This window comes from Streptomyces sp. NPDC048142, from assembly GCF_043202835.1.
Taxonomy (GTDB): Bacteria; Actinomycetota; Actinomycetes; order Streptomycetales; family Streptomycetaceae; genus Streptomyces.
Map to the genome: position 1 here is coordinate 226671 of NZ_JBIDBC010000008.1, position 44515 is coordinate 271185.

The window sequence follows — 44515 nt, forward strand, 5'->3', positions numbered from 1 at the left end:
CGCGGACGCCGACGGGGCGCAGGCGGCGCGAGACGTCGGCCCGCGCGCGCCAGATGATCCCGTTCCCGTCGTGCCGGACCTCCTCGACCGGGAACGCGACGGCGCGCGCCCCGCCCCGGGCCCGGAACTCCAGGGTGGCGGTGAGGGGGGTGTCGGGGCCGGGGCCGCTGTGACCGGGCAGCACGAGGCGCCCTTCGAGCAGCAGGCGGCCGTTCTCGGCGGTGGAGCAGCGGGTGAGCCGGTTCATCAGCCTCAGCTCGCCGAACGGGCGGTGCTGGTGACCGAGTTCGGTGATGTCGAGGTCCGGCCCCTGCGCGTCGCCGCCCCGGGTCACCGCCCCGTCTGCGTCGCCGCCCCGAGTCACCCGCCCGTCCGCGTCGCCGCCCCAGGTCACCCGCCCGTCCGCGCCCGTCGTCAACGGCGCGCACACGATGGCGGGACGGCTCAGCGCGTACGCCGCCGCGAGGACCCCTTCGGCGTCGCCCCGGGCCAGCAGGGTCACGGCGACCCGCTCCAGCGGCGGCAGATCCGGTGGGACGGGTGCGGTCAGCGTGCGGGCGGCGTCTTGGGCGACCCGGTCGCGGCGGGCGGCGGACAGCTGGGGGAAGGACCGGGCGAGCGGCACCAGATGGTCGCGCGCGAACGCCTTCTCCCGCTCCTCGCGCAGTTCGGGCAACCCGCGCGCGAGGAGGGTGTTGGCGACCCGGCGGTGGACCTCGACCAGGGCCGCGAGGTCGCGGGCCCGGTCGGGAACGGCCCGGCCGGTCACGATCATCCGGCGGACCAGGGCGATCCGGCCGACCGCGGCGGCGGCGAGCGGGCCGAACAGGATCTCGCCGTGCGCCAGGTCCTCCTCGTACCGCAGCCCGTGCCGTCTGACGGCCTCGCGGCGCAGGCAGAATCCGGTCACCAGGGCGTCCCTGACGACGAGTTCGGGGGCCTCGGTGAACCGGGCGAGGACGCGGGAGCGGGCGTAGAGACCGCTCTGCCAGGAGGGTTCCCGTTCCTTGCCGCTCTCGTCGCTGATGCGGCTCCAGCGGCCGGCGATCAGGTCGGCGCGGCTGGTCTCGCCCGCCTGCCAGAGGTTGCGGCAGGCGTGCCGCTGGAGACGTTCGCCGGTGGTGAGGACCAGGACGTACCGGCCGCTCGCCGCGTCCAGGCCCGCGTTGCGCAGGGCCCCGGTGGTGCGGACGGCCGGGTCGGCGTGGACGAGGCGGACCCGCCCGGGGGCCCGGTCGGCGAGGGCGCGGGCGGCGGTGCGGACGGCCTGGCCGGCGGCGGAGGCGAGGACCACGACGGCCTCGGCTCCGCGCAGCGACTGGCCGAGCACCGACTCCACGGAGGCGCGGAGGGCGTCGGCGCCTCCCGGTCCCTCGCTGTCCCCACCGCCGGTGATCACACAGCTGAAGTCGCTCATACCTGCTCCCCCTTGAGCATCCGGTCCACGACCCCGGCGGCGGCGGTCCCGTCGTCGAGGTCGCAGAACGCCTCCCGGAACCGCTCGTACGCCTCCCGGTGCCCGGCGGTGGCGGCCTCCGGGTCGCGCAGGGCGGCCACGATCCCGGCGGAGTCGGGGATCAGGGGGCCCGGGGCACGGTGCTCGAAGTCGAAGCAGAAGCCGCGCAGGGTGTCGCGGTAGTGGGCCAGGTCGTAGGTGTGGAAGAGCATCGGGCGGCAGGTCTGCGCGAAGTCGAACATGATCGAGGAGTAGTCGGTGACCAGAGCGTCGCTGATCAGCAGCAGTTCGGCGACGTCCGGGTGGCGCGAGACGTCCCGGACGAAGGCGGTGTCGGGGATGCTCCCGCCGACGAGGTAGTGGCGGCGCACCAGAAGCACGTGGTCGTCGCCGAGGGCCTCCCGCGCCCGGTCCAGGTCGAGTTGGAGATCGAGCCCGTAGCGCCCGCCCCGCCGGGGGCGGTCGTCGCGCCAGGTGGGGGCGTACAGGATCACCCGTCGCCCCTCGGGGATCGCGAGCCGTTCGCGTACGGCGGCGGCGATCTTGTCCCGGTCGGGGGCGTACAGCAGGTCGTTGCGGGGGTAGCCGCACTCCAGGACCTCGCCCGAGTAGCCGAATGCGCGGCGCAGGACGGGCGTGGAGAAGCTGTTCGGGGAGACGAGGAGGCTCCACTGCGCGGACCGGTGCTCCATGGACGCCAGGTAGGCGGCGTCGGCGTGCGGAGTGCCCGCGAGGTCGCGGCCGATGCGCTTGAGCGGGGTGCCGTGCCAGGTCTGGACGACGCACTGGCCCTCGGCCCGCTCGAACCACGCGGGCAGTTGGGTGTTGGTGACGACCCAGCGGCTGCGGGCCAGCGCCTCGTACCATTGCGCACTGTGCAGCGCGACGGGGCGGACGCCCTCGGGCACCGCCGCCTGCTGGTCGCGCACCACCCACAGGTGCTCGATGTCCCGTCCCCGCGCGGCGAGTTCGCGGTGGATGGCGCGGGGCGAGTCGGAGTACTGGCGGCCGTCGAAGCTGGAGTAGAGGACGGCGGGGCGCAGTTCGGCCGCTCCGGTGCCGCGCAGCCCGGCGTACCGCTCGCGCTGGATCCGCTGCCCGTACGCTCCTCGTTCCTGGACCGGCAGGGCGCTGCCGGATTCCAGGACGAGCCGGTCGTGGTGGCGCCGATGGAGGGTGAAGTCCCGTCCGCCTGCCTGCTGTTGTCGCGGCAGGGTGTGATGGAGAGGAGTGCTCAGCCGTAGCGGCCGGTACGCCTGCGGGTCCCGCTCCCCCGGCTCGCGCAGGAAGAGGTACCAGCGGCCCTCGGCGAGGGGCAGCGCGCCGCCCGGCCCCTCGACGGCGGCGGGCGCGATCACGGCCCGGAAGCCGTCGCCGTCTCCCCGCTCCAGGCCGGGGACGACCTCCTCGTGGTGGCCGCTGTGCCGCAGGACGAGTTCGTAGGGGGCGGCGGCCGGCACCGGGAACGCCCCTTCCAGCACCAGTTCTCCCGGCTCCGTCCAGGTGGCGGAGGTGACGACGGGCTGGACGGGCCGGTCGGTGAGCACGAGATCGCCCGAGGGGTTGGGGGCCGCGTACAGCTCACGGCCGCCGGGCAGCGGATAGCGTCCGTCCTGGCCGTCGGTCCGGGCCGCCACCGTCAACGGTTCGCCTTCGCCGACGAGTTGGACGCCCCAGATGTCGTCCTCCGCACGGACAGAGCTGTTGTCATCTGCGCGGGGGCCACTGTCGTCCTTCCTGCGGAAGGCGCTGATCGGGATGTCCGCCGTCCGGGAGCCGAGCGAACCGCGCAGGGCGAACTCCCTGGTCTCCTTGGTGCGCCACTCGGTGAGCCTGAGGGCGACCGGCCCGGCGTCGCCGAGGATCTTCACCTCCAGGCGCACGGTGTCCTCGCCCGCCGACTGCCCGGTCAGGACGGCGGCGACACGTTCGGCGCGCAGCTCCAGCTTGTTGCCGGACAGGACGGGGACGACACGGGTCCCCTCGTCGGTGTACGTCACGGCGGGCGGGGCCGGAGTGCCGATGAGGCGCATGGGGCCCCGGCGCGGCCGGCCCGCACCGACGACGACGGCCTCCAGCTTCCAGGTCGTACGGCCGTCGCCCACCCTCCTGGCGAGCGCGCGCGGGTCCACGACGGCCTCGAATCCGGCGCGGTCGTAGCGGTGCAGGGAGCGGCCGGAGCGGGCGGTGGCCTCGCCGCCCGGGACCGGGCGGGTCCGCAGGGGGATCAGCCGCTTCCCGGAGCGCAGCCAGCCGAGCCGGACCGGGCCGCCCGGGGCGTTGCGCACGTAGGCGTGGCCGGTCAGGTGCAGCAGCCCGTCCCGCCAGACGGCCTCGGTGAGGTGGGCGTGGACGGGCAGGTCGGCGGAGGTCAGTGCGGTCGTGGCGGGCGGCAGCGGGTCACGGACGGCGGGGTGCTGGGCGCGGGGACGGAGCAGTCCCCGTACGTGGAAGGTGTCCCGGTCCGCCTTCTCGTCGGCGAGGAGGGCGAGGAGTTCGGGGAGCCGGCGTTCCCGGATGAGCTGCCACTTGACCCTCAGATGGAGGGGCAGTGAGGCGAGTACGTCGGGTTCGACGGTGGCGGCGAACGCGCCCGCGTGCTTCAGGAACGCTTCGTGGAACTCCGCGTCGCCGTCCGCGAGCGCCTCGATGAACAGCCAGAGGTCGCCGGAGAGCGCATGGGCGTCATAGCGCCGCTTGGCTTCGATCGGGCCCGTCGTCCCCGTCGCGCCCGTCGCCCCCGCCATCTCCAGCCGGTCCGCCAGGAAGCGGCTGACGGTGGTGACGGCGGTGACCCGGTCGCGGATGCCCCGGGGCACGGCCCGCCGGCTGGTGATCGAGCCGTCACGGTCGCGCCAGTGGTAGACGGGCTCCTCGACGACGTCGACCGAGCGGGCCAGGAAGTGGGCGGGCAGGACGACGGCGATGTCCTCGTACAGCACGCCGGCGGGGAAGGCGAAGGCGTGCTGGTCCCAGAAGGCGCGGCGGAAGACCTTGTTGCAGGCGATGCGGTCGCCGAGCAGGATCCAGTCCCGGGTGACGTGGGTGGCCTGCCGGGCCTTCTCCATCGGCTCACGGAACATCGGGGACTGTTCGAGATCCCCGTTCGCCCGCAGCCTGAGCACGTTGCCGGTGGCGAAGTCGGAGCCGGAGCGGTCGAGTTCGGCCAGCATCCGGGCGTACGCGCCGGGCGGGACGACGTCGTCGCTGTCGACGAACGTCAGGAACTCCGTGTCGGGCAGGGCCTCGCGGATCCCGGCGTTGCGGGCCGCGCCGAGTCCGGCGTTCTCCTGCCGGAACAGCCGGAAGCGCGGGTCGCGGTCCGCGAACTCCTGTGCCAGTGCGGGGCCGTTGTCCGTGGATCCGTCGTCGACGAGGACGACCTCCAGGTCCGGCATGGTCTGTTCGGCGAGCGAGGACAGGCAGGCACCGAGGTACTCCTCGACGTTGTAGAGGGGGACGACGACGGTGAGACGAGGTGCCATCGCGGCGCACGATCCTTCCGGGCGGACGACATCAGGGGCAATGAACGTCTGGGGGCGGAGACAGAGACAGAGGGACGGAGAGACAGAGGGGTGGAGGGGCGGAGAGACAGAGGCGTGGGCTGAGGCTTCGAGGGCGTGAAGGGGGCCTTCGGGGGCCGTGGGGTACAACCCGCGCCGGAGGGACGGGTCACCCGAGGGCGTCCGTTCGGGTGACGCGGAGGGCGGAATCACGCACTCGGGGGGGGCGTGCCGGGAGCGCGTTCGAGCCCCGTACCGGGAAGGGCACGGGGCTCGGGCCATGGGGCGTGGTGTCAGGGCTTGACGGCGATCCGGCCCTCGTCCATCCGCAGCAGGAGGAGCCGCTCACCGGTCTTGTCGAGGAACTCGTCGACCGCCTGCCGTGACCCCTGCCAGTATCCGTAGTCGTCGATCAGGAGGACTCCGCCGCTGACCAACCGGGAGTACAGGTGCTCCAGTTCGTGCTTCGTGGAGGCGTACCAGTCGGTGTCCAGGCGCAGGATCGCGATCTGCTCGGGGGCCTGCTCGGGGACGGTGTCCTCGACCCGCCCCTGCACGTAGTGGACGCGCTCCTTCGGGTACGGAACGTTGTCGAAGCCCGCCTTGACGTCCTCCAGCGAGGCGACCGCCCAGATCGGCCGGTCCTTGCCCTGGGCATCCAGCAGTTCCTGGGCCGGCCGGCCGTCGCGCCGCAGGTCCTCGGCGGTGGGCGGGGTCATGCCCTCGTACGTGTCGAAGAGATACAGGTCGCGCTCGGTCTCCCCGGCGGACAGCAGGGTCCGGGCGCAGGCCTGCATGGAACCGCCGCGCCAGACACCGCACTCGACGACGGAGCCGGGGATGTCGTGCCGGGCGATGTAACGGGTGGCGAGGATGAAGGCGTTGAGCCGCTCCGGCGAGGTCATCGAGTACGGCTTGACCGCGCGGATGATGTCCTTCGCCTCGTCGTCGTAGTCCTGTGGGAACGCGAGCGCGGGCTTCTCCGCCCTGGGTTTCGCAGCCGTCGCGGCCGGCGCGGAAGCGGGAACGGGATCCGGGCCGGGGGCGGGGGCGGGTCCGGCGGCCGGAGCCGGTGCGGGATCGGCGGGGGCGGGGGCGGTGCGGGCGGCGGGCACCGTAATGCGCCTGAGCTGGTATCCGGTGAGCTGCTGAAGGACGCCGTTGACGGCGTTGCGCCAAGCCATGCCCCGGGACAGTACGCGCGGTTTGCGCCGCATGTCATCTTTCGTCAACCTGCCATTGATCCCGCCGGGCCCGCTCATGGCTCAGCCCGCCGACTCGGCACGCGCGGGAGCCTGTTCCGGCGTCGGCGTCCGCTCCGGCGCGGGCACCTGTTCCGGTGTCGGTGTCGGCGTCCGCTCCGGCACGACGGCCGGCTCGGGCCTGCCGCACCGCTCGCGGCCGTCCACCGGCCGGGGCAGCGGGATCCCGTCCACGCCACCGACCCGGTTCGCCCACCACACCGCCGGCTCCCGTACCGCGAACATGGTCAGGCGCGGATAGCGCTGAGGCTTGCGGAAGACGCCGACCGAGTCGCCCCAGCAGGCGGCCTTCCCGTCGATGGCCCGGTAGTCGCGCCAGATGCCCTTCTGCGGCGGGAAGTCGGTGCAGGCCTCGCGCAGTTCGAGCCGCGAGTGCGCGGCGAGCGCCCGGAAGAACGGAATGTGCTCGAACCCCTGCCCGGACAGCACCACATCGGCGCTGTTGGAGCGGGCGGGGATGCGGTACGGATTCGTCATCACCGCGTCCACGTTGGGGCCGTCCCGCACATCGACGCCGAAGTAGTCGATGCGGTGCCCGGCGAGCAGCGCCCGGTGGGTGCGGGGCCCGGACTCATTCCCGTACGTCGAAGAACCGCCGTACGACACGCTCCGCCGCGTGCCCGTCGTCGTACGGGCAGAACCGCTCCCGGAACGCGGTGCGCAGCGCGGCCGCTTCCGGTGACCGCCACTCCCCCGTCCGGAACACGTCGGCCAGCCGGTCGGGGGTGGCGGTGACGGGACCGGGAGTGTCGCCGGGCCGCCCGGAGAGCAGGTCGAAGCAGGTCCCGCGCGCGGCCCGGTAGGCGGCCCAGTCGGGGGCGTGGACGACGATCGGGCGGTCCAGGCAGGCGTAGTCGAAGATCAGGGAGGAGTAGTCGGCGATCAACGCGTCGGCAGCCAGGCACAGTTCCTCGACCCGGGGGTGCCCGGTGACGTCGATGACCCGCCCCGGCCCTGCCGCGCCGACCCCGGCGGACCGCCCGTAGAAGTAGTGGGCGCGCACCAACACCACGTACTGCGGGCCCAGTTCGCGTGCCAGGCGCTCCGGGTCGAGGTCGGGGACGAAACCGGTGCGGTAGTCGCGGTGGGTCGGGGCGTAGAGCAGGGCGATGCGGCCGTCGGCGATGCCCAGTCCGGCGCGGATTTTCGCGATGTCCTCGGCGGTGGCGGTGAAGTAGACGTCGTTGCGGGGGTAGCCGAGGTCGAGCCGTTCGTACGCGCCCGGGTAGACGCGGTCCCAGACCTCGGTGGTGTGCGGGTTGGCGGAGAGGCTGAAGTCCCACTGGCCGACATGGGCGAGGATCTTGCCGAAGTCGGCCTTCCGGGCGAGGGCGGGGTACGCGCGCTGGTCCAGCCCCATGGTCTTGAGCGGGGTCCCGTGGTGGGTCTGGAGATAGCGCTGACCGGGCCGTTTGGTGAAACCGCCGGGAAAGCTGGAGTTGTTGACCAGGTAGCTGGCGGCGGCCATGGCCCGCCAGTAGGGGCGCGAGCCCTCGATGACGTACGGCACGCCGGGCTCCATCCGGTCGCGATGCCGGGAGGAGACGGCCCATACGCCCCGGATGTGCGGGACCAGTTCGCGGGCCTTGGCGTGGATGGCGGCCGGATTGCAGGCGACGCCCCGGTTCCAGTACGCCCCGTAGACGGCCAGGTCCGGGTCGAGGGGGCGGCGCAGGTCGGTGCGGTAGGCGGCCCGCATGGCCTGGCGACGCACGAACCGCTTCACGGAAGCCCGGGTGGGCACGGAAGCTCGGGTGGGCACGGCAGCCTGGGCGGGCACGGAAGCTCGGGTGCGCATGGCAGCCGAGCGTAATCGCGGCCCTGCCCGGACCATGGCCCGCGTTCACCCGTTCGGGGCAGCGCCGGTGACCACGGGAGCCGCCCCCTGTTGACCAGGACATGAAGCCACTCCTCAGCGTCGTCGTCCCCGTCCACAACGTCGAGGCCTACCTTGAGGACTGCCTGCGGTCGGTGGCGGAACAGACCCTCGAAGCGATCGAGGTGGTGCTCGTCGACGACGGTTCGACGGACGGCAGCGCCCGGATCGCGGCGGGGTTCGCCGCCCGGGACAGCCGCTTCCGGCTGGTGCGGCAGAAGAACGCCGGCCTGAGCGCCGCCCGCAACACCGGTGTCCGGCACACCACCCCCACCGTCCCCTACCTGGCGTTCGCCGACAGCGACGACATCGTCGTGCACGACGCGTACGAGCGGATGACGGCCTCGCTGGAGTCGACCGGTTCCGATCTGGTGACCGGCAATGTGTGGCGGCTGACCGGGCAGGGGCGGCAGCAGGCCTGGCAGTACCGCTGGCTGACCGGCCCCCGGCCGCGTACCCACATCACCAGGGATCCACGCCTGCTGGCCGACCGGGTGGCATGGAACAAGGTGTTCCGGCGCTCCTTCTGGGACGCGCACGCCTTCGCCTTCCCCGAGGGCAAGCTGTACGAGGACACCCCGGTGATGATCCCCGCGCACCATCTCGCCGGGTCCGTCGACGTCCTGCACGAACACGTCTACTACTGGCGGGTGCGGGAGGGTTCGATCACCCGACGGCGTACGGACGTCACGGGCGTACGGGACCGGATCGCCGCGTGCGAGCAGGTCAGCGCGTTCCTGGGCGGCCGGGACGCGGCACAGCGGCGGGCGTACGACGCGTCCTGTCTGCGTGACGACTTCGGGTACTTCCTGGACGGGCTGCCGATGGGCGGCGAGGCGTACCGGGCGGCGTTCCTGGAGGGCGCCGGGGCCTTCGTCGACCGGGCGGGGCCGGGGGCGCTGGAGGGGCTGCCGGTGGAGCTGCGCATCAAGTGGTCGCTGGTGCGGCAGCGGCGTCTGGACGAGCTGCTGGCGGTCCTCGCCTTCGAGCGGGCCAACGGGGCGGGCACGTTCGCCGTCGAGGGCCCCCCGGGGCGGCGGCGGGCGGTGTACCCCGGCGTGCGCGGCGCGAGCGCCCGGCTCGCGCGCACGGACATCCCGGCGGTGGCGCGGCTGCTGGAGGCGCGCTGGGGCGCGGACGGCAAGCTGCGGCTGCGCGGGTACGCGTATCTGCGCAACCTCCCCGCCGCCTCCGCCCGGCAGCGGCTCATGGTGGGCATGGTCCGGGCGGAGCGGGGAAGGCAGCTGCGGCCGGTACCGGTGCGTTCCGTGTCCACGCCCGAGGCGACGGTGAACTCCGGCCAGGAGCTGCACGGTTACGACCACGCGGGCTTCGAGATGGTCCTCGACCCGGACCGGCTGCCCGCGACGGCGGGGAGCGGCTGGCTGGTCGGCCTGGTTCTCGCCGGGCCCGGGGCGGTCCGCCGGGTGGCGGTGCGCGCGCCGGACGCGGGCGCGGACCAGCCGCTGGTGCATGACCTGGGCGACGGGCGGCGGGCGGTGCTCGACTACCGGGGCGGCCGGCTCCGGCTGACCGTGTCCCGGCTGCGGGCACGGGCCGAGGGGCACCGGTCCGTCGCGGCGGAGGGGGGCGGCGAGCCGGAAGGGGCCTCGCTGGAACTCACGGGCCGGCTCTTCGACGGGAGCAGGCCCACGGCGCTGCTGCTGACACGCGACGGGAGCGAGGAGCGGTCCTGCCCGGTGGAGTACGCGGAGGCGGGCGGGACTGGTGGGGCGGGTGAGCTGAATACGGCAGGCGGGGCTGATGTGGCACCCCCGGCGCACAGGATGCAGGGAGCGAACGGGGCGCAAGGAGCGCACGGAGTGCAAGGGGAGCAAGGGGAGCAAGGGGAGCAAGGATCGAACGGACCGCACAGGCTGCACGGGCCGCAAGGGACGCACAGGGCGCAAGGGGCGCACAGACCCCACAGTCCGCAAGGGCCTCAAGGAGCGCACGGGGTCGCGTTCACCGTGCGCGTGCCGCTCGCCGAACTCGCCTGCGCCCCGCCCGCCCCGCACCGGGCCCCCCGGGAGGTCGAGGCGGTGAGCGGGGCACGGTGGCAGGTCCGGCTGCTGCTCGCCGACGGCACCCGCGTCCCGTTGCCCGCCGCCCCGGACCTGCCGCCGCCCGCGTACGCGGACCCGGCGGGCGACCTGGTGCTGGACCTGGCGGGGATCCCGTACGCGGACCGGGTGGAGCGCACGCCGGAGGGGGGCCTGCGCATCCGGGGGGCGTACGCCGGAAACCGGCCGGAGGCCGACGGCGGACCGGAGGTCTCCGGCAGCCGCCTCATCCTGCGCCACGAGACGCTGCACGAGACGGTCCCGGTCGCGGAGGCCGTCGTGCGCGGGGCTTCGGACGGGACCACGGGTGAGGCCCCCGGCGGCGCACCGGGCCGGTTCTCCGCGCTGATCGCCCCGCCGCTCCCGGAAGGCCGCTGGGAGGTCCGCCTGGACGGCCGCCCCGTACGCGTTCTCGGCTCCGCCGCCGCGCAGCTGCCCTGCGGCGCGGCGGCGGACGCCCTGCGGCCGGAGCGGCGGCACGGCGACCGGCTGTCCGTGGTCGCGGGACCGGACCTGCCGGCGGTCGGGCGGAGCGCGTACGGCAGGCGGCTCCTGCGCGCCGCGCACTACCGCGACCGGCGCACGGCCCACCCGCTCCGGGACACGGTCCTCTACGCGGGCGGCGACTCCCCGCGCGCCGTGCACGCCGAGCTCGTACGCCGGGGCACGGAGACCGAGCACCTGTGGGTCACCGGCACCACCCCCGGCCGCACCACCCACGTCCCGCCCGGCGCGCGGGCCGTCCCCGTGCACAGCTCCGCCTGGTACGAGGCGCTGGCCCTCTCCCGCCGGATCGTCACGGACGAGCAGCTGCCCGGGTGGTTCGAGCGGCGGCCGGGGCAGACGGTCGTCCAGACCTGGCACGGCACCCCGCTCGGCCGGTTCGGCGGCGGCCTTTCGGACACCCTCTACGCCGACCACCAGCACCTCGCCACCCTGCCGCAGCGGTCGGCCCAGTGGTCGGTGCTGGTCTCCCCGAGCCGCTTCGCCACCCCGTGGCTGCGCCGGTCGCTGGGGTACGGGGGCGAGGTGCTGGAGGCCGGGTCGCCCGCCAACGACACGCTGTTCCCGCCCGACCGGGACAAGGCCGCCGAGGAGGTACGGTCCGGCCTCGGAATCCCGCAGGACCACCGCGTCGTGCTGTACGCCCCGACCTACCGCGACCACCTGGCCCACCCCCCGGCCACGTCCGCCGACCGCACGGCCCCCGGCCCGTACCGCTGGGACCCGGCACTCGACCCGGGCGCCCTGGCGCGGGCGCTCGGTCCGGGTCACACGGTGCTGGTCCGCCGCCACCCCCGGGTCACCGGCAGCGTCCCGACCGGCCCCGGTGTGCTCGACGTGTCCGGGCACCCGGGGGCGGCCGGGCTGATGCTGGTGGCCGACGTCCTGGTGACGGACTACGCGGGGCTGATGTTCGACTTCGCGCTGACGGGCCGGCCGATGCTCTTCCACACCTACGACCTGGAGCACTACCGCGACACCGTGCGCGGCTTCTGCCTGGACTTCGAGACCCGGGCGCCGGGGCCGCTGCTGGTCACGACGGACGAGGTGGCCCAGGCCTTGCGCGACACCCGGTCGCTGGCGGCCCGGCACGCCGACGCGTACGAGAGCTTCCGCCGCGACTACTGCGACCTGGACGACGGCGGCGCGGCGGCCCGGGTCGCGGACCGGCTCCTGGCCGACCCGCCCGGCGACACCCCGTAACGTCTCCGGCGTTCCCGAAGCCGTCGCGGGGAATCCCTCGGACGGGTGGCGGCGGGGAGAGCGGCCCCGCCGCACGGAACCCATGAGATGTGCCCCTCTTCTCCGCTGCCTCCTCCGCCCCGCCCACCGGCCTCCCGCCCGCCACGACCGGGGGCGACGGGGCCGACGGAGCGGCCCGGCCTCCCCTGTGGCTGCCGTCGCCGTACCTCGTGCTGGGCGGACTGCTGTGGGCGGTGCTGTCGGCGGCGGCCTGGCAGGCTCCGCTGTGCTGCGAGACCGGGCTCCAGGCGGCGGTCGTCGAACGGCTGCGGGTGAATCTGCTGCATCCGGCGTTCCCGATGACCGACCTGCCCGCCGTGGCGAGCGCGCACTACTCCCCGTACGCGCTGCTCCAGGGTCTGGCCGCCCGTGCCACCGGGCTTTCGGGCCGGTCCGTCGTCGCGCTGGCCGCGTCGGTGAACCTGCTGCTCCTGCTCACCGGGATCGGCCGGCTCACCCGGCTGCTGACCCCGAACCGCTGGGTGCCGGTCCTCCTGCTGGTGCCGCCGGCCCTGATCCACTGGGCGGACCCGGCCCGCTGGAGCGCGCCGGGCACGTTCGCGGTCGCGGTCACCCTGCACCTGTGGGCGTGGACGGGGCGCGCGACCGCCCGGACCGCCGGCCCCGGCGATCCGAGGCCCGGCCGGACGCCCCGGTGGGCGGAGGCGGCCGGGACCGGCGTGCTGCTCGGGCTCGTCCTGCTGGTCCACCCGCCGACGGCGATCGGCGCGGCGGTCGGATGCCTCGCCCTGATCGCGGTCCGGACGCGGACCCGGATCCGGCCGACCGTGTGGCGGTGGGCGTTCGCCGTCGTGTGCGCGGTGGCCGTGGCGGCGCTGTGGCCGTACTACAACGGGCTCACCGCCGCGCGCGCCCCCGCCGCCGGCCGGACCACGGGGCCTCCGGCGGCCGAGGGGGCGCGCGCGGCCGGGGAGCCGTACGCCTGGGCGACCGCGTACGTGCCCCCGGGCGAGGTGGTCCTGACGGACAGCCGCCCGGCGATGTACGCGCTGGCCGGGCACGGAGCGTACGTCCTGGCCGACGCGCTGCCGGACGCGGGGCTCGCGCACACGGAGCGGCGGGAGAGGAGCCGGGCGGTGGCCGCCTACCTCGACATGTCGACCCCGCAGGCCCGGCGGGACCGGATCACCGCCCGGTACGGGGTGCGCTGGCTGCTGCTGACCCGTTTCCAGCGGCTGCCCGAGAACGCGACGGTGCTGACGTTCGGCCCGCGCACGGGCGAGGTCCTGGCGCGGGTGCCGACGGGCTGAGCATCTTCAGACGTGCTTGAGTGCGGCGACCGCCGAGGCGGCCAGATCGTCCAGGTAGCCCTTGGGCAGTTCGCCCCGGACGACGACGAGCCGCCAGTACAGCGGTCCGACGATGAGGTCGAGCGCCCGGTCCGGATCGCTTCCCTCCGGCAGCTCCCCCCGGGCCACCGCCTCCCTCACCACCACGGCGGCGACGCCCTGCTGCTGGTCCAGGAGGGCGGCCTTGATCGCCTCGGAGATGTCCGGATTGCGGGCCGCCTCGACCAGCAGGTCCGGGATGACCTGCGAGGCGACCGGGTGGCGCAGGGCGTAGGCGGCCAGTTCGAGGACGGCGCGCACGTCCCCGTACAGCGAACCGGTGGCCGGGGCGGGCATCCCCTGGGCGGCGACGGCCGCGACCAGGTCGAGGACGAGCGCCAGCTTGGACTTCCAGCGGCGGTAGACGGCGGTCTTGCCGACGCCCGCGCGCCGGGCGATGCCCTCGATGGACATCCGGGCGAACCCCACCGCGGCGAGTTCCTCGAAGACGGCGGCGCGGATGGCGTCCGTCACGTCCTCCCGCAGGACGGCGGCGCCTGCGGGGGCGCGGCGGCGGGTTCCCCGTTCGGTGGTCATGGCCCGCATGATAGTCGGCCGCGACGAAACGGTTGCGTTGCGACGTAGAAGCGTCCTACTCTCAGCGTTACGACGATACGGTCCCGTCCCAACGAGGGCGTCCCTACGGGACCGTATCGTTCCGCCCCCCTTCCGCCCACCCTTTTCCGTTCCGTTTCCTTCCGCTCCGCCCCACCCAATTCGTCCCACCCCCTCCCGCCCCCTCCCTTCCCGTCAGTTCCATTCCGTTCCGCTTCCGTCGAAAGCGATCGTTCGTGGTGAGCCAGACAGCAGCCCCGCCAACCCCGGTGAGCTCCCCCGCCGGGGCCGCCCCCACCTACGCGCCCGGTGAGCTGGCCGCCCTGGCCGCCCGGCACGGGCTGACGGTCAGCGGCGCCCGGCCCTCGCTGCCCGCGTACATCCGGCAGCTCTGGGGCAGGCGGCACTTCATCGCCGCGTTCGCGACGGCCAAGCTGACGGCCCAGTACAGCCGGGCGAAGCTCGGCCAGATCTGGCAGATCATGACGCCGCTGCTGAACGCGACGGTCTACTACTTCATCTTCGGCGTCCTGATGGACACCAGGCGCGGGGTGGAGGACTTCGTTCCGTTCCTCGTCACCGGGGTCTTCATCTGGACCTTCACCAGCAGCTCGATCACCGCGGGCACGCGGGCGATCAGCGGCAACATCGGCCTGGTGCGGGCCCTGCACTTCCCGCGCGCCTCGCTGCCGGTCGCGCTGGCCCTCCAGCAGTTGCAGCAGCTGCTGTTCTCGATGGGCGCGCTGGTGCTGATCCTGCTGGTGTTCGGCCAGTACCCGCGGCCGTCCTGGCTGCTGGCGATCCCGGCGCTCGCCCTCCAGGCCGTGTTCAACACCGGACTGTCGATGACGATGGCCCGGCTGACCGCGCGGACCCCGGACATCGCCCAGCTGACGCCGTTCGTGCTGCGGACCTGGATGTACTCCTCCGGCGTCATGTGGAGCCTGGACCACCTGCTGGCCGGCGACCGGGTGCCGCACGCGGTGATGGTGCTGCTGGAGTACAACCCGGCGGCGATCTACATCAACCTCATGCGGTACGCCCTCATCGACAGCTACAGCGGGCTGCCGGCACACGTGTGGGCGGCGGCGCTGGGCTGGGCCCTGCTCTGCGGCGTGGCCGGATTCGTGTACTTCTGGAAGGCCGAGGAGACCTACGGACGTGGCTGACCACAAGGACCCCTCCGGGGACCACCGTGTCCCGACGGTCGTCGTCGACGACGTCCACATCACGTACACGGTCAACGGCGCGCGTACGGGCAAGGGCAGCGCCACCTCGGCGCTCAGCAGGCTCACCACCCGCCGCGCGACCCCCGGTGCCCGCGAGGTGCACGCCGTGAAGGGCGTCAGCTTCGCCGCGTACAAGGGCGAGGCGATCGGCCTGATCGGCTCCAACGGCTCGGGCAAGTCGACCCTGCTCAAGGCCGTCGCGGGGCTGCTTCCGCCGTCGCGGGGCCGGATCCACACCCAGGGCCAGCCCTCGCTGCTCGGCGTGAACGCTGCCCTGATGGGCGACCTGACCGGCGAGCGCAACGTGGTGCTGGGCGGGCTCGCGATGGGCATGACGCGCGAGCAGATCCGGGAACGCTACGACGAGATCGTCGACTTCTCCGGCATCAACGAGAAGGGCGACTTCATCACGCTGCCGATGCGCACGTACTCCTCGGGCATGGGCGCGAGGCTCCGCTTCTCCATCGCGGCGGCCAAGAGCCACGACGTACTCCTGATCGACGAGGCGCTGTCCACGGGCGACGCGAAGTTCCAGCGCCGCAGCAAGGACCGCATCAAGGAACTCCGCGCCGAGGCGGGCACGGTCTTCCTGGTCAGCCACAGCAACAAATCCATCACCGACACCTGCGACCGGGCCCTGTGGCTGGAGGCGGGCACCTTGAGGATGGACGGCCCGGCGAAGGAAGTGGTGGCAGCGTACGAGGCCTTCACCAACCGCAAGTAACCCTTCCCGGCCCGGCCAATCCCCCAGCCGGCCCGAACAGTCCCCAGCCCGCCCGGCCAATCCCCCAGCCGGCCCGAACAGTCCGCAGCCCGTCCAGCCAAATCCAGCCCGTCCGGCGCTTGAGGACATCTCTTCAGCCCGTCCGGCGCTTGAGGACACCCGCCCGGCCCGTCCGGCGCCTGAGGACGAAACCCCACGCGGAGGGGGCCGGCACCACCAACGGCACCGGCCCCCACAGACGTACGCCAACGGCTACGCGTGCGTACGCAACAGCGTCCGCATCGTCCGCATGGCCACCGACAGATTCGCCAGATCAAACGCGTCCGACCCCTGAATCTCCTCCAGCGTCGACCGCGACCGAGCCAGGATCGCCGCGTTCTTCTCCTCCCACGCCCGGAACCGCTGCTCCGGCGTGGCGGATCCGCTCCCCACGCTCAGCACGTCCGAGGTGAGCGCGGCATGCGCCGCGTACAGGTCCTCGCGGATGGACGCGCGGGCCATGGACTGCCAGCGGTCGGCCCGCGGCAGTTCGATGATCCGGTCCATCAGCTGAGTGATCCGCAGCCGGTCCGCGAGGTCGTAGTAGACCTCGGCGACCTCCAGCGGTGCCTGGCCCGTACGGTCGGCGATGGCCACGATGTCCAGCGCCGGGAAGGCGGAGGAGAACCCGGCCACCCGGACCGCCAGCTCGTCCGGCACACCCACGGCCGTCAGCTCGTCCAGGATCGAGTGGTACCAGTCCAGGTCCGCGCCCTTGAGCAGCTTCGGCAGCTCGTCCCAGACCCGCGCGACACCGTCCCGGAAGCCTTCGATGGTCTCCGCGATGGCGACGGGCTGCGGCCGGTTGCCCAGCAGCCAGCGCGAACCGCGCTCGACCAGCCGCCGCGAGTGCAGCCGGATCCGGGTCTGGACGTCGGCGGCGACCTTGTTGTCGAGCGCCTCGACGGCGTCCCACACCCGGGACAGGCCGAAGATCTCACGGGCCGCGAACTGGGCCCGCACGATCTCCTCGATCGACGCCCCGGTCTCCTCGCGCAGCCGGTGCAGGAAGGTCGATCCGGCGGTGTTCACCGTGTCGTTGACCAGGACCGTCGTGATGATCTCGCGCCGCAGCGCGTGCCCGTCGACCGCCTCGGGGAACCGCTCGCGCAGCTGGCTCGGGAAGTAGGCGTGCACCAGCTTCTGCAGGTGCGGGTCGTCCGGCAGGACGGTGGAGATCAGCTCGCCCGCCGCCGTGATCTTGGTGTACGCGATCAGCACGGCCAGCTCGGGCTGGCTGAGCCCCTTGCCGTTGCTCAGCAGTTCCCGGAGGTGCCGGTCGGCGGGCAGGAACTCCAGCGCCCGGTCGAGAGCGCCGTCGCGCTCCAGGCGCCGCATGAAGCGCTGCTGGGCGTGGAGCAGGGACGGGGCCTGGGCACAGGCGTTGGAGAGCGCGACGTTCTGCGCGTAGTTGTTGCGCAGGACGAGCGCGCCGACCTCGTCGGTCATGTCGGCGAGCAGCTTGTTGCGCTGCTTGACGGTCATGTCGCCGTCCCGGACCAGACCGTTGAGCAGGATCTTGATGTTCACCTCGTGGTCGGAGGTGTCCACACCGGCGCTGTTGTCGATCGCGTCGGTGTTGATCCGGCCACCGCCACGGGCGAACTCGATCCGGCCGAGCTGGGTCGCGCCGAGGTTGCCGCCCTCGCCGACGACCTTGGCCCGCAGGTCCTCGCCGTTGACGCGGATCGCGTCGTTGGCCTTGTCGCCGACGTCGGCGTTCGACTCGGAGACGGCCTTGATGTACGTGCCGATGCCGCCGTTCCACATCAGGTCGACGGGGGCCTTGAGGATGGTCCGCATCAGGTCGGCGGGCGTCATCTTGCTCACCGAGGGGTCGATGCCGAGCGCCTCGCGGACGTGCGGGTTGAGCGGGATCGACTTGGCGCTGCGCGGGTGGATCCCGCCGCCCGCGGAGAGCAGGCCCGTGTCGTAGTCGGCCCAGGAGCTGCGGGGCAGGTCGAAGAGCCGGCGCCGTTCGGCGTACGAGGTGGCGGCGTCCGGGTCGGGGTCGATGAAGATGTGCCGGTGGTCGAAGGCGGCGACGAGGCGGATGTGCTCGGAGAGCAGCATCCCGTTGCCGAACACGTCACCGGACATGTCCCCGACGCCGACGACGGTGAAGTCCTCGGTCTGGGTGTCGTGGCCCAGCTCCCGGAAGTGCCGCTTGACGGACTCCCAGGCGCCCCGGGCGGTGATGCCCATGCCCTTGTGGTCGTAGCCGGCCGAGCCGCCGGAGGCGAACGCGTCGCCGAGCCAGAAGCCGTAGGCGACGGCGACCTCGTTGGCGATGTCGGAGAAGCTCGCGGTGCCCTTGTCGGCGGCGACGACGAGGTAGGTGTCGTCCTCGTCGTGCCGGACGACGTCGGCGGGCGGCACGACCTCGCCCGCCACCATGTTGTCGGTGATGTCGAGCAGCGCGGAGATGAACGTGCGGTACGCGGCGATGCCCTCGGCGAACCAGGCGTCGCGGTCCACCGACGGGTCCGGGAGCTGCTTCGCGACGAAGCCGCCCTTGGCGCCGACGGGCACGATGACGGTGTTCTTCACCATCTGCGCCTTGACCAGGCCGAGGATCTCCGTACGGAAGTCCTCGCGCCGGTCCGACCAGCGCAGCCCGCCGCGGGCGACCTTGCCGAAGCGCAGGTGGACGCCCTCCACGCGGGGCGAGTAGACCCAGATCTCGTACGCCGGCCGGGGCGCGGGCAGATCCGGGATGGCCTGCGGGTCGAACTTCATCGAGACATAGGAGTGCGGCGTGCCGTCCTCCGTGTGCTGGCCCCTCTTATCGCTTCCCTCGCTTGCGCTCTGGAAGAAGTTGGTGCGCAGGGTGGCCTTGATGACGGTGAGGAAGGACCGCAGGATCCGGTCCTCGTCCAGCGAGGCGACCTGGTCCAGGGCGCCGTCCAGCTCCTCCAGGAGCCCGTCGGTCAGCTCCGTTCCGGCGCTCTGGCGACCGGGCGACATGCGGGCCTCGAAGAGCGAGACGAGCAGCCGGGTGGTGTGGACGTTGTTGCGGAGCGTGGACTCCATGTAGTCCTGGCTGAAGGTGGACCCGGCCTGCCGCAGGTACTTCGCGTAGGCGCGCAGCACCATGGCCTGGCGCCAGTTCAGCCCGGCGCCGAGGACCAGCGTGTTGAAGCCGTCGTTCTCCGCCTCGCCCTTCCAGACGGCGGCGAAGGCTTCCTGGAAGCGGGCGCGGGCGTCGTCGGCGAGGTAGCCGCCGTTGCCGCTGGCCAAGGGCATCCGCAGCCCGAAGTCGTAGATCCAGGCGTGCGTACGGTCCGCGCAGCGCAGCTCGTACGGCCGTTCGTCGACGACCTCGACGCCGAGCTTCTGGAGCGCCGGGAGGACGGCGGACAGGGAGACCTGCTCACCGGTCCGGTAGATCTTGAAGCGGCGCTCGCCGGGGCCCGCGCCGACCGGCTCGTACAGGCTGAGGGCGAAGTCCTTCTCGCCCCGCTTGAGGGTCTCCAGGTGGACCAGGTCGGCCACGGCGGCGCGCGGCGAGTGGTCGGCCTTGTAGCCCTCGGGGAACGAGTGGCCGTACTGGCGCTGGAGTTCGGCGCCGCGCTCCTCGCCCAGCTCGGCGGTGAGCGCCTCCTGGAAGCCGTCGGCCCAGGACCGGGCGGCCTCGACGAGACGGGCCTCGATCCGGTCGGCGTCGGCGTCCGTCAGATGCGGCAGCTCGGTGCCGGCCGGGACCCGGATGACGAAGTGCAGCCGGGAGAGGATCGACTCGGTGTTCCAGGCGGTGAAGTCGACGCTGTTGCCGCCGAGCTCCTCCTTGAGGATGTCGATCAGCCGCAGGCGTACGCCGGTGGTGTAGCGGTCGCGGGGGAGGTAGACGATCGCGGAGTAGTAGCGCCCGTACTCGTCCTGGCGCAGGTAGAGCCGCAGCCGGCGGCGCTCCTGGAGGTAGAGGACGGAGGTCACGATGGAGCGGAGCTGGTCGACGGGCGTCTGGAACAGCTCGTCGCGCGGGTAGGTCTCCAGGATCTGGAGCAGGTCGCGGCCGTCGTGGCTGTTGTACGAGAAGCCCGCGCCTTCCACGACCTCGGCGACCTTGCGGCGGATGACGGGCACCCGGCGCACGGACTCGGTGTAGGCGGCGGAGGAGAACAGCCCGAGGAAGCGCCGCTCGCCGACGACGTTGCCCTTGGCGTCGAACTTCTTCACGCCGACGTAGTCGAGGTAGCTGGGGCGGTGCACGGTGGCCCGGCTGTTGGCCTTCGTCAGGACGAGGAGCTTGTGCTCGCGGGCCTTGGCCCGGACGTCGGCGGGCAGCCGGTCGAAGGACGGGCTGACCGGGTGGGCCTCGTCCTCGCTGTGGTGCGGGTCGGAGCGCAGGATGCCGAGACCGGTGCCGGGTACGGCGGCGAGCGCGTCGCTGTCCTTGAGCTCGTACTCGCGGTAGCCGAGGAACGTGAAGTGGTCGGCGGCCAGCCAGCGCAGCAGCTCGCGGGCCTCCTCGACCTCCTCGTCGGCGAGTTCGTCCAGCGGTTCGCCGGGCAGGTCGTCGGCGATCCGGAGGGCGGCGTCGCGCATCTTCCCCCAGTCCTCGACGGTCTCCCGTACGTCGGACAGGACGCGCATCAGGTCGGCGGTGATCTGCTGGAGGTCGGCGCGGTCGGTCTCGCGGTCGATCTCGACGTGGATCCAGGACTCGACGAGCGCGTCGTGCGGCAGCTCGTCCTTGCCGCCCTTGGTGTCCGTGGCGTCCTTGCGGCCCTTGGTGCTCTTGGCGCTCCTGATGCTCTTCGGGATGCCGGGTCCGCCGGAGAGGACCTCGATGAGCTTGCCGGTGACATCGCGGCGGACCGTGACCTGCGGGTGGATCACGACGTGGATGCCGCGCCCCTGCCGGGACAGCTCGTTGGTGACGGAGTCCACCAGGAAGGGCATGTCGTCGGTGACGACCTCGACGACGGAGTGGCTGCAGGTCCAGCCGTTCTCCTCGACGGTCGGGGTGTGCACCCGGACGTTCGCGGTGCCCTGCGGACGGTTTTCGGCCAACCTGTAGTGCGAGGCGGCGGCGCCGAAGACGTCGACCGGGTCACGGCCGCTGAGGTCCTCCGGAGCCGTATGCAGGTAGTAGCGCTGGAGGTAGGCGAGCACGGTGTCCTGACCGGTACGGGCGCTCTCGTCGGCCCCGGCAGCGGCAACCCGCGCCCGGGGGGCACCTTCCGGGCCACCGACACCACCGCCCGGACCGTTTTCAGCTACCTTGGCGGCCCCTGCGAGCAGCTCGGCCTTGGCTTCGTCCAGCTTGGTCTGCATGTCCTCTGGCTCCTGTCGCGCGCCGTTGCGTGACGTAGGTGAGAAAAGCGGCGTACCGCCACGACGCGGGGTTTCCGGTCTGGGTCGACGCTATGCCGCTTCGAGAGATACCCGGGACCGTATTGGCCATGTTCGGCAGTCGGTCCGGAGTCGGAAGATCGCGGATCGCCCGGGTGCGGTGGCACTCCGGGCGGCGGCCGGGGGCTTCGCTGCCCCCGAGGCGTATCGCGCTGATCACGGCACCAGGCTATCGCCCCCGCACCCCACCGCGTCATGAGCTGCTTGTGTACAAAAGAACCCCCCGAACTTTGACACTTTGGACAGTGCGCCGCGCCGCCTTGGCGAACTCCCGAAACCGGGGCAGTCTGTCCGTACCGCACGGATTCAGGCCCTGGAAACGCCATCGGGGCCACCGGCCCCGAGGAGCCCGCCATGCCGCAGAAGATCCTCATCGTCACCGGCGATGCCGCCGAGTCGCTCGAAGTCCTCTACCCGTACCAGCGGCTGCTGGAGGAGGGGTACGAGGTCGACATCGCGGCCCCCGAGCGCAAGACGCTGCGCTTCGTGGTCCACGACTTCGAACCCGGCTTCGACACGTACACGGAGAAGCCCGGCTACACCTGGCCCGCCGACCTGTCCTTCTCCGAGGTCGACCCCGGGGCCTACATCGCCCTGGTGATCCCCGGCGGCCGCGCCCCCGAGTACCTCCGCAACAACGCCGAGCTGCGGAAGATCGTCGGCGCCTTCTTCTCCGCGGACCGCCCGGTGGCCCAGATCTGCCACGGCCCCCTGATCACCGCCGCCACCGGGAACCTCAGCGGCCGCAACGTCACGGCCTACCCGGCCCTGGAACCGGACATGCAGAGCGCGGCCGCGACCTTCCAGGACACGGAAGCGGTGGTGGACGGCACCCTGGTCTCGTCCCGGGCCTGGCCGGACCACCCGGCCTGGATGCGAGAGTTCCTGAAGGTACTCAAATCCAGCCGACCCGAGCACCGCTCCAACCGGTCCGGCGCTTGAGGACACCTTCCAGCCCCGCCCGAGCACCACTCCAGCCCCGCCCGAGCACCACTCCAGCCCGCCCGAGCACCACTCCAGCCCGTCCGGCGCTTGAGGACCGGGGCCCGGGGCAGCGCCCCGAAAAGCCCCGCGCCACGGGCCCCCGCACACCGCACCCGCCCAGGCCCACCCCTTACGCGGCAAACGTCTCCGCCAACGCCACCGCCTCCCCCAGGCTGTCCACCACCGGCACCCCCGCCCCCTCCAGACTGCTCCGGCTGTGCGACCCCCCGGTGTACAGCACGGCCCGAGCACCCACATGCGCCGCCGCCACCGCATCGTCCAGCGCATCCCCGATGACCACCGAATGCTCCGGCGCGATCCCGTCCACGCCGGCCAGTGCCTCGAAGTGCCGCTCCATGTGGAGCGCCTTGCTCCCGCCGGACGGCCCCGTACGCCCCTCGACGCGGACGAACCGCCGCTCGATTCCGTACCCCCGCACCACCGGCACCAGCTGCTCGTGCCCGTACATGCTCAGGAGCGACTGACTGCGCCCGGCCCGCTGCCACCGATGCAGCAGCTCCTCCACCCCGGCGGTGAGCCCGCAGGCCACCCGCTGCTCCGTGTAGTGCCGGTGGAAGCTGCCGTCCATCCGTTCCCACTCGGCCTCGGTGGGCAGCCGGCCCAGAAACCGCTCGTAGAACCGGGGTATGGGAATGGTGTACATCTCCCGGTACTGCTCCAGCGTGATCGGCGCCAGCTCGACCTCCGCGAACGCGGCGTTCGTCGCCTGGATGACGGCATGGGTGTCGTCGAGAAGGGTGCCGTTCCAGTCCCAGACCAGATGTGTGCGTGTCGCCCCGGAAGTCATACAGAAAAAGTACCTGCCGGGTCCGACAGCGCCGCCCCTCAGCCGATGAGCTGCGGAATCTCCTGCACGCCGAACCAGAGCAGCTCGTGGTCCTCGGCACCGTCCACAGTGAACTGAGCGTCGTCGTCGCCGAGGTCCGCCGCCCCCAGGGCCGCCGCCGCGGCGGCCACGTCCTTCTCCGCGTCGTCGGCGTCCACGTGCACTGCCGCCGCCTTGGCCAGCGGCAGCGCGGCGCCGATCCGCACCTCACCCAGCGATGCCGCGCTCAGCCCGTGATCGGGGTCGGCGGCAGCGGCCCCGTCCGGTACGTCGACAGCGACGACGACCCGACGGCGCACCTCGTCCGGGTTCCCGGCGATCATCCGGAGCGAGGCGGCGGCGGCCCGGCTGAGCGCCGCGTACTCCAGCTCCTCGATGTCGTCGGAGACGTACCACTCGCGCAGCCCCGGGGTCACCGCGTAGGCGGTCAGCGGTCCGGGGCCGACCTCGCCCGCACCGTGCGCCGCTGCGAGACCGGAAAGGGTCAGGGGGACGTACACGCGCATGGCAGGTCGCTTTCGTAGGAGGAAACGTCCTCAGGATACGTGGGAACGTCCCCTTTCGGGTTTCGGCAACCGGGGGCGTCCGTCCACGGCCGACGCCCCGTCACCCCCGCCGTCGCCCTTGCCCCACAAGGGGCGAACCACGGATAGGTGAATCCGCCCCCGTCCGATCGGCGCCCGGAAGCCCCTTGCGTCGCTGACGGCCTCACCCGTAGAAGATCCCCAACACAAGTTACCGCCCGGTAGATGCCGGGCCCGGTCAACGGGGGCGATGATCATGAGCACGGACAGGACGAGGCCGGCCGGCCGACGCGACCAGAGCGGTCCCCGGTCGGTACCTCCACAGCGGTCCCGCAGGCAGCAGCCCCACCGGCCACAGCGGCCCCACCAGTGGTTCGCCGAGCGCCTGCTCGCGGTCCTCAGCGGCCAGCGTCCGGTGCACTGGATGCTCGGCCACACCATCGGCGAGGCCTACGACCAGCTCGCCGAGCTGGCCCCGAGCACCCCGCTGGGGGCCGCCCGGGGCAGCCGCCCCGTTCTTCGCCACTGCCATGGGGCCCAGCCCGCCACCGGCGTGGTCGAGGCGTTCGCCAGCATCGCCGCGGGCGACCGGGTCCGGGCGATGGCCTTCCGCCTGGAACAGGGCCCCGACCAGCGCTGGCGGTGCGCCGCGGTGGAGTTGGGCGGCGAACGCCTCACGGCCGGCCACACCGGCCCGCGGTGACCCGGCAACCGCGGCAGGGGCCGGACACCCCCTGGTGTCCGGCCCCTGCCGTGGTACTGCCGCTGGCGCTACTACTTCTTGCGACGGCGACCGCCGCCGCCACCGCTCTTCTGGGCCTTGCGGCGCTCCGCACGCGTCATGCCGTCCGAGGAGCCGGACCGCGCGTCGTCGTCGTTGGCGAAGTCGCCCTCGACGACACCGCCCTCCCCGTCCACCGTGGGAGCGGAGAAGTGGAGCCGGTCCGGCCGCTGCGGGGCCTCCAGGCCCTTGGCGCGGATCTGCGGGGCGGCAGCGGCGCTCTCCTTCTCCAGCGAGGTGCGCTCGGCGCCGTCCTGCACCGGAACCTCCTCGACCTGCTGCTCGACCTGGACCTCCAGGTTGAACAGGTAGCCGACGGACTCCTCCTTGATGCCCTCCATCATGGCGTTGAACATGTCGAAGCCCTCGCGCTGGTACTCGACCAGCGGGTCCTTCTGCGCCATGGCCCGCAGGCCGATGCCCTCCTGGAGGTAGTCCATCTCGTAGAGGTGCTCGCGCCACTTGCGGTCGAGCACCGAGAGGACGACGCGTCGCTCCAGCTCACGCATGATGTCGGAGCCGAGCGTGTTCTCGCGCTCCTCGTACTGCTCGTGGATGTCGTTCTTGACCGACTCGGCGATGAACTCGGCGGTGACGCCCGCCAGGTCCCCGGCAGCGTCCTCCAGCTCCTCGACGGTGACCTTCACCGGGTAGAGCTGCTTGAAGGCGCCCCACAGCCGGTCCAGGTCCCACTCCTCGGCGAATCCCTCGGCGGTCTCCTGCCGGATGTAGTCGTCGATCGTGTCGTCCATGAAGTGCCGGATCTGGTCCTGGAGGTCTTCGCCCTCCAGGACGCGGCGGCGCTCGCCATAGATGACCTCGCGCTGCCGGTTGAGCACCTCGTCGTACTTCAGGACGTTCTTACGCGTCTCGAAGTTCTGCTGCTCGACCTGCGACTGGGCGGAGGCGATGGCGCGGGTGACCATCTTGTTCTCGATCGGGACGTCGTCCGGAACGTTCGCCATCGACATGACGCGCTCGACCATCTGAGCCTTGAACAGGCGCATCAGGTCGTCGCCCAGCGACAGGTAGAAGCGGGACTCGCCCGGGTCACCCTGACGGCCGGAACGACCGCGCAGCTGGTTGTCGATACGGCGCGACTCGTGGCGCTCGGTACCGAGCACGTAGAGCCCGCCGAGGTCCTTGACCTCTTCGAACTCCGCCTTCACGGCTTCCTCGGCCTGCTCCAGCGCGGCGGGCAGCGCGGCCGCCCACTCCTCGACGTTCTCCACCGGGTCGAGGCCGCGCTGGCGCAGCTCCGCCTCTGCGAGATCGTCCGGGTTGCCGCCGAGCTTGATGTCGGTGCCTCGGCCGGCCATGTTCGTCGCGACGGTGACGGCGCCCTTGCGGCCCGCCTGGGCGACGATCGTCGCCTCCCTGTCGTGCTGCTTGGCGTTGAGGACCTCGTGCTGGACGCCGCGCTTGGAGAGCTGCTGCGAGAGGTACTCGGACTTCTCGACCGAGGTGGTGCCGACCAGGATCGGCTGGCCCTTCTCGTGCTTCTCGGCGATGTCGTCGACGACCGCGGCGAACTTGGCGACCTCGGTGCGGTAGATCAGGTCCGACTGGTCGGCCCGGACCATCGGCCGGTTCGTCGGGATCGGCACCACGCCGAGCTTGTAGATCTGGTGGAACTCGGCAGCCTCGGTCATCGCCGTACCGGTCATGCCGGAGAGCTTGCCGTAGAGGCGGAAGAAGTTCTGCAGGGTGATCGTGGCGAGGGTCTGGTTCTCGTCCTTGATGTCCACCCCTTCCTTCGCCTCGATCGCCTGGTGCATGCCCTCGTTGTAGCGACGGCCGGCGAGGATACGGCCGGTGTGCTCGTCGACGATCATGACTTCGCCGTCGATGACGACGTAGTCCTTGTCCTTCTTGAACAGTTCCTTGGCCTTGATGGCGTTGTTCAGATAGCCGACGAGCGGGGTGTTCACCGACTCGTAGAGGTTGTCGATGCCGAGCCAGTCCTCGACCTTGGCGACACCGGGCTCATGGATGGCCACGGTCCGCTTCTTCTCGTCGACCTCGTAGTCGCCGGTCTCCTCGATGCCCTTGAGCTGGTTGCCCGCCTCACCCTTGGTGAGGCGCGTGACCAGCTTGGCGAAGTCGCCGTACCACTTGGTGGCCTGGTCGGCCGGGCCGGAGATGATCAGCGGCGTACGGGCCTCGTCGACGAGGATCGAGTCGACCTCGTCGACCACGGCGAAGTTGTGGCCGCGCTGGACGAGCTCGTCCTTGGACCACGCCATGTTGTCGCGGAGGTAGTCGAAGCCGAACTCGTTGTTCGTGCCGTACGTGATGTCGCAGGCGTACTGCTCGCGGCGCTGGGCCGGCGTCATGTTGGAGACGATGCAGCCGACTCTCAGGCCGAGGAACTTGTGGACCCGGCCCATCATCTCGGAGTCACGCTCGGCGAGATAGTCGTTGACCGTGATCAGGTGCACGCCCTTGCCGGAGAGCGCGTTCAGATACGCGGGCAGGGTACCGACGAGGGTCTTGCCCTCACCGGTCTTCATCTCGGCCACATAGCCGAGGTGCAGGGCGGCTCCGCCCATCATCTGTACGTCGTAGTGGCGCTGTCCGAGGACGCGCTTGGCGGCCTCACGGACCGTGGCGAACGCTTCGGGAAGCAGGTCGTCCAGGCTCTCGCCGTCCGCGTACCGTTCCTTGTACTCGTCGGTGAGCGCCCGCAGCTCGGCGTCGGAGAGGTTGACGAAGTCCTCTTCGATGGAGCTGACCTGGTCCGCGATGCGGTGCAGTTTGCGCAGGATCTTGCCTTCGCCTGCACGCATGAGCTTGTTGAAGACGGACACTGAGGCTGGTCTCCTTGCCGGTCGGGCCTGGCACTGGGTCGTGTTAATGGACTCTGGCGCGGGCACGGCAGGTGGGCCCCACCGCAACGGCCATCGTAAGCGAGGACACCACCGCGTCGGGAGGGCTGCCGTCGCGTGGACCTCGCCGCACCCTTATAGGACAACGGTCCAGACGCGCGGAAGGTGCCGGGAAGCCCCAAAAGTGCTCGCATCGCGGGGGCGGGCTCACGAGAATCGGCCCATGGAGCCGATCACTCTCACCACGGAACGACTGCTGCTGCGGCCTTTCGGCCCGCAGGACACGTACCGGGTGCACGCCGCCTGTCAGGACCCGGACATCCAGCGCTGGACGGTGATCCCCTCCCCGTACCGCCTCACCGACGCGGAACTGTTCACCACGAAGCTCTCCCCGGCGGGCTGGCGGGACGACTCCTCCTACGGCTTCGCCCTGGTCCTGCGGGAGGCCGGGACGCTCGTCGGGGCGCTCGGCATCGACCGCCGCAGCAGGCCCGGGACGTACGAGGTGGGCTACTGGTCCGCCAAGGAGCACCGCGGCCGCGGATACGTCACCGAGGCAGTGCTCGGCTCCGCCCGCTGGGCCTTCACCTCGCTCGGGGCGGACCGGCTGGAGTGGCGGGCCGAGATCGGCAACCTGGCCTCGCGGGCCGTCGCCCTGCGGGCGGGGTTCCGGCTGGAGGGCGAGCAGCGGTCCGGGCTGCTGAACAAGGGAGTGCGGTGCGACGCCTGGACGGCGGCGTTGATCCCGTCCGACCTGGGGCTCGCGGGCACCCACCCGTACGTCCACGGGCGGCACGCACCACAGCCGGGCGGAAGTCAGAATTCCGGACAGTGGCCCGCGTGACCGGCGAGCAGAATCCGGGGCGGACTGTCAGTGGTGCCGTCTAGGGTTCGACGTATGACGCCTGTGCCCCCTCCCGCAGTCGAACTCTCCGCCGACCAGGCCCGCCGCATAGCGCTGCGCGCCCAGGGCTTTTTGGGAGCCCCGCAGCGCCGGGCGGGGGTGCCAGGCGTGCTGCGCCACCTCGGCGCGGTCCAACTGGACACGATCTCGGTGCTGGCCCGCTCGCACGAACTGGTCCCCTACGCCCGGCTCGGCGCGGTGAGCCGCCGTACGGTGGAGGACGCCTACTGGTCGGGCGGCCGGACCTTCGAGTACTGGTCGCACGCCGCGTGCATCCTGCCCGTCGAGGAATGGCCGCACTTCGCGTTCCGCCGCCGCGCCTACCGCTCCCGCCCCCACTGGCACCACGATCTGCCCGACGGCTCGTACGACACCGTGATCAAGCAGCTGCGCGACGAGGGCCCGCTGACGGCGACCGAGCTGGGCGGCGCGAAGAACGGCGGCGAGTGGTGGGACTGGTCGGCGTCCAAGGTCGCCGTCGAGCGGGCCCTGATGTACGGCGAGGTGGTGTGCACCGAGCGGCGCGGCTGGAAGCGGGTCTACGACCTGGCCGAGCGGGCCATTCCGGACGCCCTGCTGCACGACGAGTTGAGCGACGCCGAGTGCCGGCGGCGGCTGGTCGCGCTGGCGGGCAAGTCCCTCGGAGTCGGCACCCGCAGCGACATCGCGGACTACCACCGGCTGAGGGGTGAGGAGTTCGACGCGGTGGTGGCGGACTCGGGGCTGGTCCCGGTCGCGGTGGAGGGCTGGGCGAAGCCGGCCTGGGCGGACCCGGAGGCCCTGGCCAAGGAGCCGCGCGGCCGCCACCGTACGACGCTGTTGTCGCCGTTCGACTCCCTGATCTGGGAGCGGGCGCGCACCGAGCGGATCTTCGACTTCACACACCGGCTGGAGGCCTACGTCCCCAAGCAGAAGCGGATCCACGGCTACTTCGCCATGCCGTTGCTGGCGGGCGGGAAGCTCCAGGGCCGGGTCGACCCGGCGCGCGACGGCACCACGCTGGTCGCCCGGCAGGCATCACTGGCGGGCCCGAAGGCGGTGGTCCCGCTGGCCGAGGCTCTGGTGGAGGCGGCGGCCTGGGTGGGCTGCACGGACATCCGGGTGGACCGGGTCGACGCCCCGGAGCTGCGCGAGCCGCTCAGGACGGAGATCGGCCACGCGCTCCAGCGCGCCTACCGCTGACCGGCCGCCGCAGACCGGAGCCGGGGCCGTCCGCTACCTGATCTCCAGGATCTTCTCGCGCATGGCATAGACCACGGCTTCCATCCGGGAGTGCAGCTGCAGTTTCTCCAGGATATTGCGGACGTGGTTCTTCACCGTGTTCTCGGAAATGAACAACTCCTTGGCGATATCCCGGTTGTTCATGCCGGTCGCCACGAGTTTCAGCACTTCCAGCTCGCGTTCGGTGAGCCGGGGTGCCGGAACGAGCCGCCGCTCGTCGGTGCGCTGGATCATCGATTTGAACTCGGTGAGCAGCTTGGAGGCCATCGAGGGGCTGATCTGGGACTGTCCGTCGGCGACCGCGCGAATGGCCGTGGCGACCTCGTCGGTGGAGATCTCCTTGAGGAGGTATCCGGTCGCGCCCGCCTTGATCGCCTCGTAGAGATCGGCCTCCTCGTCGCTGATCGTCAGCATGATGATCTTCGCGCTGGGGGCCACCTCCTTGATGGCGGTGCAGGCCTCGATGCCACCGCGCTTGGGCATCCGGACATCCATCAGGACGATGTCGGGCAGCAGGTCGGCGGCCTTGTCGACCGCCTCGGAGCCGTCCCCGGCCTCGCCGACGACCTGGATGTCCTCCTCCTGCGCCAGGACGATCTCCAGGCCCCTGCGGAAGAGCGCGTGGTCATCGACCACGAGGACCCTGATGGGCTCCTTGCGTGAAGCGCCGTCCGCGTCCGTGCCGGTATACGCACCGGTGTCGTCGTCGGAGTCATTCGCACCGCGCACGGGCCCGAAGGTGTCCGCCATCGTTCCTCCCCCTGAAGGCCACGGCCTGAAGTGTCGGTCGTTCGCCAACGGCACTCCACAGAAAACCGATTGGCTCGAGCCGCCATGATTCCATGCCCGAACCCCGGCACGGTGGTCCTGTGCCCGTGCACGAGTGCCCCCGGTGGCGCGAAAACGCCCCGGGGGCACTCCGACGGTGTGGCCTCAGCCGCCCAGCGCACCGCCCGCGCCGCCTGCTTCGTCCGCGGCGAGCGGGTCGGTCCTCAGGTGGATGACGCCGTAGTCGTAGGCGTGTCGCCGGTAGACGACACTGGGCTCCTTCGTCTCGGAGTCGACGAACAAGTAGAAGTCGTGGCCGACCAGTTCCATCTCGTAGAGCGCCTGGTCGAGCGACATGGGTGCGGCGGTGTGGGTCTTCTCGCGCATCACGAGCGGCCCTTCGCCCTGCACTTCGAGCGAGCCGATCTTCGTGGTGGGGACGGGCGCCGACTGCTGGTCGCCGACCAGCTCACCGTCCTCGTCGAACGAAGCGACGCCGGGAACCACGTCCCCGACCTCGGCAGCCGACAGGCGGCCGCTGCCACGGCGGCTGTAGCGCTTGTCGTGCTGCTTGCGCAGCCGGGCCTCCAGCTTTCCGGTGGCCAGGTCGAGCGCTGCGTAGGGGTCGCCCGCCGCCGCTTCCGCCCGGATGACCGGTCCCCGGGAGCGGAGCGTGATCTCCACCCGGTCGGAACGGTCGGCCTGACGGGGATTCGGCTCCTTGGACACCTCGACGTCGAGGCTGATCACCTTGCCGTCGAACTTCTGGATCTTGTCCAGCTTCAGCTTCTCGGCCACGTGCTTGCGGAACCGCTCGGGCACCTCGGTCTTGCGGCCCTTGACGACGATGTCCACGCAGAACTCCGTTCCCGGATCGCCCCGCTCAGCGGCGGAGCATCTCCCTTTTGCACCAGCCCCGGAGATCACCAGGGCCTCGGACTCGGTGGCTTTCGCCTCCTCCTCCCCCGCCGGAAGGGTCGCAACCCCACCGACTTTGCGTGCTTCTCCTACCGGTGAGTTACCTGCCCGAAACCTGATGGCGCATTCATCGAGGTCCGGCATTCACCGTTCCTCACAACCGAACATAGCCTGCACACCAGGGTCTCGGCACCCGCTACTGGCACGTACCTCCGTTCAGGGGGTATTGCCCTCTCATTACCTGCAACGATGCAGGTTCTCGGTCAGTTCCGGTCTATTTCGAAGGCGGAGGGAGAGGCCGCGACGACCGCCGCCCGGCACCCTCCGTGCACGGAGGGCTCCCGACCGCTGCCGCACGCCTGCCTGACGGCCCGCGCCGCCTCCGCCAGCGTCGATCCCGTCGTCAACAGATCGTCGACCAGGATCACCCTGTCGTGACGGAGAAGTCCGTGCCGGATCAGCCGTCCTCCCCCTGCGGTGAGCTCCAGTGCGCCGGCCAGATTCGCCCTCCGCTGCCGCGCCCCGAGACCCGACTGGTCGGCGACCGCGCGCCGCTGCCGCAGCAGCGGAAGCACCTGGGCCGGCAGGCCCCCGCGCCGCAGATCCCGCGCGGCCGCGGCGGCGATCCTGCGCACCGGGTCGTGGCCGCGTGCCGCGGTCGAGGAGCGCGCGGAGGGCACGGGGACCAGCAGCAGGGGGCCCACACCGCCCGGCCGCCCCGTCCCGGCCCGTACACAACCCGCCAGGGCCCGTCCGAGCGCCCCCGCCAGCCCGAGTGCCCCTCGCTCCTTGTGGGCCAGCAGAACCGCGCGTACGGCGTTCTCGTACGGCGCGGCCGCATACACCGCCGGCAGTCCCGGGGGCAGGGGTGAAGGCCGGACCCGGCGGGCCTGGACACCGTGCAACGCGGCCCCGCAGTCCGTGCACAGCTCGGTGCGCGGTCTGCCGCAGCCGGCGCAGGCCACCGGCAGGAGCAGACCGGACAGCTCCTGCCACGCGTTCCGCATGGCCCCACTGTGCCGGGCCCCCGGGGACCGGACCACCCCTGTGGAAAACCCCGGGCCCCCGGCGGGAACCGGCCGGTTCCCGGGGTCAGCCGGGGTAGACCAACGACGTTCCCTGCTTGAGAACGGTCTGCCAGTTGTCCCCCGGCGAGAGCTTCACTATGCCGTCGCCGACGGTCTCCGCCATCAGAGGAAGCCGCTCGTCGTCCGCCGCGGCGACCGACTGGACCTGGTTCACCCCGGGCAGCGCCCCGGAGGCCGACGTGGAGCCGTCCGCCTGCACGTAACGCACCTGCTGGACACCGCCCTCCTCCTTGCCGACCACCACGAGACGGCTGCGCCCCGACCAGGAGATGGCCGTCACGTCCTCGAGCTGCGGCGCGGCCTGGCGCAGGTCCTCGACCGAGATCTCGGGCGCATCGGAGGACCCCCGGCGCTCGACCCGGCCGATCTTCAGTGTCGTATGGCCGTCCTTCGTCAGCAGCAGAGCGATCCGCACCCCGTCCGCGGACATCCGCAGCTCCTCGATCCGGGCGCCGTCGCGGCCCGGCACCCGGACCTCCTGCGGCTCGCCCGCTCCCCCGGTCAGCCGCAGCAGCCTGGAATCGGCCGGATCGCGGTCGGCGACCCACAGATCGCCGCGGCCGTCCCAGCTCGGCGGCGACAGCCGGTAGGCGGCCTCCTCCGCCGCGCTGGTGACGAGGGGCTCGCCCAGCTCTCCCTCCGTCTCCAGGGAGGACACGTAGAGGTTCTGCCCGTCGGCGGAGACCGCGGCGGCCCGCTGTTCGTCGCGGGCCACCCCGACGGCGCCCATCGGGACGGCGCCCACGCCGAGGGGACCGATCACGGGCTCGGGTGTGCCGGTGCCGTCGGTGGCGCCGGGGATCCGCTGCACCTGGCCCTTGTCGTTGATGAAGTACTGGCTGTCGTCCCCGTCGGAGCCGTGGTCGGCGGAGAACTCAGGCGCGTCGTCGGCGTCCAGAGCGCAGAGCCGGCCCTCGCCGCCCTCCAGCTCCACCCGCTCGACCGGGGCAGAGGTCACGTCCCGGAGCGTGAACAGCACCTGGGCGGCCATCATCCGGCAGGCGCTCCGGTCCGCCTTGTCCGCCTTCTGGTTGAGCGGCACCTTCAGGACGTTCTGATCGTCCGGTGCCAGCGCGATGACGCCCTTGCGCAGGGCGGTCCCCGTCGGGAACCGGGAGTCGACCACGGGCCGCAGCCAGTTCGTCGGTCCGGCGAGCAGTGTCCTGACGGACTGTGTGGCGATGTCCATGCGCGTGACCGGATCCGTGCGGTTGCGTACGTAGACGGGGTCCGCGACGAGCGTCGGCTGACCGTTCGTGCGCCCGGTGGCGAAGTAGTACTTGTTCACGGAGCGGTAGAGCCGCTTGAAGTCGGACTGCCCGAGGACCAGGCCGTCCGGCACGACGTCGATACGCCACTCCTGCTTCCCTTCCAACCCCTTCTCCAGCACCAGGTGCAGGGACTGGGAGTAGGCGGTGGGCGCGAGCGGCCGGTAGGAGCTCTGGGCGTCGACGGCCGCCACCTTCTCGCCGGTCAGCGTGTAGGTCGTCTCCTTGTCCCGGTTGGCCCGGTTGGCCTCGTCATGCAGCGGGGGGCCGCTGCGGTTCGGGGCCTGGGCGAGCACCGTGGTGCCCCCGCTCGGCTGCCAGGTCTGCCGGGCGTTCTCGCTCAGGTACTTCCGCGTCGTCGCGAACGCGGGATCGTCACTGGTCATCGACTCCAGGAAGCCGTCGACGATCTCGCCGGGCGGCGCGCCGTCCCGTGGGGCCACCGCGTACACCTGCACCTGGGAGTCCCCGGGCTGCGAGGCGTCGACCGCCTTGACGTCCCCGGTCACCGGCATGGAGCCGCATCCGGCCAGCACGACGATGCCGCAGCCCAGGAGCGCGGACATCCGCACCGCCCGTCCATGGCCGCCCGGACGGCGGTCAGTACCCACGAGTGGTGTCCTCCCGGTCGGAATTCTGTACGCCGTCGCCCACGCGCCCACCGGGGCGCTCCTGGGCCGGGCGCGCCACGACCCGTGCTCCGTTGCCGGGCAGCGCGGCGGGGTGCACCGACAAGGGGGCGCCGTTGCGGACGGCGAGGCCGCGACCGGGCACAGGCAGCGGCGAACGCTCGCCGGTCCCGGGCTGGGGCGGCACGGACTTCAGCCGGTGGCCGTCCGACGCACCCGCCCCGGCCTCCTCACGCTCCCGGTTCCCCCGGTTGCGCCGAGAGTCCTCGGGCTCCAGCGGTATCGGCGAACCACGCAGAGGCTCGTCCGCCGTACGCGGCAGAGTCAGCCTGAACTGGGAACCACCGCCCGGCTCGCCCCACGCCTGGAGCCAGCCGCCGTGCAGCCGGGCGTCCTCCACGGCGATCGACAGGCCGAGACCCGTCCCGCCGGTTGTCCGGGCCCGCGCCGGGTCGGCACGCCAGAACCGGTTGAAGACCCGGGTCGCCTCGCCGGGCTTGAGCCCGACCCCGTAATCCCTGACGGCCACGGCGACCGCGCCCTGTGCCACGCCCAGCCGCACCACGACGTCCCGGCCCTCACCGTGCTCGACGGCGTTGACCACGAGGTTACGCAGGACGCGTTCGACGCGGCGGGCATCGGCCTCGGCTATCACCGGCTGGTCGTCGCCGACGACCAGGATCCGGGTGCCCTTGCGCTCGGCGAGCGGTTCGGCGCCGCCGATCACCCGGTGCACCACGGTCCGCAGGTCTATCGGCTCGGCCTCCAGGGCCGCGGCGCCCGCGTCGAACCGGCTGATCTCCAGCAGATCGGCGAGCAGCGACTCGAACCGGTCGAGCTGGTCGCCCAGCAGCTCGGCGGAGCGCGCGGTGACGGGGTCGAAGTCGGCACGCGCCTCATGGATGACGTCGGCGGCCATCCTGACGGTCGTGAGGGGGGTCCGCAGCTCGTGCGAGACGTCGGAGACGAAGCGCCGCTGCATCCGGGAGAGCTCCTCCAGTTGCTGGATCTTCAGCTGGAGATTCTGAGCCATCTTGTTGAAGGCCTCGCCGAGCCGGGCGATGTCGTCCTCGCCGGTGACCTTCATCCGTTCCTGGAGTTTGCCGGCGGAGAGCCGCTCGGCGATACCGGCCGCCATCCGCACCGGTGTGACGACCTGCCGCACCACGAACCAGGCGATGGCCCCGAGCAGCACGACGACGAACAGCCCGGCGGTCGCCAGGGTCGTCTTGACCAGCGTCAGGGACTTCTCCTCCTGCGTGAGCGGGAAGAGGTAGTAGAGCTCGTAGGGCTGCTGATCGATGTCGTAGAGCCGCTTGCCGACAACGAGCCCCGGTTGCGACTCCTTGCCGTACGAGTACTGGATCAGGGAGTACGTCTGGAACGCGCCCTGCCCCTTGCCCACCTTCTGCCGCAGGCGCTCGGGCACGCTGGACGCCTCGACGCTGCCCGAACCGCGCGCGGCACGGCTGCTCGCCCCCTCGGCCATCGGGTCCACACTGAGCGCCACCACGTTGAAGGCGTTCTTGCCGCCGCTGGCGAGCTGGTCGACGAGCTCGGTGCGCCAGGAGGTGCTGCCGGCCATGCCGTCGGAGCGCTCACTCCCCTGCTCGTCGGGGGCGAGGGGAGCACTGGCCTTTTCCTGAGCCGCGGCGAAACCGCCGGCGGCCTGGGTCTGGGCGGCCTGTCCCTTCGCGTCGAGCAGTCCGTTGCGTACCTGCCCGATGACGACGAAGCCGAGCAGCAGCACGACACCGATCGACATCAGCAGGGTGCCCGCGACGACGCGGAGCTGCAGGTTGCGCCGCCACAACCGGACGGCGGGCAGCAACGGGCGGCGTACCCACCGCATCAGCAACCGCGGTACGGGCCCGCCGGGCGTCCGGTCCTCGAACAGCCGCCCGCCCTGCAGGAGACGGCTCATACGTGACGCCTTCCGTCCCGGGCCGGCAGCCCGCTCCGTACGGACTCCCGGCTCCCCGGGCCCCGGAGCAGCGCTGCCTCCGGCCATCTCAGCTCGGTCCGGCCTTGTAGCCGACGCCTCGGACCGTCACGACGATCTCCGGCCGTTCCGGGTCCTTCTCGACCTTGGAACGCAGACGCTGGACATGCACATTCACCAGGCGGGTGTCGGCCGCGTGGCGGTAACCCCACACCTGCTCCAGCAGGACCTCACGGGTGAAGACCTGCCACGGCTTGCGGGCGAGCGCGACCAGCAGGTCGAACTCCAGCGGAGTCAGGGCGATGGACTGCCCCTCCCGCTTCACGGAGTGACCGGCCACGTCGATGACCAGGTCACCGATGGTCAACTGCTCCGGCGCGGGCTCTTCGGACCGCCGCAGACGTGCCCTGATCCGGGCAACCAACTCCTTAGGTTTGAACGGCTTGACGATGTAGTCGTCGGCCCCTGATTCCAGGCCGACCACGACATCGACGGTGTCGCTCTTGGCAGTGAGCATGACGATCGGCACACCGGACTCGGCCCTGATCAGCCTGCACACCTCGATGCCGTCCCTTCCGGGCAGCATGAGGTCGAGCAGCACCAGGTCCGGCTTGGCCTCACGAAATGCGGCCAGTGCCTTGTCGCCGTCCGCTACGAACGACGGCTCGAAACCTTCTCCACGCAGCACAATCCCGAGCATCTCGGCCAGTGCGGTGTCGTCGTCGACGACAAGGACGCGTCCCTTCATAATCGACATCATCCCATTAGCTAATCGTTACCTGCGATGACCTGGCACACAGCTCTGCCAGTCCGACCCCCGTGACCGGGGAAATTGCACCCTCCTCGGTGACGATCGCCGTGATCAGTTCCGGCGGTGTGACGTCGAAGGCCGGGTTGTACACCGGGGCCCCGAGGGGTGCGACGACCATCTCGCCTCCGCCACCGGCCGATACACCCCGCGACGATGTGAGCTCCGTCACTTCCCTCCCGGAACGCTGCTCGACGATGATCGATGTGCCGTCCGGGGTCTCCAGATCCACGGTCGTCGTCGGCGCCACCACGATGAAGGGCACGTGGTGGTACTTCGCGAGCACGGCCAGCGGATAACTCCCCACCTTGTTGGCCACCGAGCCGTCCGCAGCTATGCGGTCCGCCCCTATGAGCACCGCATCGACCTCCCCGGCCGCGAACAGGGACCCCGCCGCATTGTCCGTGAGCAGGCTGTACGCCAGACCGTTGCGCGCCGCCTCGTACGCGGTAAGCCTGGCCCCCTGAAGCAGCGGCCGTGTCTCGTCCACCCACAGCCGTCGCAGCCGCCCCTGCCGGTGCACCCGCCGCGCCACGGCGAACGCCGTCCCCTCGCCACCGGAGACGAGCGCCCCGGTGTTGCAGTGGGTCAACAGCTGATACCCACGGCCCGGCAGCAGCTCCTCCAGCAGCACCTCACCGTACTCCGCCATACGCCTGCTGGCCTGGGCGTCCTCCCGGTGCAGGGCCCGCGCCCCGGCCAGCGCCGCCGCAGCGGCCGCCTCGTCCCCCTCCCCCTTCCCGGCTGCCTCCCAGTAGGCCGCTGCCACCCGCCGCACGCCGTAACCGAGGTTCACCGCGGTGGGCCGCGCCCCCTCCAGCAAGCCGGCCGCCTCCGCGACGTCGTAGCCCCGCGCCGCCGCGAGCGCCACCCCGTAGCCCCCGGCGATCCCGAGCAGCGGAGCCCCTCGCACCGCCAGCGTCTGTATCGCCTGCACCAGCGCGGGCACATCGGTGCACACCAGCTCGACTTCCTCGGCAGGCAGCCGCGTCTGGTCGAGAAGCACCAGCACGGGACCTTCCGGAGGATCCTCCCAGCGGAGTACGGAAAGCGCGGGAGGCTCGTAGCCCACCGGCGATTGCGCGTCCTGATCAGCCATCTGTCCAGTCTGCCCCGTGAGCCGCCCACGCAGGAACGCGCGAAGGAGACAGAGCGGCTGGTCCGCCCCGGGCCGCCGCGTGGCACGATGGCTGCCAACCTGCCGCCCCGATGAGCGGTCAGGACGGTGAAGGAGCGAGAATGAACGACTCTCCGGGCTGGGCGTCGCCCGGATCTGCCCCCTCCGACGGCAAGGAGACGGCGATTCCCCGCCCCTCCGGCCCCCAGGACGGAAGCGGCCCGACGGGACAGTGGTCCCCCGAACAGCCGCCCCCCGGGCAGTGGTCCCCACCGAGCAACCCCGGCAGCGGCCCCGGAGCACCGCCGCCCGCACCCGGCTGGGGTGGCGGCCCGCAGCGCCAGGGCTGGGCAGGACCGCCGCCGGCCGCGAAGCCCGGCGTCATTCCGCTGCGCCCCCTGAGCCTCGGCGAAATCCTCGACGGCTCCGTGTCCGCCCTGCGCGCCCACTGGCGTACCGCACTCGGCTTCAGCCTCGCGGTCTCGGTGGTCACCCAGATCTGCGTCACCCTCATGCAGCGCTATCTGCTGCCGAAGCCGACCTCCGTCGACCCGAACGCCACCGGCGCCGAGGCCCTCCGCCAGACCGCCGATTCGGCCCGCTCGACACTGATCGCCCTGGCCCCGGCCTCCCTCGTCACGATGATCGCCACGCTCTTCACCGCGTCGATCGTCACCGTGGTCATCAGCCGCTCCGTGCTGGGCCGTCCCACCACGCTCTCCGACGCCTGGGCCGAGGCCCGTCCGCGGATCCTCCCGCTGCTCGGGCTGACCCTGCTGGTGGCCTTCATCATGGCCGCGATCATGACCGTGGGCGTGGGCCCCGGTCTGCTGCTGGGCTCCGAGGCCGGAGCGGCACTCGCCTTCCTCGGCTTCGCCGCCGCCTGTGTCGTGATGCTCTGGCTGAACGTCAGCTTCGCCCTCGCCGCCCCCGCACTGATGCTGGAACGACAGAACATCGTGGCCGCGCTGCGCAGGTCGGCGAAGCTGGTCCGCGGCGCCTGGTGGCGCACCTTCGGGATCCTCGCACTGACCTGGCTGCTGACGTTCCTGCTGGCGTTCCTCGTCTCCATTCCGTTCGGCATCATCGCCGTGATCGCCGACGGAACCGAGGTCAGCGACTTCTTCAGCAGCACCTCCCCCTCCTTCGGCTGGCCCTTCCTGATCATCACCGGCATCGGCGAAGTGATCGTCTCGACCTTGATCTACCCCTTCGTCGCCGGCGTCATGGCCCTCCTCTACGTCGACCAGCGCATCCGCCGCGAAGCCCTGGACCTCGACCTCGCACGGGCCGCCGGCCTGCCCGGCTACGGCGCCGACACCCCCAGGAGCTGATGCGGTGTCGGGGGCGGCGGGCATCACCACAGCACGGCAGGACAGCGCAGCGGGCGACATACCCGTGGACACTCCACGTCTCCCCGCACGGGAGGCGGCCGAGAGCGAGCTGTCCAAGCCGATGTACCACGAGAACGACCCGAACTTCCTCCAGCGCGCCCTGAACCAGTTCTGGGACTGGGTCGCCGGAGTGTTCGACGCCACCGCGGACGCCGCTCCCGGCGGCCCGGCCGGACTCGTCGTCCTGGTCGTCATCGTCATCGGCCTTGCCGCCGCTCTCCGGTGGCGGCTCGGCACCCCGCAACGCTCCTCCCGGAGTGCGGACACTCTCTTCGACAGCGACGGCCCCCGCAGCGCGGCCCAGCACCGCGCCGCAGCCGAAACCCACGCTGCGGCCCTGCGCTGGACCGATGCCGTCCAGGAACGCATGCGTGCCATCGTCCGATCCCTGGAGGAACGTGCCCTGCTCGACCCACGTCCCGGCCGCACCGCCGACGAAGCCGCGGCCGAAGCGGCCCGTACCCTGCCCGAGCACGCCACCCGGCTGCACGCCGCCGCCCGGAGCTTCGACGACGTGACATACGGCGGCCGCACCGCGGACCAGTCGGCGTATCTGTCCCTGCGCACCCTCGACCTCGAACTGGACGAGGCAAAGCCGCTGCTGCCCGGAACCTCCCGAGGAGCCACCGGATGACCGCGGCGACCACCGCTTCCCCCACCTCGACGGCGCGCACCCCTGGCCAGATCTGGACCCGCGCCCGAGGCATCCTGGCCGCCGTCCTCATCCTTGTCGTCGCCGGCATCACGTTCGCCGCCGTACGCTCCGGAACTCACTACGGACAGCTCGACCCCCGCTCCGCGGACCCCAAGGGCAGCCGCGCCGTGGCCGAACTCCTCAAGACACGCGGCATATCCGTCACCGTCGCCACCACCCTCGACGAAGCCACCACCGCGACCGGCCCCGACACCACGCTTCTGGTCGCACGCCCTAACCTTCTGACACGGCCGCAGCAGCTCCGGCTGGAAGCGGCGGCCTCCGCCTCCGCAGGACGCACCCTGCTGATCGCCCCTGGCCCGGCGGCCACCGCCCGGCTCGCTCCCGGCGTCCGCGCCGAGCCGCACCACGCCGTCAGTGCCCTCGCCCCGTCGTGCGAGCTCCCCGCCGCCCGCAGGGCCGGCACAGCGGACCTGGGCGGCACCCGCTACACGACGCAGGACCCCGGCACCGTCACCTGCTACCCGGTCGCAGGCCTTCCCAGCCTGGTCGTCCTCCCGACCGGGACGAGCGGCGACACCGTCGTCCTCGGCTCCCCCGACTTTCTCCACAACGAGCGTCTCGACAAGCAGGGCAACGCCTCGCTCGCCCTGCAACTCCTCGGCTCCCGTCCCCATCTCGTCTGGTACCTCCCCTCTCTCACCGATCCATCCGCAACAGCCGATGACCACGCCCCCGGCGGCGGGAACGAGGAACAGTCGGAGGGCGGAGCGAGGGACGACACGACCGACGCGGCCGAGGAGAGCAACTTCCTCGACCTCGTCCCCTCCGGCTGGCTGTGGGGAACGCTTCAACTCACGCTCGCCGCAGTCCTCGCCGCCGTCTGGCGGTCCCGCCGACTCGGCCCCCTGGTGACAGAGCAGCTGCCGGTAGCCATCCGCGCCTCCGAATCCGCCGAAGGCCGCTCTCTCCTCTACCGCAAGGCCAACGCCCGCGACCGGGCCGCCGACGCCCTCCGAGCCGCCACCCGCACACGCATCGCCCCTCTCGCCGGAGTGCCCGCCCGTGATGCGCACACCCCCGACGTCCTCCTCACCGCCTTGTCCGCACGCATCACCGCCCCGGACCACGACCTCAGCAACCTGCTCTTCGGCACGGCTCCCTCCACCGACGCCGCCCTGGTCCTCCTCGCCGATCAACTCGACGCCCTCGAAAGAGAGACACGCACTTCATGAGCGCCCCGACCCCCGAGCCGGCCAAGCCCACGGTGCCCGCTGCGGCTCCCGTGACGCCCGCGGAACCGGAGCCGTCCGACAGCGCCCGCGCGTCCTTGGAGGCTCTGCGCTCCGAGATAGCCAAGGCCGTCGTCGGCCAGGACCCCGCCGTCACCGGACTCGTCGTCGCGCTGCTCTGCCGGGGTCACGTACTCCTCGAGGGCGTGCCCGGCGTGGCCAAGACCCTGCTGGTGCGTGCGCTCGCCTCTTCGCTCGAACTCGACACGAAGCGGGTCCAGTTCACCCCCGATCTGATGCCCAGCGACGTCACGGGCTCAATGGTCTATGACGCGCGCACCGCCGAGTTCTCCTTCCAGCCCGGCCCCGTCTTCACCAACCTGCTGATCGCCGACGAGATCAACCGCACCCCTCCCAAAACCCAGTCCTCCCTTCTCGAGGCGATGGAGGAACGGCAGGTCACCGTCGACGGAACGCCGCGTCCACTGCCTGACCCCTTCCTCGTTGCCGCGACCCAGAACCCCGTCGAGTACGAAGGCACCTATCCCCTCCCCGAAGCCCAACTGGACCGCTTCCTGCTCAAACTGACGGTTCCGCTTCCCTCGCGGCAGGACGAGATCGACGTCCTCACCCGCCACGCAGACGGCTTCAACCCACGCGACCTGAAGGCCGCCGGGATACGGCCCGTCGCCGGTCCAGCCGATCTGGAAGCGGCACGCGAAGCCGTCGCGAAGACGACCGTCTCCCCCGAGATCGCCGGCTATGTCGTGGATATCTGCCGTGCCACGCGCGAATCCCCCTCGCTCGCCCTCGGCGTCTCCCCCCGAGGCACCACCGCACTGCTGTCGACCGCCCGCGCCTGGGCCTGGCTGACCGGCCGGGACTATGTCATCCCCGACGATGTGAAGGCCCTGGCGCTCCCCACGCTCCGTCATCGCATCCACCTGCGGCCCGAGGCGGAAATGGAAGGAGTCACCCCGGACTCCGTCATCGCCTCAGTGCTCGCCCACGTCCCCGTACCCCGATGAGGCGGTGACCATATGGCCCTCACCGGACGTACCGCGCTGCTGGCCGCCCTGGGGTCACTCCCCGTAGGCATCCTCGCTCCTAGCTGGACCGGGATGCTCGCGGTCAACGTCCCGCTCTCACTCGCAATTCTGTGTGACTACGCCCTGGCCGCGCCAGTGCGCACGCTTCGATTCACTCGATCCGGTGATACATCCGTTCGACTCGGTGACGCGGCAGAAGTGCAACTGACAGTAACCAACACCTCGCGCCGGCGTCTGCGCGCCCAGCTGCGGGATGCCTGGCCCCCCAGCAGCTGGACCTCGGGCACCGAACGCCGCGCTTCCCGTCACACGCTGACGATCCCCGCCGGGGAACAGCGACGCCTGACCACCGTTCTGCGCCCGACACGTCGCGGCGAACGGTGGGCGGAACGCATTACGATCCGCTCCTACGGCCCACTCGGCCTCGCCGCACGCCAAGGGCAACACCGAGCCCCATGGACCGTACGAGTGCTGCCTCCGTTCACCAGTCGCAAGCATCTGCCTTCCCGGCTCGCCCGGCTCCGGGAACTCGACGGCCGCACCAGCGTTCTGACACGCGGTGAAGGAACTGAGTTCGACAGTCTGCGGGCCTACGTGCCCGGGGACGACACCCGCTCCATCGACTGGCGCGCCACCGCACGCCAGTCCACCGTAGCGGTCCGGACGTGGCGCCCCGAGCGTGACCGGCACATCCTGATCGTCCTCGACACCGGGCGCACCTCTGCGGGCCGGGTGGGCGACGTCCCCCGTCTGGACGCCGCGATGGACGCCACGCTCCTCCTCACCGCGCTCGCCACCCGGGCGGGCGACCGCGTGGGCCTCCTCGCCTACGACCGTCAGGTCCGAGCCCGGGTCCCAGGCAGGACGGCCACGGGAAATGTTCTGGCCGCCGTCATCAACTCGCTGACCTCGCTGGAACCCGAACTCATCGAAACGGATGCCCGCGGCCTCAGCAATGCCGCCCTCACCGACGCCCCCCGCGGTTCGCTGATCGTTCTCCTCACGACGCTGGAAGCCGCCCCCATCGAGGAGGGGCTCCTCCCGATGCTGCCTCAACTCACTCAGCGCCACACCGTGCTGCTGGCCGCGGTCTCCGACCCCCGGATCGAGGAAATGGCCAGCGGCCGGGGAACGGTTGACTCGGTGTACGACGCGGCGGCCGCCGGTCAGGCCCAGGCAGACAGGCGCCGCACGGCCGACAGGCTCCGGCGCCACGGCGTGGTCGTCGTGGACGCCACCCCGGACAACCTCGCTCCCTCGCTTGCCGATACGTACTTGGCCCTGAAGGCCGCCGGCCGCCTCTGAAAGATCCAAGGCGGCTGTCGGCTCGATAATCTGCACGGCATGATCAACTCATACGCCGGTTCCGGCGATGCTGAGGTTGCGATAGCTGGGGCACGCGCCGGCGCGGAAGTAGTGCGCAATATGTACGGTCAGCGGCTCACCCACGTCGACAAGGGCGGCGGGGACTTTTCAACCGCCGCCGATGTGGAGGCTGAGAAGGCGATCCTCGGCGTCATCCGTGCTGCCCGGCCCTGTGACGCGGTTCTCGGTGAGGAAGGCGGGCAGCAGGGTGCGGCCGACACTGTGCGCCACTGGTTGGTGGATCCCTTGTGCGGCACGCTGAACTACGCCGTCGGCAACATGCTGGTCGCCGTCAATGTGGCGCTGCGCAACGGGGCGGCTGCGGTGGCCGACCCGTTCAGCGGCGAGGTTTTCTTCACCGACGGTGAGACCGCCTGGGTGCGGCACGGTGGGCTTGATGAGCGGCTGGTGCCCACGCCCGCCACCCGGCTGGTGGACGTCAACCTGGATCCTCCGTTCCCGCACGCGCACGGATTTCGGGCTGTGGACCTGCTGGCCCACCCCGAGTTCGTCGAGCGGTTCCGGCCGAGGGCCGTGTCTACGACGCTGGCGTTGGCCTGGGTCGCGGCCGGCAAGCGCGCCGCGTACGTCACCGATGGCGGTGACCTTTCCGGGAGCGTGCATTTCGCTGCCGGCATCGCCGTGTGCCGGGCCGCCGGCTGCGTAGTCACCGGGATCGACGGCGCCCCTGTCGGACAGGCAGGCCACGGGCTTGTGATGGCCGCTGACGCCGAGACCCACGGGCTGCTGATGTCGATGATTCGCAGCCGACGTTTGTGATCTGCCCACACAGGTTCAGCCGGATTAGCGGAAAGCGGTCCAGAACATGCTCTGTCCGATCGAGCTTGGCATCGCGCTCCGGGTCGGTGGGCGCCTTCCACGCCGATCTCGACCCGTCTGGTCACCCCGGTGTAGCCCCCGGACCACACGGAAAAAGGGCCCGGGAACGCAGAAAAGCCCCGCACCAAAAGGTGCGGGGCTTTCCCGGAAAAATTGTTCGGCGGCGTCCTACTCTCCCACAGGGTCCCCCCTG

Annotated in this window: 31 protein-coding genes (1 of these 31 running past the window's edge); 14 read left to right on the forward strand and 17 right to left on the reverse strand. The window is 71.5% G+C overall.

Going from position 1 to position 44515, the window contains the following annotated elements:
• The 5 genes from ACGF2Y_RS13790 to ACGF2Y_RS13810 all read right to left on the reverse strand — a co-directional run.
• A protein-coding gene (locus tag ACGF2Y_RS13790) for a CDP-glycerol glycerophosphotransferase family protein (protein WP_392946127.1) crosses the window boundary here: on the reverse strand, positions 1 to 1417 show its 5' end (the start). Its footprint begins 1598 nt before the window's first position; the window shows 1417 of its 3015 coding nt (coding positions 1-1417); its start codon is at positions 1415 to 1417; its stop codon lies beyond the left edge, outside the window.
• Complete coding sequence (locus tag ACGF2Y_RS13795; RefSeq protein WP_392946129.1) at positions 1414 to 4941, reverse strand: CDP-glycerol glycerophosphotransferase family protein; 3528 nt, start codon at positions 4939 to 4941, stop codon at positions 1414 to 1416. The genes ACGF2Y_RS13790 and ACGF2Y_RS13795 overlap by 4 nt, the downstream gene beginning before the upstream one ends.
• 311 nt (positions 4942 to 5252) lie before the next feature.
• On the reverse strand, positions 5253 to 6176 hold the full coding sequence (locus ACGF2Y_RS13800; protein WP_392946131.1) for a TylF/MycF/NovP-related O-methyltransferase: 924 nt from the start codon (positions 6174 to 6176) through the stop codon (positions 5253 to 5255).
• Positions 6177 to 6224: 48 nt separating this feature from the next.
• Complete coding sequence (locus ACGF2Y_RS13805; protein WP_392946133.1) at positions 6225 to 6827, reverse strand: methyltransferase type 11; 603 nt, start codon at positions 6825 to 6827, stop codon at positions 6225 to 6227.
• Positions 6793 to 7920 (reverse strand): CDP-glycerol glycerophosphotransferase family protein, encoded by a 1128-nt coding sequence (locus tag ACGF2Y_RS13810; RefSeq protein WP_392946214.1) that lies wholly within the window; start codon positions 7918 to 7920, stop codon positions 6793 to 6795. The genes ACGF2Y_RS13805 and ACGF2Y_RS13810 overlap by 35 nt, the downstream gene beginning before the upstream one ends.
• Before the next feature lie 200 nt (positions 7921 to 8120).
• On the opposite strand from ACGF2Y_RS13810, the gene ACGF2Y_RS13815 reads away from it, so the two are divergent.
• Together ACGF2Y_RS13815 and ACGF2Y_RS13820 are read left to right on the forward strand one after the other, a co-directional pair.
• Complete coding sequence (locus tag ACGF2Y_RS13815; RefSeq protein WP_392946135.1) at positions 8121 to 11867, forward strand: CDP-glycerol glycerophosphotransferase family protein; 3747 nt, start codon at positions 8121 to 8123, stop codon at positions 11865 to 11867.
• An 89-nt stretch (positions 11868 to 11956) separates the two neighbouring features.
• Positions 11957 to 13177: a hypothetical protein gene (locus tag ACGF2Y_RS13820; RefSeq protein ID WP_392946137.1), complete on the forward strand. Its 1221-nt coding sequence runs from the start codon at positions 11957 to 11959 to the stop codon at positions 13175 to 13177.
• A 6-nt stretch (positions 13178 to 13183) separates the two neighbouring features.
• On the opposite strand, the gene ACGF2Y_RS13825 is transcribed toward ACGF2Y_RS13820, so the two are convergent.
• A complete protein-coding gene (locus ACGF2Y_RS13825) occupies positions 13184 to 13792 on the reverse strand; it encodes a TetR/AcrR family transcriptional regulator (protein ID WP_392946139.1) in 609 nt (202 codons plus the stop codon).
• 287 nt (positions 13793 to 14079) lie between these two features.
• Here ACGF2Y_RS13825 and ACGF2Y_RS13830 point away from each other — a divergent pair, with 287 nt between their 5' ends.
• Both ACGF2Y_RS13830 and ACGF2Y_RS13835 read left to right on the forward strand, forming a co-directional pair.
• Positions 14080 to 14979 carry an ABC transporter permease gene (locus ACGF2Y_RS13830; RefSeq protein ID WP_392946216.1) on the forward strand — a complete coding sequence of 300 codons (900 nt, stop codon included), beginning with the start codon at positions 14080 to 14082 and terminating at the stop codon, positions 14977 to 14979.
• On the forward strand, positions 14972 to 15763 hold the full coding sequence (locus ACGF2Y_RS13835; RefSeq protein WP_392946141.1) for an ABC transporter ATP-binding protein: 792 nt from the start codon (positions 14972 to 14974) through the stop codon (positions 15761 to 15763). Before ACGF2Y_RS13830 ends, ACGF2Y_RS13835 begins: the two co-directional genes overlap by 8 nt.
• 252 nt (positions 15764 to 16015) lie before the next feature.
• Here the strand turns inward: ACGF2Y_RS13835 and ACGF2Y_RS13840 are convergent, their stop codons facing one another.
• Positions 16016 to 21082, reverse strand: a complete 5067-nt coding sequence (locus ACGF2Y_RS13840; RefSeq protein WP_392946143.1) for an NAD-glutamate dehydrogenase — start codon at positions 21080 to 21082, stop codon at positions 16016 to 16018.
• Between the two features lie 432 nt (positions 21083 to 21514).
• Here ACGF2Y_RS13840 and ACGF2Y_RS13845 point away from each other — a divergent pair, with 432 nt between their 5' ends.
• Entirely contained in the window at positions 21515 to 22102 is a 588-nt protein-coding gene (locus ACGF2Y_RS13845; protein WP_392946145.1) for a DJ-1/PfpI family protein, read from the forward strand.
• Positions 22103 to 22274: 172 nt separating this feature from the next.
• On the opposite strand, the gene ACGF2Y_RS13850 is transcribed toward ACGF2Y_RS13845, so the two are convergent.
• Complete coding sequence (locus ACGF2Y_RS13850) at positions 22275 to 22952, reverse strand: HAD family hydrolase (protein ID WP_392946147.1); 678 nt, start codon at positions 22950 to 22952, stop codon at positions 22275 to 22277.
• A gap of 38 nt (positions 22953 to 22990) precedes the next feature.
• Positions 22991 to 23497 (reverse strand): DUF6912 family protein, encoded by a 507-nt coding sequence (locus ACGF2Y_RS13855; protein ID WP_392946148.1) that lies wholly within the window; start codon positions 23495 to 23497, stop codon positions 22991 to 22993.
• 274 nt (positions 23498 to 23771) lie between these two features.
• On the opposite strand from ACGF2Y_RS13855, the gene ACGF2Y_RS13860 reads away from it, so the two are divergent.
• Complete coding sequence (locus ACGF2Y_RS13860; protein ID WP_392946150.1) at positions 23772 to 24218, forward strand: Rv3235 family protein; 447 nt, start codon at positions 23772 to 23774, stop codon at positions 24216 to 24218.
• Between the two features lie 71 nt (positions 24219 to 24289).
• Here ACGF2Y_RS13860 and secA read toward each other — a convergent pair whose 3' ends face one another.
• The gene (gene secA, locus ACGF2Y_RS13865) at positions 24290 to 27106 is read right to left on the reverse strand and encodes a preprotein translocase subunit SecA (RefSeq protein ID WP_392946152.1); all 2817 of its coding nucleotides are present in this window, start codon (positions 27104 to 27106) and stop codon (positions 24290 to 24292) included.
• A gap of 241 nt (positions 27107 to 27347) precedes the next feature.
• On the opposite strand from secA, the gene ACGF2Y_RS13870 reads away from it, so the two are divergent.
• On the forward strand, positions 27348 to 27968 hold the full coding sequence (locus tag ACGF2Y_RS13870) for a GNAT family N-acetyltransferase (protein WP_392946155.1): 621 nt from the start codon (positions 27348 to 27350) through the stop codon (positions 27966 to 27968).
• Between the two features lie 54 nt (positions 27969 to 28022).
• Positions 28023 to 29210 (forward strand): winged helix-turn-helix domain-containing protein, encoded by a 1188-nt coding sequence (locus ACGF2Y_RS13875; RefSeq protein ID WP_392946157.1) that lies wholly within the window; start codon positions 28023 to 28025, stop codon positions 29208 to 29210.
• A 33-nt stretch (positions 29211 to 29243) separates the two neighbouring features.
• Here the strand turns inward: ACGF2Y_RS13875 and ACGF2Y_RS13880 are convergent, their stop codons facing one another.
• From ACGF2Y_RS13880 to mtnA, 7 genes are all read right to left on the reverse strand, one after another.
• On the reverse strand, positions 29244 to 29999 hold the full coding sequence (locus tag ACGF2Y_RS13880) for a response regulator (RefSeq protein ID WP_392946159.1): 756 nt from the start codon (positions 29997 to 29999) through the stop codon (positions 29244 to 29246).
• A gap of 183 nt (positions 30000 to 30182) precedes the next feature.
• Entirely contained in the window at positions 30183 to 30872 is a 690-nt protein-coding gene (hpf, locus tag ACGF2Y_RS13885) for a ribosome hibernation-promoting factor, HPF/YfiA family (RefSeq protein WP_392946161.1), read from the reverse strand.
• Between the two features lie 326 nt (positions 30873 to 31198).
• Positions 31199 to 31942 carry a ComF family protein gene (locus tag ACGF2Y_RS13890; RefSeq protein ID WP_392946163.1) on the reverse strand — a complete coding sequence of 248 codons (744 nt, stop codon included), beginning with the start codon at positions 31940 to 31942 and terminating at the stop codon, positions 31199 to 31201.
• An 85-nt stretch (positions 31943 to 32027) separates the two neighbouring features.
• Positions 32028 to 33857, reverse strand: coding sequence for an LpqB family beta-propeller domain-containing protein (locus tag ACGF2Y_RS13895; RefSeq protein ID WP_392946219.1), 1830 nt, complete (start codon positions 33855 to 33857; stop codon positions 32028 to 32030).
• A gap of 34 nt (positions 33858 to 33891) precedes the next feature.
• Positions 33892 to 35931, reverse strand: coding sequence for an MtrAB system histidine kinase MtrB (gene mtrB / locus ACGF2Y_RS13900; RefSeq protein ID WP_392946165.1), 2040 nt, complete (start codon positions 35929 to 35931; stop codon positions 33892 to 33894).
• 1 nt (position 35932) lies between these two features.
• Positions 35933 to 36622 carry a two-component system response regulator MtrA gene (gene mtrA, locus ACGF2Y_RS13905; protein ID WP_007448372.1) on the reverse strand — a complete coding sequence of 230 codons (690 nt, stop codon included), beginning with the start codon at positions 36620 to 36622 and terminating at the stop codon, positions 35933 to 35935.
• Positions 36623 to 36626: 4 nt separating this feature from the next.
• Entirely contained in the window at positions 36627 to 37769 is a 1143-nt protein-coding gene (gene mtnA, locus ACGF2Y_RS13910; protein WP_392946167.1) for an S-methyl-5-thioribose-1-phosphate isomerase, read from the reverse strand.
• Positions 37770 to 37909: 140 nt separating this feature from the next.
• On the opposite strand from mtnA, the gene ACGF2Y_RS13915 reads away from it, so the two are divergent.
• Genes ACGF2Y_RS13915 through ACGF2Y_RS13940 form a run of 6 tightly spaced genes read left to right on the forward strand, consistent with a single transcriptional unit; the run spans position 37910 to position 44262 of the window.
• Positions 37910 to 39121, forward strand: a complete 1212-nt coding sequence (locus ACGF2Y_RS13915; protein WP_392946169.1) for a hypothetical protein — start codon at positions 37910 to 37912, stop codon at positions 39119 to 39121.
• Positions 39122 to 39125: 4 nt separating this feature from the next.
• Positions 39126 to 39815, forward strand: coding sequence for a DUF4129 domain-containing protein (locus ACGF2Y_RS13920; protein WP_392946171.1), 690 nt, complete (start codon positions 39126 to 39128; stop codon positions 39813 to 39815).
• Positions 39812 to 41071 carry a DUF4350 domain-containing protein gene (locus ACGF2Y_RS13925; protein WP_392946173.1) on the forward strand — a complete coding sequence of 420 codons (1260 nt, stop codon included), beginning with the start codon at positions 39812 to 39814 and terminating at the stop codon, positions 41069 to 41071. The genes ACGF2Y_RS13920 and ACGF2Y_RS13925 overlap by 4 nt, the downstream gene beginning before the upstream one ends.
• Positions 41068 to 42096 (forward strand): AAA family ATPase, encoded by a 1029-nt coding sequence (locus tag ACGF2Y_RS13930; protein ID WP_392946175.1) that lies wholly within the window; start codon positions 41068 to 41070, stop codon positions 42094 to 42096. Before ACGF2Y_RS13925 ends, ACGF2Y_RS13930 begins: the two co-directional genes overlap by 4 nt.
• A 12-nt stretch (positions 42097 to 42108) precedes the next feature.
• Positions 42109 to 43422 carry a DUF58 domain-containing protein gene (locus tag ACGF2Y_RS13935; RefSeq protein WP_392946177.1) on the forward strand — a complete coding sequence of 438 codons (1314 nt, stop codon included), beginning with the start codon at positions 42109 to 42111 and terminating at the stop codon, positions 43420 to 43422.
• Between the two features lie 39 nt (positions 43423 to 43461).
• Positions 43462 to 44262, forward strand: coding sequence for an inositol monophosphatase family protein (locus ACGF2Y_RS13940; protein ID WP_392946179.1), 801 nt, complete (start codon positions 43462 to 43464; stop codon positions 44260 to 44262).
• Positions 44263 to 44515: the final 253 nt, after the last annotated feature.

Coding starts and splice junctions, on each gene's coding strand:
- ACGF2Y_RS13795 (WP_392946129.1), bottom strand. CDS start 4,941: ATGGCACCTCGTCTCACCGTCGTCGTCCCCCTCTACAACGTCGAGGAG.
- ACGF2Y_RS13800 (WP_392946131.1), bottom strand. CDS start 6,176: ATGCGGCGCAAACCGCGCGTACTGTCCCGGGGCATGGCTTGGCGCAAC.
- ACGF2Y_RS13810 (WP_392946214.1), bottom strand. CDS start 7,920: ATGCGGGCCGCCTACCGCACCGACCTGCGCCGCCCCCTCGACCCGGAC.
- ACGF2Y_RS13815 (WP_392946135.1), top strand. CDS start 8,121: ATGAAGCCACTCCTCAGCGTCGTCGTCCCCGTCCACAACGTCGAGGCC.
- ACGF2Y_RS13825 (WP_392946139.1), bottom strand. CDS start 13,792: ATGACCACCGAACGGGGAACCCGCCGCCGCGCCCCCGCAGGCGCCGCC.
- ACGF2Y_RS13840 (WP_392946143.1), bottom strand. CDS start 21,082: ATGCAGACCAAGCTGGACGAAGCCAAGGCCGAGCTGCTCGCAGGGGCC.
- ACGF2Y_RS13845 (WP_392946145.1), top strand. CDS start 21,515: ATGCCGCAGAAGATCCTCATCGTCACCGGCGATGCCGCCGAGTCGCTC.
- ACGF2Y_RS13850 (WP_392946147.1), bottom strand. CDS start 22,952: ATGACTTCCGGGGCGACACGCACACATCTGGTCTGGGACTGGAACGGC.
- ACGF2Y_RS13855 (WP_392946148.1), bottom strand. CDS start 23,497: ATGCGCGTGTACGTCCCCCTGACCCTTTCCGGTCTCGCAGCGGCGCAC.
- ACGF2Y_RS13860 (WP_392946150.1), top strand. CDS start 23,772: ATGAGCACGGACAGGACGAGGCCGGCCGGCCGACGCGACCAGAGCGGT.
- ACGF2Y_RS13870 (WP_392946155.1), top strand. CDS start 27,348: ATGGAGCCGATCACTCTCACCACGGAACGACTGCTGCTGCGGCCTTTC.
- ACGF2Y_RS13875 (WP_392946157.1), top strand. CDS start 28,023: ATGACGCCTGTGCCCCCTCCCGCAGTCGAACTCTCCGCCGACCAGGCC.
- ACGF2Y_RS13880 (WP_392946159.1), bottom strand. CDS start 29,999: ATGGCGGACACCTTCGGGCCCGTGCGCGGTGCGAATGACTCCGACGAC.
- ACGF2Y_RS13890 (WP_392946163.1), bottom strand. CDS start 31,942: ATGCGGAACGCGTGGCAGGAGCTGTCCGGTCTGCTCCTGCCGGTGGCC.
- ACGF2Y_RS13895 (WP_392946219.1), bottom strand. CDS start 33,857: ATGTCCGCGCTCCTGGGCTGCGGCATCGTCGTGCTGGCCGGATGCGGC.
- mtrB (WP_392946165.1), bottom strand. CDS start 35,931: ATGGCCGGAGGCAGCGCTGCTCCGGGGCCCGGGGAGCCGGGAGTCCGT.
- mtrA (WP_007448372.1), bottom strand. CDS start 36,622: ATGATGTCGATTATGAAGGGACGCGTCCTTGTCGTCGACGACGACACC.
- mtnA (WP_392946167.1), bottom strand. CDS start 37,769: ATGGCTGATCAGGACGCGCAATCGCCGGTGGGCTACGAGCCTCCCGCG.
- ACGF2Y_RS13915 (WP_392946169.1), top strand. CDS start 37,910: ATGAACGACTCTCCGGGCTGGGCGTCGCCCGGATCTGCCCCCTCCGAC.
- ACGF2Y_RS13925 (WP_392946173.1), top strand. CDS start 39,812: ATGACCGCGGCGACCACCGCTTCCCCCACCTCGACGGCGCGCACCCCT.
- ACGF2Y_RS13930 (WP_392946175.1), top strand. CDS start 41,068: ATGAGCGCCCCGACCCCCGAGCCGGCCAAGCCCACGGTGCCCGCTGCG.
- ACGF2Y_RS13935 (WP_392946177.1), top strand. CDS start 42,109: ATGGCCCTCACCGGACGTACCGCGCTGCTGGCCGCCCTGGGGTCACTC.
- ACGF2Y_RS13940 (WP_392946179.1), top strand. CDS start 43,462: ATGATCAACTCATACGCCGGTTCCGGCGATGCTGAGGTTGCGATAGCT.